Consider the following 54918-nt stretch of genomic DNA (forward strand, 5'->3'; position numbering starts at 1 on the left):
ACGTCGAGACCAAGCAGGCCATGCGCCCGCGCGACGCCATGGCGTCCGCCGGTAAGACCCTGGTCGAGCTGTTCGGTCTGGCCCGCGAGCTCAACGTCGAGGCCGAGGGCATCGACATGGGCCCCTCGCCCACCGACGCCGCACTCGCCGCCGACCTGGTACTGCCGATCGAGGACCTGGACCTCACCGTTCGGTCGTACAACTGCCTCAAGCGCGAGGGCATCCACTCCGTGGGCGAGCTCGTGGCCCGTTCCGAGGCGGACCTGCTCGACATCCGCAACTTCGGCGCGAAGTCGATCGACGAGATCAAGGCGAAGCTGCACGGCATGGGCCTCGCGCTCAGGGACAGCCCGCCCGGGTTCGACCCCGTCGCCGCCGTGGACTCCCTCGGCGCCGCAGACGACGCGGACGCCGGGTTCGTCGAGACCCAGCAGTACTAAGACTGCCCCAGGTCGCGCGGCAACCGGGAGTCAATGCCGGGCCGCGCGACCAGGCGCACGACGGAGCGGGCAAAGCGATCAGTGTGCACCCGAGCGGCGTGCCCCGGCGCCCACATCCAGCCATGTTCAGGGCCCGATCCGGCAAGTTGCTGCCGACCGACACCTCGGACCGTAAGGTGAGGTGGATACGACAGCGTGCCTGGGGGTGAGACCGATGGCTTTCACCGAGATAGCTGTAGCCCTGATTACGACCGGGCCTGCCTACATCGCGGTCTGGTTGGCCGTACGCAAGGCCCAAGGCGAGCAGGCGCAACCGCAGACCTGCGCGCAGCACGTCGGCTGTGGGCAGTGTGCGGATCGAACCACGACGGGTGACATGCCGGGACAGTCCGTGGCTTGGGCTCTCGCTTCCTGACCACCTCCCCTTCACGGTACTTGGGCGGGCCCGCCACCTCCACGGTGGCGGGCCCGCCGCGTATGGCCGGTCGCGTTGGGTTCAGCCGGTTCGAACCGCGGCTCGTTCCTTGGTTGTTGTGGCAGCAGATGACTGAGGCTTCTCTGGCCTTGAGTCGCCAGGTGCGAGTGTCGTCTTGGCCGCGGCCGCGCTCGCGTCGGCGGCGGGCACCTGGTCAGCAGCCGCCCGATGTGGCGGCCTGGGCGCCCACGCCGATCTGCAGGGTGGACGGCGTCGCGCAACAGCCGCCGCCCGACTCTTCGGCGCCGGCCGGTTCGTCGAACAGGCCCGCGCCGCCGCAGACCCCGGTCTCGGGCAGGGTCAGCTCGACGCGCTCCGCGGCTTCCTGGTCTCCGGCGAGGGATGCGGCGATGGAGCGGACCTGCTCGTAGCCGGTCATGGCGAGGAAGGTGGGGGCGCGGCCGTAGCTCTTCATGCCGACCAGGTAGACGTCCCTCTCCGGGTGGGAGAGCTCTCCCACGCCGTGCGGGTAGACGGTGCCGCAGGAGTGCTGGTTGGGGTCGATCAGCGGGGCCAGTTCGACCGGGGCCTGGAGCCGCTCGTCCAGGCCCAGGCGCAGCTCCTCCAGGAAGGAGAGGTCGGGGCGGAAGCCGGTGAGGACGATGACCTCGTCGACCGGGTCGAGGCGGCGGCCGTCCTCGGCCAGGAGCACCAGCTGCTTGCCGCTCTCCTCGACGGCATCGGTGCGGAATCCGGTGACGGCGTCGGCGTGACCGTCGTCCACCGCCGCCTTGGCCGCCAGGCCGAGCGCCCCGCGGGCAGGCAGCTGGTCCGCCTCGCCGCCGCCGAAGGTCGAGCCGCTGATGCCGCGCCGCAGCACCCAGACCGCGTGGGTGTGCGGGGCGCCCTTGGCGAGGTCGGCCAGGTAGGCGAGAGCGGTGAACGCGGAGGCGCCGGAGCCGATCACGGCGGTGCGCTTGCCCGCGTAGCGCGCCCGTACGACCGGATCCATGAGGTCGGGTACGCGGTAGGAGACACGCGCACCGGCGGTGCGCTCGCCGAGGGCGGGCAGGCCGTCGCCGCCGATCGGGCTGGGCGTGGACCAGGTGCCGGAGGCGTCGATGACCGCGCGGGCGGTGAGCCGCTGCTCGCTGCCGTCGGCCCTCTGGATGTGCACGGTGAAGGGCTGCTGGTCGCGGTCGGCGTCCACGACGCGGTCCCGGCCCTGGCGGGAGACGCCGGTCACCGTGGAGCCGAAGCGGACCTTGTCGCCCAGGACGTCGGCCAGGGGCTGCAGGTACTTCAGCGCCCAGTCGCCGCCGGTCGGATAGGTCGCCGCGTCCGGCTTGACCCATCCCGTCGGGGCCAGGAGCTTCTCGGCCGCGGGGTCGACGACCTCGCCCCAGGTGGAGAACAGGCGCACGTGGCTCCACTCGCGTACGGCCGCTCCGGCCCTGTCCCCCGCTTCCAGGACGAGGGGTTCGATGCCGCGCTCGACGAGGTGGGCGGCCGCGGCCAGGCCGATGGGGCCGGCTCCGATGACGACGACGGGAAGCTGCTGGGTGCTCATGATGCTCGGTCTCCTCAGGGCGGGGCGAAGTGGGTGAGCGGGCGCGGGTGAGGCCGCCGACTGCGTGTGCCGGCGCGTCTTCGCCGCTCGGGCGACGCCGGACTTCCTATTTCGATGTCTGTCGATGCCTTCCGCTGGGTGGAGCTTGCCACTGGTATCGATGAGTGTCAACATAGACATATGTCGAAGTCGAAGGTTGTGGAACTGCCGGTGCTGGACGCCGACGCCGTGGTGCCGTGCTGCCCGCCCATCACCGCCGGAGAGCTGTCGCTCGAGGACGCCGAGCGGATGGCCGGCATGTTCAAGGCGCTGTCCGACCCGGTGCGGCTGCGCCTGTTCTCCAAGGTCGCCTCGCACCCGGGCGGCGAGGCGTGCGTCTGCGACATCTCCGACGTCGGCGTCTCCCAGCCGACCGTCTCCCACCACTTGAAGAAGCTGAAAGACGCGGGCCTGCTGACCTCCGAGCGCCGCGGGACCTGGGTGTACTACAAGGTGGCGCCCTCCGTGGTCGCTGCGATGTCGGCGATGCTCGACCTGCGCGGCTGACGGCGGGCGCCGGTCAGCGGCAGCACGCCGGGGAATCCTTCAGCGCGTCGAGGCACTTGGCCATACCCCGCCACCGGCGCGCCAGAAGACCTGCTTGCCCTCCCCCACGAAAGCGATTGACGCTGTGGTGTTGTTCGTGAAGCATCCGGCCCGTGACGACGAACACCGCTCATGACCAGCCTGCCCACCAAGAAGGCTCATCGGCCGAACGCCCGCTGGCCCTGATCACCGGGGTGGGCCGCACCGTCGGTATCGGCGCGGGTATCGCCCGCCGGCTGGCCGCATCAGGCTGGGACATCGCCTTCACCTACTGGACCCCTTACGACGACCGTATGAGCTGGGGCAGCGAGCCCGGCGCGACCGACGTGATCAGCCGGTCCCTGGCCGAACTCGGTGCGTCCACCACCGCGATCGAGGCGGATCTCGCCGACCCGGATACCCCGGCACGCGTCTTCGACGAGGTCGAACGGCAGATGGGCAGTGTCACCGCGCTGGTGATGAGTCACTGCGAGTCCGTCGACTCTGGGCTGCTTGACACCACCGTCGAGAGTTTCGACCGGCACTTCGCCGTCAATGCGCGCGCCACCTGGCTGCTCATTCGCGAGTTCGGACGCCGCTTCGCCGCAGAACGGGGAACGGGCCGGATCGTCAGCCTCACCAGTGATCACACCGTCGGCAACCTGCCCTACGGGGCCAGCAAGGGTGCCCTGGACCGCATCACCCTGGCAGCCGCACACGAACTCGCCCACCTCGGCGTGAGCGCCAACGCGATCAACCCCGGGCCGGTCGACACCGGCTGGATGCCCGAGGAAGTGCGGGAGCACTGCGTCCGCAGCACCCCGCTCGGCCGGCTCGGCACTCCGCAGGACACCGCGCACCTTGTGGACTTCCTGTGCTCCAGGGAGGGCGGGTGGATCAACGGTCAGCTGCTGATGAGCAACGGTGGCATCGCGTAGGCGCCCAAAGTGGGCGCTCGCCCGTGGCCTAGGGCCTGTTGCGAAAGTGGATCAAGGTCATAGATGTTCACGGTCCGTGGGACGTGGCGATCTGACGAACGGCCAGTGGGAGCGGCTGGAGCCGTTGCTGCCGGTGGGCAAGAAGCCGGGCCGCCCTCGGACCTGGGCCCATCGGCAGCTGATCGACGGCATACGGTGGCGGACCCGGACCGGTGCGCCGTGGCGTGACCTCCCCGAACGCTACGGGCCTTGGGGCCGGGCCTACGACCTGTTCCGTCGGTGGCAGCGTGACGGCACCTGGAAACAGATCTTCGAGCAGCTGCAGGCCAAGGCTGACGCAAAAGGCCTGATCACGTGGGATGTGAGCGTGGACTCCACGATCGCCCGCGCTCATCAGCACGCCGCTGGCGCGCGTAAAAAAGGGCTCTTCAGAAAGAGCCTCCGGGCGGCGTCTTCACCGAACCGGAGGATCACGGTCTCGGGCGTTCGCGCGGCGGGCTGACCACCAAGCTGCACTTGGCCGTGGAGCAGGGACAAAGGCCACTGTCGCTGCTTGTCACTGCTGGCCAGCGCCATGACAGCCCGCAGTTCCAGCCGGTCTTGGAGCGCATCCGGGTGCCCCGCACGGGTCCGGGCCGGCCGCGCACCAAGCCGGACAGGGTCCGTGCGGATAAGGCGTATGGCTCCCGCGCGAACCGGGCCTACCTGCGCAGACGCGGGATCGGCTGCACGATCCCGGAGAAGGCGGACCAGGTCCGCAACCGCAGGACGCTCGGCTCCCGTGGCGGGCGCCCGCCCAAGTTCGACAAGGACGACTACAAGGAGCGCCACGCGGTGGAGTGCGGGATCAATCGCCTCAAGCGCCACCGAGCCGTGGCTACGAGGTACGACAAGCTCGCCGTCCGCTATGAGGCGACTGTGCTGGTCGCGGCCATCAACGAGTGGCTGTGACCAGCGCAGTCGGAACACTCTCGGCGATCAGGACCTCAGGAGCGGTTCTTATGTCCGCTGGCTCCGGGTGCTCAACCGGTCGATCTCGGCGAGCACGTGGTCCACAAGCGGACGGACCTGTGCCGTCAACGTCTCGCTCCAGCTTTCATCGGAGTAGCGGCAGTTGAGATAGAGCTGCCTGGCGTGCTCGAGAGCGGGGCGGTGTTCGGGAGGGAGCTGGGCGAGGGCCCAGTCTGCGGCAGCATCCTTCGGCCTGATCTGGCCGGTGGTGAGCGTGGACCAGATGCGTGCGAAGGTCAGCAGGACGTTGCGGGTGTCGGCGTCCAGGTTGTCGAGCAGGTCGGGGATGCCCGCCACGCTTGCCCGGACCAGGTCGGAGTGCGGGACGGGGCCGAGGATCTGTGTCGGCCGTGGGCCGGCGAGGGGGTAGTCGCCGGTCAGTGCCATCGTGATCAGCACGGCCAGGTCGGGCATCGGCTCCGGCCGGGGGACCTTCCCGGCCTCGTACTCGGCGCGCAGCCACTCGCCGTACAGGAAGTCGCAGGTCGGAGGGTATCGCCATGGCTGGACCCCGGACTGGACTACCACGGTGAGCTCGACCGGGCGGGTCTTGTTCCCGGAGCCAGAGATCCCGAGCAGGCCACCGAGAAGCGCCCGTCGTTCCCGCTCGTTCATCGACCTCCGGGAAATGAGCAGTACGTCCAGGTCGCTGGCTGGTCTGAGGCCTCCGAGCACGGAAGATCCGTGAAGGTAGGCGCCGATGAGATCCCCGCCCAGCACACCACCGGCCAATCCCGCGATCTCCTGAAGCTGATTCACCGCGCCAGTGTCTCCCGTTGTCCGGCACGACTGCACGGCATTATGGGGCGGCTCACGGTCCGCCATCACGCGAGCGTGCTGGTTGCAACCGTCAACGAGTGGCTGTGACCAGCACTTTCGCAACAGGCCCTAGTTCCGACCACCCAGTTTCGGTCTGGTCACCTCGTCCTCAGGTGGAGTCGGTTCTTCGCGGCCTTGCCCTCGCTCCGGTCGATCAGTTTGATTCAGTGGCGACTCCGGTCAGGCGCAGCACTCGCACCCGGGGCGGCAACCGCATGCATCGTGCGCCTGCTCGGCTTCGGCGGGGAGCGGTACGGCGCAGCAGCCCTCGCCTCTCCAGGCTTCTCGGCCTTCCTTGACCGCGACGGCGGCGATGATCAGGGCCGCGATCGGGTCGGCCCAGGACCAGTCGAACAGCCAGTTCGCGAGCAGGCCCATGAGCAGGACGCCCGACAGGTAGGTGCACAGCAGAGTCTGCTTGGAGTCGGCGACGGCGGACGCGGAGCCCAGTTCGCGCCCGGCCTTGCGCTGAGCGGCGGACAAGAACGGCATGATCGCCAGGGACAGGGCAGCGAGCGCGATACCGACCACGGAGTGTTCGGCTTCGCCGGTGCCCGCCAGTGCGCGTACGGCGTCGACGGTGACGTAGGCGGCGAGGGCGAAGAAGGAGACGGCGATGATCCGCAGAGTGGTCTTCTCCCGAGCCTCACGCAGCGCGTGGTCGCGCGCGGAGAACTGCCAGGCGACCGCAGCGGCGGAGGAGACCTCGACGACGGAGTCCAGGCCGAAGCCGACCAGCGCGGTGGAGGAAGCGATCGTCCCGGCGGTGATCGCGACGACAGCCTCGATGACGTTGTACGCGATCGTGGCAGCGACCAGCAGGCGTATCCGTCGGGTGAGCGCGTCGCGGCGGGACGGGGTGGGGCCGAGGGATATCGCGGTCATCAGCAGCACTCCTTCTCGGCGGTGTCCGGGCAGGTCCCGTCCGACTCGACCGCCACCACCGCGGCGAGGAGATGCTCCAGGGCGTGGCCGAAGCGCTCATCAGCAAGCTCGTAGCGGATGCGGCGCCCGTCCGCGACGGTGACGACGAGACCGCAGTCGCGCAGGCAGGCCAGGTGATTGGACAACCTGGTTCGGGAGATTCCGAGCTCATCGGCAAGATCCGCGGGATAGGCCGGGGCCTTGCGTAGCGTAAGCAGGACCCGGCAACGGATCGGGTCGGCGAGCGCGCGGCCGAAACGAGCCAGCACGTCGATGTCGGAGGCAACGGGCATCAGCACGCCTCGACAGTACATGAGATCCTGAATTCAGGGAATCCTGGATCGCCAATATCGCGGCGGGTGTTCAGCGCGTCAGAAGCAGTGCGACGTCACGGGCCATCTCCCGGGCCGTGCGACCGACTCCGATCAGGGTGGCGGAGGCGGGGCCGATCCAGTCTCCGTATCCGAGCAGGTGTACGCGGGGCTCTCCCACTGCGCGAGTGCCCTCGGTGACGATGTGCCCGCGAGCGCCTCGCAGGCCCAGCGGTGCCAGGTGGGACAGGGCGGGCCTGAAGCCGGTGCACCAGATCACCGTGTCCGCGAGCGCGGTTGTCCCGTCGGCCCATTCGACTCCGCCGCTGGTGAGGCGCTGGAACATCGGCTGGGCTTTGAGGAGTCCGGCGTCGCGAGCGGCGCGCACCGGGGAGACGGCGACGATGTCACCGAGTGAGGCGACCCCGCCCGTATCGGCTGCGCCCGCGTCAAGGGCACGGCGACGGGCGGTCGCGGCGTCGAACAGGGCGCGCCCGTCGATGTCGTCGGCCAGGAAACGCGCCGGGCGCTGGGTGACCCAGGTCAACTCGGCGTCGGCCAGGGCGAGATCGGCGGCGATCTGCGCGCCGGAGTTCCCTCCGCCGACCACGATGACACGCTGACCGGCGAAGTCGGCCGGCCGCCGGTAGCCGGTGGTGTGCAGCTGACGCCCGGTGAACACCTCACGGCCCGCGACAGCCGGCCAGAACGGGCGCCACCAGGTGCCGGTCGCCGAGATGACCGCCCGCGCCGACCAGACGCCCGCGTCCGCCTCCACCCGCAGCCGCCCGCCCTCCGGACGTACGGCGTCAACGCGGACCGGGCGCAGCACGGGCAGGCCGTAGCGCTGCTCGTAGTCGGCCAGGTAGTCCACGACGTGTCCAGCGTCCGGGTACTCCTCACCGCTCTGGGCGGGCATGAGCCGTCCCGGCAGCGAGGAGAACGCCGCCGGGGAGAAGAGGTGCAGGGAATCCCAGGTGTGTCGCCAGGCCCCGCCCGGGTCGTTCTGGGCGTCGAGGATGACGAAGTCGAGCTTCTCGCGGCGCAGGTGGTATCCGGCGGCGAGCCCTGCCTGCCCGCCGCCGATCACCACCACGTCCGTTGTGTGTGTCACGGGGCCGTCGTCAGCGATTGGGCGCTGAATTTCCTGCGCCAGGCCAGGGCGACGTACACCAGGCCGATGAGCACCGGCACTTCGATGAGCGGGCCGACGACGCCGGACAGGGCCTGGCCGGAGGTGACGCCGAAGGTGGCGATGGCAACGGCGATGGCCAGCTCGAAGTTGTTGCCCGCGGCGGTGAAGGCGAGGGTCGCGGTGCGGTCGTAGGCGAGGCCAAGGCCCTTGCCCAGCAGGAACGTTCCGAAGAACATGACGGCGAAGTAGACCAGGAGCGGCAGCGCGATCCGTACGACGTCCAGCGGCTGCGAGGTGATCGTCTTTCCCTGGAGGGCGAAGAGGATGACGATCGTGAACAGCAGCCCGTACAGCGCCCATGGGCCGATCTTGGGAAGGAAGTCGGACTCGTACGTCTCGCGGGTCAGCTTCTTCTCTCCGATGCGGCGGGTGAGGAATCCGGCAAGGAGCGGGACTCCGAGGAAGATGACGACGTTCAGCGCGATCTTCCACATGGAGATGTCGAGGTGCTCGCCGTCGCCGAGGCCGAGCCAGCCCGGCAGCAGGTCGAGGTAGAGCCAGCCCAGCAGGCCGAAGGCGATGACCTGGAAGACGGAGTTGAGCGCGACCAGGACGGCGGCGGCTTCGCGGTCGCCGCAGGCCAGGTCGTTCCAGATGATGACCATCGCGATGCAGCGGGCCAGACCGACGATGATCAGGCCGGTGCGGTACTCGGGCAGGTCGGGAAGGAAGATCCAGGCCAGCGCGAACATGACGGCCGGACCGACGATCCAGTTGATGACCAGGGACGAGGCCATGAGCTTGCGGTCGCCGGTGACCGTGTCGAGCTTGTCGTAGCGCACCTTCGCAAGGACCGGGTACATCATCACCAGCAGGCCGAGCGCGATCGGCAGCGAGATCCCGCCTACCTCGATCTTCGCCAGCGCGTCGTTCATGCCCGGGATCAGCCGGCCGAGCCCCAGGCCGACGGCCATGGCCAGCAGGATCCACACGGCCAGGTAGCGGTCGAGTGTGGAGAGCTTGGCGACGATGCCCTCGCCGGACGCGGCGCCCTGATCCGTCTGCGGGGTGGTGTCGGTGCGGCTCATCAGCAGGCCCTCTTGTTGGCGGCGGCGCCGCGGGCGGAAGCGGCGAGCTCGGCGAACTGAGCGGAGACCGAGGCCAGAACCTCGGGGCGCAGCTTGTAGTAGGTGAAGCGGCCGCACGGCTCGGTCTCCACCAGGCCCGCCTCGCGCAGCACCTTCATGTGGTTGGAGAGGTTGGTCTGCTTGGCGCCGGTCTCCTCCACCAGGTGCGTCGTGCAGAGCGTCTCCTGGGCGAGCAGGGTCACGATTTTCAGACGGAGCGGGTCGCCGAGCACCCGGATCACATCAGCATCCACTGAAGTCAGCATGGGCTGATACTGTCACATCATTGGGAGCTGATACCAGTCCGGGCTGGACCACAGGACCCGGTGGGACCCGTGGGAGCGGTAGGACCCATGGGACCGACAGGACCCGTGAAACCCGTAGGACCGACCGGTAGGACCGTCCGCCGCCCATCACTTTGCTGACTCTGCTGACAACTCATCACCACGAAAGAAGAGAGCCCATGACCACCTCTCCCGTCGCCTCCGTGCTCTTCGTCTGCGTCCACAACGCGGGGCGTTCGCAGATGGCCGCCGGGTTCCTCAACCACCTCGCGGGCAACCGGATCGAGGTCCGCTCCGCCGGGTCGGTCCCCGGCGACCAGGTCAACCCGGCAGCGGTCGAGGCCATGCAGGAAGTCGGCGTCGACATCTCCGCCCAGAAGCCGAAGATCCTCACCACCGAGGCCGTCCAGGCGTCCGACTACGTCATCACCATGGGCTGCGGCGACGCCTGCCCCGTCTTCCCCGGCAAGAAGTACCTCGACTGGGCGCTGGAAGATCCCGCGGGCCAGGGCATAGAGGCCGTACGCCCGATCCGCGACGAGATCAAGACGCGCATCGAGGCCTTGATCGCCGAGATCGACGCCCAGCAGGAGGGGTGAGCGTCAAAGACGGTCGACGTCAGCGACGCCCCGGCCCGTGACACAGCAGCCCGAGCGGCACCCCGAACCGGGGGGCCGAACCGGGGCGCCCAGTCAGGTGCCGAAGCGATGGCGCGCGTCCTCGATGTGACCGAGGTACTGGTGAGTCCAGCCGCAGAGGGCGTCGACCGCGGCGCGCAGGGCCCTACCCGGCTCGGTAAGGGTGTACTCGACCCGCGGCGGCACGGTCGGGTACACCGTGCGGCTCACCAATCCGTTGCGTTCCAGCATGCGCAGGTTCTGGGTGAGCATCTTGTGGCTGACACCCTCGACCTCGTTGCGCAACTCGCTGAAGCGCAGGGTGCGTTCACCGAGCGCCTCGATGATCAGAAGCGCCCATTTGTTGGCGACGTCCGAGAAGATCTCCCGCGCCAGGGAGTCCGCACGCCTCAGGTCGGCATCCTCGGGCAGGCCTTTGAGCTGCTGCTTGGTCGCCATTGAGTTCCCCAGCCACCTTAAGAGTGCGTTCTTCCAGTTCGGCTCTCACTCTCTTATGGTTCATCGGTAACCACAAGAGAGCATCGTTGCGCGCAGCCGCTCATGACGGTCACACCCCGCACCCCCCGGGGCTTAGGAAACGCCGCCCAGAGGCCGGAGGAAGCGGCGTTCATACCGCTTGATGCAGTGCGTCCGGCGAGCCAGTTCGAACGCCTCCTGGCACTCCGGATCAGAGATGCTGTCCGTACGGTACTGCTCGTACGCAGCGAGACTGGGAAACGAGAAAAGGGCGTACGCGATGTCGCTGTCGCCCTCACTCGGCAGAAAGTAGCCGTGGTGCGTCCCGCCGAAACGATTGACGAGCCCAACCCAGCGGCGGCCGTACTCCTCGAAGTCCTCGATCTTGTCGGCGTCGATCTCGTACTTCAGATGAATGGTGATCATGTCTACATGATGCAATGACAGCGGCCGGATCTCGTGAAGGTTCGCATCCCAGCGTTCGCCGACCGGACCCTTCGGGGACCGCTTGCACGCATGCCTCGTATGGCGACGCATGGCCTCGTACGGCCGCTGTAGCCTGCACTCATGATCAAGGGGAGATCAGCCGGACGAATAGCTCGCATGGCGGGAGACAACCGGTCGGAACGAGTGCTGATCCTGGCCAGCTTCGTGAACCGAGTCGGCAACGGCCTTTTCAACACGGCCGCAGCGCTGTACTTCACCCTGGTCGTGCAACTCCCGGCGGCGCAGGTGGGCGTCGCCCTCACCGTCGCCGGTCTGATCGGCCTGCTCGCCGGGATTCCGGGAGGCCACCTCGCTGATCGGCGAGGTCCTCGCGCGGTCATGATGCTGGCTCTTGCCGTGCAAGCGGTGGCAATGTCTGCCCTCGTATTCGTCGAGAGCTGGACCGCTCTCGCGGCCATCGCCACGATCGACCAACTGGCCGCCTCCGCGGGAGGAGCGGCGTGGGGAGCCCTCGTTGTCCGGGTCGGACCCGACCAACCGGCGCTCTTCCGGGCCAAATTGCGTACGTATGTCAATTTGGGCGTCGTTCTCGGCACCGTCGGCGCCGGCCTCGCGGTGGCAGCGAATAGCCGCACCGCCTATGTAGTGCTGATCCTTGGCAATGCGGCCAGTTTCGCGCTCTGTGCCCTGCTCCTGTTCCTGCTTCCCAACTACCGAGCGCTGGCGCCTCCGCCGCAGCAGCGCCGCTGGATGGCGCTCACCGACCGTCCCTTCGTGGCGTTCACAGCCCTCTTCGGGGCCATGGGCCTGCAGTACCCAGTCGTGTCGCTGCTGCTGCCGATCTGGATCTCGGAACACACGGACGCACCACGCTGGACCGTGGCCGCGGTATCCGCGATGAACGCCGGCGTCTGTGTCCTCCTGCAGACCAGAATTGGTTCCCGTATCGAAACCCCTCGCGACGGCGGCCGGGCGTTTCGCACCGCGGGGCTCCTCTTCCTGATCAGCTGTCCGCTGATGGCTCTGACCGCGCACGCTCCCGTCTGGGTGGCCGCCGGCCTCGTGATCGCGGCGATCTGCATCCACAGCCTCGGAGAAATATGGGAATCCTCGGCTGGATTCGCCCTCGGATTCGGCCTCGCGCCAGAGCACGCCCAAGGTCAGTACCAAGGACTCCTCGGCCTTGGCTTCAGCGCGGGACAGGCGCTGGCTCCGGCCATCCTCACCACCCTTGTGCTGGGTCTCGGTACTACTGGCTGGCTGCTCCTCGCCGTGTTCTTCGCGGCAGTCGGAGCTGCCGGCCCCCCGCTTGAACGCTGGGGCACACGGACCCGGACCCAGCAGGGGACACCGATGGCGGATTCCCGCACAGAGCCCGACGAGGCACATGCGTGACCCGACCGCAGCCGCCACCCGATCAACGTGACCACGATCCTCACCGGTCCAGCTTGATCACAACGGTGATGCGGCGTCGAGGTGAAGCACTTCATCCACCCCGAGCTCGGCCCGTTGGAGCTGACCTGCCAGACACTGCTCGATCCGCATCAGTCGCATCTCCTGCTCGTCCACACCGCCGTTCCCGGCAGCGAGAGCTACGAAAAGCTGCAGCTGCTGTCCGTCATCGAAGCGCACGCGCTGGCACAGGCATAGGCCCAGGCGCACGCTGGACCCGGTCGGTGGCCGGTCTCCACCGTCACCCGGGATACTCGTCGCCATGGATGAGGTCAAGGTCGTCGTCGCCCACTCCGAACGCGTGACCCTGCGCGTCGGTGACGTGTTCCTGAAGGTGGACGCCGATCAGGCGCGCATCGACATCGAGGTCGAGGCGATGGCCCTGGCGCCGGTCCCCACCCCGGAGGTCCTGTGGCGCAAGCCGCCCGTGCTCGCGCTCGCCGCGGTCCCGGGGACAGTGCTCGGCCGCCTCGGCGAGCCGTCGACCGCATCGCCTGCGGCGTGGACCTCGGCCGGTGCCGCCATCCGGCAGTTGCACGACGCGCCGTTGCCGCCCCGACCCGGCCGGGCCGGCCGGCGCCTCACAGAGTTGGCGGCGGAACTCGACGGCGAGTGTGAGTTGCTCGTGGCGAACGGCGTCCTGCCCGCCGACCTGGTCACCCGCAACCGCCAGGTCGCCGAGGCCGCGCTCCGGCCGTGGACTCCGGCGTTCACGCACGGCGACCTGCAGATCGCCCACGTGTTCGCCGACGGTGACAAGATCACGGGCATCATCGACTGGTCCGAGGCGGGCCAAGGTGACGCCCTGTACGACCTCGCCACCTTCACGCTCGGACATGAGGAGCACCTCGGCGAAGTCATCGCCGGCTATGGCACCGACGTCGACCTCGACGTGATCCGCGGGTGGTGGTCGTTGCGAAGTCTGCTGGGGGTTCGCTGGCTGGTCGAGCACGGCTTCGACCCGTTCGCGCCGGGCTGCGAGGTCGACGTGCTGAGATCCCGGATGTGAGGAACACGCGCCCGGCTGCTGCGAGTGCGGCTGCCTGCTCTGCGAAACATCGGGACAGTCCAGAGGATCCGGCCGATCCATGCAGGCACGCAATGTGGCCTTTGTGGCCGTGGCGCACCGGGCCCCGGTCTGCGGCAGAGTGACACCTTTGACAGCCGTCCCAGGAGGTGTCGTATGCCCCGACTCATGGCGTCTCGAGAGCTGAAAGTGGTCGTGGACCACAGGCTGTTCGGTCTGGTCGACGAGGAGGGTCAGGAAGGGGAACGGCCGGCGACACCGCGGTCGATGGGCAGTTTCGTCAGCTCCAACGCCACCATGCTCTACATCGGGTCGGAGGAGGACATCCTGAACGCGCAGTTGCTGCTGGAGGCCTGGGACGGCCCGGCGACGGCCGAGCCGGACACATGGCCCTCGACGAAGGTCCTGTCGCTGGACCTCCCCTCGGGTCGGTTCCTGGTGGACGAGACCGCGGCCGGGGGCAAGTCGGACGTCTTCCGGCTTCCGCACGCCGGCAAGTGGCGGGCACGGGTGGGATGGCGAGAGAACGACCCTGCCCCGGACGGCGGTTTCGCAGAGCCCGGAGGCTGGGCCCTGGTCCAGTTCTGGCCGGACGTGGACTGAGACAGGCAGACAGGCAGACAGGCATCAGGGAGACAGGCATGACGTGTGGGGCCCACCCCGTCGGGTGGACCCCAGTCATCCGGCTTCGTCGTTCAACCCGTCAGCGGACGGGAATGTAGAACGCGTCCTGGTCGAGCAGCCGGTCGACGTCGTACCAGCGGCCAAGGCGCCGCCATAGGGGTCGTCGGGGAACAGGTGCCGTCCGGCGCCCTCGTAGGTCGAGGCCATGGGGTACTCGTCGCAGTCGTACGGGCCCTCTTCCTAGGGCTCACCCTCGGGCGGGCGCGACCAGGAGGCCGACGGTGCCGCGCCCGTCGGTGCGCCTTACGCGGCGGCGTACCCGTACATCGCCGACTCCCCCAGCTCCTCCTCGATGCGGATGAGTTGGTTGTACTTGGCGGTGCGGTCCGACCGGGACAACGAACCGGTCTTGATCTGCCCGCACCCCGTGGCCACGGCCAGATCCGCGATGGTCGTGTCCTCCGTCTCACCGGAACGGTGAGACATGACCGCCGCCCATCCGGCCCGCCGTGCGGCTCCCACCGTTCCGAGCGCCTCGGTCAGTGTCCCGATCTGGTTGACCTTGATCAGGACCGCGTTGCCCACCCCCGTACGAATGCCCTCGCGCACCAGCGCCTCGTTGGTGCAGAAGACGTCATCACCGGTCAACTGGCACCTGTCCCCGACCCGCGCCGTCAGTTCACGCCAGCCGTCGTGGTCGTCCTCGGCCATCGGGTCCTCCACCGAGACGATCGGGTACGCGTCGATCAACTTGGCGAAGTAGTCGACCTGTTCGGCGGGCGTACGCCGGACCCCCTCCCCCACGTACGCGTACACGCCGTCCCGGTAGAACTCCGACGACGCGGGGTCCATGACGAGGCCGATGTCCGCGCCGGGCCGGTACCCCGCCCGCTCGATCGCGGCCATGACGAAGTCGAGCGCCTCCTCGGCCGTACGCAGCGCGGGCGCGAAGCCGCCCTCGTCGCCGACGGCAGTGGAGTGGCCCGCGGCAAGCAGGTCGCGGCGGAGCGTGTGGAACACCTCGGAGCCCATCCGGACGGCCTCCGCGAAGGTCCCCGCACCCACCGGAGCGATCATGAACTCCTGGAAGTCCAGCGGATTGTCGGCGTGGGCGCCGCCGTTGACTATGTTCATCATCGGCACCGGAAGCACGCGGGCGTCGGCCCCGCCGAGGTAGCGGTACAGCGGCTGCCGGTGCGAGAGGGCGGCTGCCTTCGCGGTGGCGAGGGAGACACCGAGCAGGGCGTTGGCGCCGAGCCGTGCCTTCGTGGGCGTGCCGTCGAGCGCGACGAGCGCGGCATCGAGGCCGGCCTGGTCGTCGGCGTCGCGCCCGGTGACGGCCGCGGCGATCTCGCCGTTCACGTGGGCCACTGCCCGGTCGACACCCTTGCCGTGCCACCGCCGCGCGTCGCCGTCGCGCAGCTCCACCGCTTCGCGGGCGCCGGTGGAGGCGCCGGAGGGGACGGCGGCGCGACCCGGAGATCCGTCGGCGAGGACGACGTCGACCTCGACGGTGGGGTTACCGCGACTGTCGAGGACCGCGCGGGCGGTGACAGCGCGGACGGCGGTCGGCGTCGGCTCAACTGTATGTGCGGGCATGGAAGTTCCTCCCGTTGTCTCCTGTCGGGCCGTGGCTGCGACGACGCTGGCGCTCGGCCCGACACGACGGAACAATACAGCATTGCTGTTCAGTTTCGCTGTTCAGCTTTGCTGTTCAGTTCCGCTGCGCAACGGCGGTTCCGGGTTAAAGTGCCCTATGCCCACCCCGCAAGCCGCCACCGTCGCCGCCGAACTGCGTACCGCGATGGGCAAGCTCAGCCGACGCGTGAAGCACGAGGACCGGATCCCGCACGGGCAGGTGGCCGTGCTCGGCGTTCTGGACCGCGACGGCGCCATGACCACCAGCGATCTCGCGACCGATCAGCGCGTACGCCCGCAGTCGATGGCCCGCGCGGTCGGCCTCCTCCTCGAACAGGGCTTGCTCACCCGCAGGGCCCACCCCACGGACGGCCGCAAGTCCCTGCTCGACCTGTCGGACGCCGGCCGCGCCGCGCTGGAAGCGGAGCGCGGCCGCAGGGCCGGGTGGCTGACCCTGGCCATTGAGGCCGAACTCACCGGAGAGGAGCGGGAGTTGCTCGCGCGCAGCGCGACCCTGATGGAGCGGCTGGCCGCTCACCAGGATCTTTCCGGGCGCAGCTGAGGGCGACAGACCGTCCTCTACGCGGCGCTCAAGGCAGACCGCAAGCCCCCCTTCGGAACGCACCGCGTCACGCCTCACAAGCCGCCCGGCGCCGTCAACCTCCGTAGGGGCGTGTTGACTTCCGTACCTAGTGCAGATTCACTAGAAGGCAACTGATGCCCTCGCACTATGAGGTGATGAGGTTGTGATGCCGCAACTGGCAACAGGGGCCCCCTCAGCCGGAAGGGATCGCGGGGTCGCGCTCCGCCGGTACGCGCCGCACGTGAGCACGGAGGGGCGCGGAACGCTGTGACCTTCTACGCGTTCACGTCGCATGCCGTCGTTCATTCCGGCCGCGCCCGAGTAGCCCTCGCGGGTGAACTCGACTTCGACACCGCCCCCTGCGTCCTGGAGGCGGTCGCGGCCTGCCTGGCCAAGCAGCCGACGAGTCTCTGTCTCGATCTGACCGACATTTCCTTCTGTGACTGCGCCGGTCTGAACTCCTTGCTGACGGCGAGAATGTCCGCTCTTCAAGCAGGCGTCGATCTTCATGCCGAAGGGGTCGGAGCCCAGTTGGCGCGGCTCCTCTCCCTGATCGGGGCCGACGACGTCTTCACCGAGGGGAACACGCCTACGGACGGGGATTCGGCTCGCCTCGCTTCGGATACGGCCACAGGCCGCCGCGATACAGCGGTGGCCGCCGACGAGTCGCCGCTCCGGGACCTCCTGGCATGATCGTGCACTCCACCACCTGCAAGGACGCACCAATGCCTTCGTCTCCCCCGTACGGCCGTCCGATCAGAATCCTGTTGGTGGAGGACCACGACATGGTGGCCGAGGCTATTTGCCTCGCCCTGGAGCGTTCGCCCGATCTGCAGATCGTGGGCCACGTGACATCGGTGGCCTCGGCGTTGGCCGACGCGAGGCGATGTGAGCCGGATGTCGTCCTGATGGACCGCCGTCTGCCGGACGGTGACGGGGTCACCGCCATCGCGGATCTGCTGGCGCTCATGCCGGACCTGCGCGTACTGGTCCTGACAGGCGAAGGGAGCGCGTCGGTGGCCGCGCGCGTCGCCGAGACCGGCGGAGCAGGCCTGATCTTGAAGGCCCGTGGTCTGAGCGAACTGGAGGACGCCGTTCGCCGGGTGGCAGCGGGTGAGGTGGTGTTCAGCCAGGACCTGCTGGGCGACGTGCTGGGACGGCTGGCCGGCAGAACACCGAACCTCGGCGCGAACCTGACTCCGCGCGAGCGGGAGGCTCTTCAGCTGCTGGGGCAAGGGCGTACCACCACCGAGATCAGCGATCAGCTGGGGGTCGCTCTCAACACCGGGCGCAACCACGTCCAACGGGTGCTGCAGAAACTGGGAGCCCGTTCCCAGCTGGAAGCCGTGGCGATCGCGCGACGCGAAGGGCTCCTCACGTGACGCAGGAGCCGCAAGGAAAGGACCGCGCAAGAAAGCAGGCGGCTCCGATGACGGAAGCCGCGTTCACCCTGCTGGTTCAGGGCGTGCTGGACTACGGCATCTTCATGCTCGACCCGCAGGGCCACATCATCAGCTGGAACGCGGGAGCGGAGCGGATCAAGGGCTACCGGGCCGAAGACATCGTCGGGCAGCACTTCTCCGTCTTCTACCCGCCTGAGGACCAGACCGCCGGCAAACCCCAGTGGGAGCTGGAGACCGCCGTGGCCGACGGCAGACTGGAGGACGAGGGCTGGCGCGTCCGCAAGGACGGCTCCCGCTTCTGGGCGAACGTGGTCATCACCGCCCTGTGGGACGAGAAAGGCGTACTAAGGGGATTCGGCAAGGTCACTCGCGACATGTCGGAGCGGCGGGCAGCACAGCACGCCCTCAGCGAGCGACGCCGCTTGTTCGACCACCTGGTCCAGGCGCAGGAAACGGAACGACGACGCATCGCGTGGGATGTCCACGACGACTCCATCCAGGCCATGGTCGCGGTAGGGATGCGGCTGGAACTGCTGGCCGAACGGGTGCCGGAGACCTACGCCGCGGAACTGCAACGCCTGGACGCATCGGTGCGCGAGGCGATCGGCCGTCTGCGCACTCTTACCTTCCGGCTGCATCCGCCAGGGATCGACAAGCATGGCCTGGTCGAAGCACTCTCCAGCCACTTGGACGACGTCGTGGGCTCCTCGTGGGGCATGCCCTACTCCTTCGAACACCACCTGGACCGTGAACCCACACCCGAGACAGCCGTCACCATCTTCCGAATCGTCCAGGAAGCACTGCTCAACGTGCACAAGCATGCGCGCGGGAGCAGAGTCGACGTCCGTGTCGCGTCGGCCGACGGGGGCATCGTGACGCGTGTCGCGGACGACGGCACGGGAGCGCCGATCTCTCAGGACGGCGCCCGGGATCATTTCGGAATCATGGAAATGCGGGAGAGAGCCGAAACAGCCGGCGGATGGTGGTCCGTGCACAGCCGCCCGGGCACGGGCACGACCGTCGAGTTCTGGCTGCCGAACCCACTTCCGATTCCGCCGTCGGCGCCGACGGACGACGCGGCGTGAGGGTGGCGACTGCCATGGACGACTGCCCTCGTTCACCGCTCAGCGTCCTCCTGTGTGATGACAACGCGCTGATACTGGAGACCCTGAGCGAGGTCGTGCGGGCACAGCCCGACCTGGAGGTGGTGGGCACCGCGAGCGACGGCGAGCAGGCACTACGACTCGCCGCTCATCATCGACCTGACCTCGTCGTGCTGGATGTCCGCTTTCCCGGTGGTGGCCACTTCGTCGCCAAGGGCATCGCAGAGTGTTCACCGGCCAGCCGGATCGTGGCATTCTCCGCGTATGACGACAAGGGTTCCATCGAGCAGATGAAGAACGTGGGCGTCGCCGAGTACGTACTCAAAGGTACGAGCAATCGGGAACTCCTCGCGGCTCTGCGTCGGGCGGCAGAAGCCCGATGAGCCGACGCCCCGCCCGCTGATGGGCGCAGAGCGCCCATTCGTGGAAGACCGCCCCGACACCGCTGGACGCCGGGCAGGATTAAGCGGAGCTGTGGGGGTAGTCGGCCCGCGTGAGGCCGGGCTGACCGGGAGGCAAGGCGGGCTGCATGGACCAGACAGCGGACGATGACCGACAGCCGTCGGCAACCCCTGGGTCGTCCGTGTCGGTTTCCCAGCTCTTCGAGGGCAGCGAGGGGATCGCGCAGGCGCGGCATCTGGCCCGGGACTTCTTGGCAGACCTGCGATCCGTGTACGGACTCCCCGTGTCCGTGCAGGCCATGGGCACCGTGGAACTGGTGGTCAGCGAGCTGGTGACCAACGCCCGTAAGTACGCGCCAGGTCCGTGTCTGCTGGCCCTCGCGGTGCAGGGCACCAACATCGAAGTCACCGTACGGGACAGCAACTCCGTCCTCCCCGCGGTGCCGGCGCCGGACCCGAGCCGCCTCGGACAGCACGGCCTGGAGGTCGTCAAAGCCGTGTGCCAGAACGTCCAGGTCCACCGGGAACCGTCAGGCAAGCGCATTACCGCGACCCTCGGGCTGGCCGACGATTCGGACGGGCGTCAGGGCGTCCACCACTCGTGACATCGGCACCGGGATCATCATCGAGCTGTTGGGCTGGCGATGGATCTTCCTGCTGTTCACCTACTACCTGCAGGACCGGTTGGACGCCGCCCCGCTCCGAGCCGGGCTGACGATGCTGCCGTTGGCGGTGTTCCTGATCGCGGCCTCGATGCTGGTTCCACGGCCGCTCGAACGGTGGGGGCGCCCGGGCCTGCGTCCTGGCGGGGATCGGCTTCACCGTGCTGGCGATGGCAGCCATCGCTCTGGTCTCGTACCTCGACGCCGGGGGTCTGGCGATGATTCCAGCGATGCTGTTCATCGCTGCGGGGACGGGCTTCGGCATCGTCGGGTTGCAGTACATCGCGGTGACCTTAGGGGTGCTTCGTCGGCGTCCCTCTCCCCCGCCCCGGGTCACCGTGGCGCGCCGGATCCGACCGTCGGCAGGTAGCGCGGTGCTCGCCAGGCCTGAAGACGGTGCTCCACCGCGGCCCCCAGGGACAGGAGCTGGGCGTCCTGGTGGTCGCCGGCCATCAGGAGCAGGCCGATCGGCAGCTCGTCCACGGACCCGGCGGGCACCGAGAGGGACGGGTATCCGGCTACGGCTGCTGGGGTGGAGGAGGGGATGACGTCGTTGTCGCCGCGCGCGCAGTCGGTTGTCCAGGCGGGCGGATTCGTGGGCGCGGCGATGGCGTCCAGGCGGTGGGCGGACATGGTCTCGTCGATGGAGCGCCGGGAGAGGTCCTGCAACTCGGCGCGCATCGCCCGGTACTCGGGGTCGGTGGTGGGCGGTGCGGCGAGGGCCTGTTCGAACAACTCCTGGCCGGCGAAGCAGGTCTGTTCCTCGGGGTGGGTACGGTTGAACTCGATCAGCTCGGCGAGATTGCGGGGCCCGTTACGGGTACCGAGGTAGGCGTCGATGTCCCGGTGGAACTCGCTGAGCAGCGCCGGGAATTCGAGTTCGGCGAGCCGTGCCTGGTACGGGGGTGTCACCTCGACGACGACGGCTCCTGCCTTGCGCAGCTTCTTCGCCGTACGCGTCATCACCGCGTCCACGTCGGATCCGAGCGAGGGCAGGCGCCACAGGCCGATCCGCTTGCCGCGCAGGCCAGTGGCGCCCTGGTCCACCGAGGCGTCGTTGGTCGCGAGGCCCGAGAGGCCGGGGCGACCGTGAAGGCCGGGGAAGCTCGGGAGTCCCTGGAGGGCGCCGGAGCGGGCCCGGCCACCACGCGGGTCTTCGCCACCGCTCAGCACGGAAAGCGTGAGCGCGGTGTCGATCACGTTGCGCGCCATGGGCCCGGCCGTGTCCTGCTCGGCGGAGATCGGCACCACGCCTGACTGGCTGACCAGGCCGAGGCTGGGCTTGTGGCCGACGACGCCGTTCATCCCGGCCGGGCACACGATGGAGCCGTCCGTCTCGGTGCCGATCGCCACTTGCGACAACGACGCGGCGAGCGCGGCCGCGGAGCCGGACGAGGATCCGCACGGATTCCGGTCGAGGACATAGGGATTGTTGGTCTGCCCGCCCACCGCCGACCATCCCGATGTCGGCTTCGCGCTACGGAAGTTGGCCCATTCGGACAGGTTGGTCTTGCCGAGAATCACCGCCCCGGCCTTCCTCAGCCGGGTCACCAGTGCTGCATCGGTGTCCGGTGGGCTCCCGGCAAGCGCGAGCGATCCGGCTGTCGTCGGCATGTCACGGGTGTTCACATTGTCCTTGAGCAGAACGGGGATGCCGTCCAGCGACCCAAGGGTCTTGCCACGTCGGTGCCGTACGTCGCTGGCGGCCGCCTGGCGCAGGGCCGTCGGGCTGGTGCGCAGTACCGAGTGAATCCTGGGATCGATCTTGTCGATGCGTCGCAGGTAGGCCCGGGTCAGCGCCGAGGAAGTCAGCGACCCGTCCCCCATGCGCTCCTGCAACTCCGGAATCGTCACGGTGTCCAGGTCGACGCCGGGTACGTGAGACGACCCGGTCGGCGGCGGCGAACTGGCGATGGAACGCTCAGCGGCCTGCGTACCGATCTGCCCGCCGGTCTGCGCACCGGCCTGCGGTACGCCCGTCAGAAGGGACCCCGCGACAAGGGCGGCGGTCGTTGCGGCAATGCTCCTCTTCCCCATGCGGGTCAGCGGACTACACGAGCCTCGTCCGACGCAAGAGGGGCGGGGGTTCAGGTACTTCACGCACGCTGCATTCGCGCCGAGTGCCGGGCGCCGGTCCTCGCCTGGGCGGCAGGAAGAGGCGAGTCCCCGAGTACGGGCCCGGTGCCCCGCCGCTGGATGGGTCAAGCGACCGATTTGATCCTCTTACGCGCGGGTAACAGGGCGACATGGTCACCGACAGCTCCGCATCCACAAGCGGCTACGTGCAACCCACCATCGATGTCCGGGCCCTCGCCGAGCTGCTCGACGGCGAGTACGCCGAGGTCCGCAACCTGGTCCGCACCAACCTGACGACGTACGCGGACGTACTGGACGAAGCGGAGCAGCTCGGCTTCGACGAGTTCCGCGAGCGGGTGCGTGAGATCGTCGTCGAGATGGCGGCGTCAGGCCAGACCGGCATGGGCTTCCCGAAGGAGTACGGCGGGGGTGGCGACATCGGCGCGTCGATCGCCGCGTTCGAGACGCTCGCCTTCGGCGATCTGTCGGTCCTTGTGAAGGTCGGCGTGCAGTTCGGGCTCTTCGGTGGGGCGATCTTGCACCTGGGCACGGAGCGTCACCACGACGCCTATCTGCCGCGCCTGATCACCGGGGAGCTGATGGGTTGCTTCGCGATGACCGAGACCGGACATGGCTCCAATGTCCAGGCGCTCGGCACCGTGGCCCGGTATGACGCCGCGGGCCAGGAGTTCGTCATCACCACCGGCGGAGACGAGGCGCGCAAGGACTACATCGGCAACGCGGCCCGGCACGCCGAGCTGGCGGTCGTCTTCGCCCAGTTGGAGGTGGACGGGAAACGCGAGGGCGTGCACGCGTTCGTCGTACCGATCCGCGTCGACGGTGAGGTAGCCCCCGGCGTCCGGATCGAGGACGACGGCCGCAAGATGGGCCTCAACGGCGTGGACAACGGCCGCATCTGGTTCGACGGCGTACGCGTGCCGCGGGAGGCACTGCTCAACCAGTTCGCCGACGTCACTCCTGAAGGCGTCTACGAGAGCCCGATCGACAATCCCGACCGCCGCTTCTTCACCATGCTCGGCACGCTGGTGCAGGGCCGGGTCAGCGTCGGCGGCGGCGCCATCAACGCCGGAAAGGTCGCCCTGGCGATCGCCATCAAGTACGCCGTGCGCCGACGGCAGTTCCAGGCGGCCTCGGACACCGAGGAACAGGTGCTCCTCGACTACGGCATGCACCAGCGGCGCCTGCTCCCACTGGTAGCACGCACGTACGCACTGCATTTCGCCCAGGACGTCGTACGCACGCAGCTGCACGACGTCTTCTCGGGGGGTGATGACGACGACCTCGCACGACGTGAGCTGGAGGCACGGGCAGCGGGTACCAAGGCGCTGGGCACGTGGCATGCCACCCGCACGATCCAGGAGTGCCGCGAGGCGTGCGGGGGCGCCGGGTATCTTGCCGTCAACCGGTTCGCCGCCCTGAAGGCCGACAGCGACGTCTTCGCCACGTTCGAGGGCGACAACCACGTGCTGCTCCAGCTGGTGGCGAAGGGCTTGCTCACTCACTACGCCAGCGAGTTCGAGAACCTCGACCAGCTCGGCATGGTCCGCTACGTCACCAACCTCGCCGTCGAAACGGTCATCGAGAAGACGTCGGCCCACAAACTGCTGGAACGGGTACGCGACCTGCTGCCCGGCGGCGACGAGTGGGATCAGGAAGCAGGTCTGTTCGACTCCGAGTATCAGCTGGCCATGCTGCGCTTCCGCGAGGAGCACATGCTCGCCGGTGTGGCGCGTCGGCTCAAGCGTGGGATGGACCAGAAGACCCACCCCGGCGTCGTCTTCTCGCAGGTGCAGGACCACGTCATCGCGGTGGCCCACGCCCATGTCGAGCGCCTGGTGCTCGAAGCATTCGTCGACAAGCTGCGCCGGCTGCCCGAAAGCGACAACAAGGTCGCTCTGGCGCTGCTGTGCGACCTCTTCGCCCTCTCCACCATCGAGGCGGACCGCGCCTGGTTCATGGAGCACGGCCGCCTGACGTCACAGCGGTCCAAGGCGATCCGCCGCGAGGTGAACGACCTGTGCCGCAAGATCCGGCCACTCGCGACCGACCTCGTCGATGCCTGGGGCATCCCGCCGCGGATGCTGCGCTCGCCTGATCTGGTGGGGTGAGCGGAGAAACACGGAGCAGGGCAACTCCCCGACAGAGGCTTTCAACGACCGCTGATCGCTGCTCACTTCGGTGGGTTGAGCTTGCGGAAGTACGTCCAGCTTGTCTCGTTCGGCTCACTCCACTCACCCGGGGCCCGGGCGAACCGCGGGTGGTGATCGGCGATGTAGGCGCGCGTGCGTTCGGGGACCTCCGCGTACGAGCCGAGTTTGCGGCCCCGGCAGTGATATGTGAGGCCGCCGGGACGCTGGCCGCGGGCCATCCACGGGAGCCACTGCGACATCCGGGTCCACGACATGGTGGCCGGGACGCTGTGTGCCGGACCTGCCAGGTCGGCGCGGTCGGCGAAGAACTGGAAGAGCTCCAGGGCCCTGTACGTGTCGTCGGCCGAGTTGAGGGGGTACTGGGCCACCGGCAGCGGGGAGGGGTAGGCGAGCGGGATCTCCAGGCTGAAGCAGACCTGCTCGCCGAGGTCGGTCGAAGGTATCGGGAAGGGGCGCCATTTCTGGTTCGCCGGGTCGTTCCATACGTGCGTCACCGGCAGGTCCTGCCAGGTCTCCAAGATCTCGCGGGAGATCGGGTCCAGGTAGAAGGCGGCCTCGCGGGTGAGCAGTTGGTAGGCGTCCGGGCCGGCTTCGTCGTCCGGGACGAGGCGGGCGACGTTGAGGCCCTCGAAGCCGAAGAGACGCTGGTAGGGCTCGTCAGGGCCCCAGGAGTACACGTCCCCGGACCACCAGTAGGTGACCTCCTCACCGTCGAGTGAGGCCCGCGTACGGGCGAAGGAGCGGAGCAGCTCTGCGGGTGTCGTCATACGGAGTACTTTGCTCGACGGCCGGACGGGCCGATCGGGCGCCTCCGATTTAACCGTTCAGGCCCGGACGAGTGCGTAACCGGTAGTGAAGCCTGGCTCCGGGACGTGCCTGCGGCGAGGGCGGCCTCGGCATCCTCCTCCGCCTCCGGCCGGATCTCCGCGTCACCGGCTCCCACCTCAGATCAGCGCGGTCCGCGAGCGAGCAGGTGTGGGGCTGCCCTGGCGGTCTGGGGACGACGTCAGTCCTTCGCGACCGCGGTCAGGATGTCGGCCAGCTCCGTGGGGCGGCTGAGGGCGACACAGTGGCTCCCGGCGATTTCGTCGGGCAGGACGCCGAGGCGTTCCAGGGCGAGCCTGCGCTGGAATTCCGGCGGGAGGAAACGGTCCTCGGTGCACAGCACGAACCTGGTCGGCACGGCCGGCCAGGCATCGAGCGGCCACGGCTGGGCTGACGCGGCCGATGACGGGTGTGCCCGTTCCTTGCTCATCGCTTCCTCAGCGAGGGCGCGCGGCACGTCGTGGAAGAACGCGACGTGCGGGTCATTGCTGCCGGTCAGGCCGCCGTCCCGGGCGGCCTGGCGCCGCGCGGCCTCGGAGTAACCGGTGTTGCTCCACCACTCGTCCGGTGTTTCGCCCGGCGCGGGGACCATCCCGGCGACCAGGATCAACGCCTCGGCCTGACGGCGGGCGGCGACCAGTGGCGCGGTGAACGCGCCGTACGAGTGGCCCACGACCACGAGGTCGCGGCGGTCGCCGACTGCCTCGACCACGGCGTCCGCGTAGTCGTCGAGCGTCAGCGCGTCATCATCGCCCGGAAGATCCGGAGCCACCACGTCATGCCCGCGCGCCCGAAGCTCCGCCTCGACCAGATGCCAGGACCAGCCGACGTCACCGGCGCCGTGTATCAACACGAAGGTACTCACAGCAAGGCTCTCCTGCCTTAGGGTGGACGACCGACAACGGTGCTGATGCCCACCCTTCCGCAGTCAGACTCACACCGCCAGCCCATTACCGACGGCCCGTCACCGAACATCCGGGCACGTGTCCGCGCGGAGCGTGAAAGCCCGCAGTACGAGCACCGTTTCCATCGCGCACAGAGCGACGCCGAGGGTGACGTGTGCGGCGAGCGAGCCTTCCAGGCCCAGCGCGGTCTGGGTGAAGGTGGCCAGCAGGATGCCGATGGTCGCCTTCAGCGGCCATGTCAGCCCGCGGTTGCGGCGCCACAACAGGGCAGCCGCCACGACCTGAAGGAACACCAGGAGTTCGAAGACGTAGGCGTTGAAACCGTGCGGGTCGATCGAATCCACGTCGCCGTTCAGCAACATCCCGGCCAGCAGGCCCTGCACCAGGGTGTCAAGGCAGGCAAGGACCGCCACGACACGCAGCAGTGTGACCGCGCCACGTCCCGACACCACCCGGGCCGTCATGACCCACGCACCCGCCCCTGCACGGGAGTGCGTACCCTCGGAAGAGGTGTCGTGCATCGAAATCCCCAATTCTCTCGGCTACTTGTCCTTGCCTTTCCTGCACACCTGTCTGACGACATGGCGCCGCGTTTTGTGAGGTCTCCCTGCCGGTGTCCGGCCGTACTCGACGCGTCTCACGCCCGGCGTATGTGACAACGCCTGCTGGAGCCCGACTTCTTCACCGTGTGGGCCATCCGAACGCCGGCCTCGGGGCAGCCCGGATACCACCCGCTCTCCTACCAGGACCACCGACTGCCAGAGGTCATGGCGGGCTACGACCGCAGGCACGCGATGAGGTGGAAGTGACGGGCGATGCCCCGATAAGGGTCGATCCGGCCGACTTCCCACTCCGCCTGCACCACCTGGTCGAAATCATCACCGGCGCACTCGTCCTCGAGGTGGTCGGTGAAGACCCGTACCCCGTACCACTGCAGAAGATCGAGGTGGTGTTCGGCGAAGATCCGCAGAACCATCGCCCGGTCCACGCCGCGACTGACCGTGCCGATGCTGTTGTCTTCGACTGGACTGTGCAGCGCTTGCAGCGCGCCGCCCCAGTCACGCGTCAGCCCTCGCCGTATGGCCAACGCGTCGGCCTGATAGGCCAGGACGGAGATGATGCCGCCGGGCCGCAGGCACTGCGCCAGTACGCGCAACAGCGGAGCCGGGTCTTCGAGGTACATCAGGACGCCGTGGCACAGCACCACGTCCCATCCGGTGCCGACCAGCTGTGGGGCTTGCTCGCCGAAGCCGCGGCAGAAGGTGACGCTGCCCGGTGCGTCGTGGGCGTGCGCCGGCCAGGACGTGCGGGCTCTGGCCAGCATGGCTTCGTCGGGATCGAGCACGGTGACGTGGTGGCCGCGCCCGGCCAGCATCCTGGCCTGGACGCCGGTGCCGCCGCCGACGTCGAGTACCTGCTGCGGCCGCGCGGTCGGCAGATGCTCGGCCAAGGCGCGGTCGACGAGCCGGTGGCGGACAGCCCCACGGAGCGTACTGCTTCGGTGGGCATAGCGGTCGGCGAGAGGTTCACCGGGGCGGTCGGGCGTGGTCCAGGAATTCATCATGGGGATCTCTGCATCTGAGGTGGGCGGGGGTGCGTCTCCCGCCAGGACGGCGGGACAGGCGTAACCCCTTGGGAAGGGACGGGGGTTCACGTGGGGTCGAACCCCGGCACCGCAGCCGGGTACACGTGCCGTTCCTGCGGCTCCACCGCTCGGGCAGCTCTGCTCCAGGGCGGCCGAACGACCCGCAGGACGCACTGGTTGTTGCTCGGCGGCACACCAGGCCAACGAAACGATGTTCCGCAGGAAACGGCCCAACTCCCGGCGGTAGACGCATTGTTGCGGATCTCTGACCGCCTGCGGCCGGGGTGGGTGGCGGATCTCCTGGATGGCCGCGGCATCGAGCGGTCGGCGTTGATCGGCGCAGCACAGTTCGACGAGCCACGTGCCCGCTCGTTCAGTCCCGTCATCGGTCCGTGCCGTCAGGATCGACCGGGGGTTCGTCTGCGATGGATCTCCGGGCCGGATCGGGGCTCAGAGCAGCCTCGATCGCGCGGGCACCGCAGGCTCGCCGACGACACTGTCAGCCCTGCCGACTCCGACGCTCCCCCGTCGAGCCAGGCCGCCCGTCATGGGCACAGTCACTTCGTCGGGGGTACCCACGCATTCGTCGCCGGCGGCTCCGTGGCCGGAGTTGCCTCGTCCATCTCGGCTACATCCATGTCGACCGCGCAGCCTTCCGGGATCTTCTCGCTGGAAGTCGCGCAGGCAGAGGGATCGGCATCGGGGGCGACCCTGTTCGCCTGGCGCTGGCTCTTCCCCTGTTCGTCCGAGGTCGAGGTACCCGAAGACGGGTTGCCGTCCGGGGGCGTCGAGCAGGCCGCCGAGCCCATCACAGTGCACAGGATCAGAACGGCCGAAGCTGCAGCAGTACGAGTACGCATCAAAGTCCCCCCGACGCGGACGCGGAGTATCCGGCCCATCAGTCGATCAACCATGCCACGTTGCGTCGTGCAGCTGGCGTGGGAAGTGTGCAGAGATTGCATGCCGGCCAGAGATGCCTCGCCCTTGGCGGCGCACGTCTGACCGGAGTCAGCCCCTAGGTCCCCCGAGCCCAGAGGTTGATGTCGACGCAGCTGCTGACATCAGCCGTTGACATCAATGGATCCGACACCTACCGACGGGCTCCGACACAAGGAGATGCCGAATCGGCAGGTCTCTGAATCATTACCAGGTCAGCAAGGTCGTAGCGAAACCGTGCGGTACCCACGCCCAGCGACAGACATCGCCGCCCCTCGCCGGCCGTCCTTGGACAGCGGCAGAGGGGCGGCGGGGGTGAGTCGTCGACTCAAGTGCCGCAGTTGCCCGATGTCGGCTCGTCGGCGAAGCGCCGGCCGAGCCATTCAAGTGCCGGGCCGTTGCCCTGAATTGCCGTTCCCACATGGGACTCCCCGGCAAAGGGCTTCCACTCCACGGCGTTCCCCTTCGCGCACCAGTCGGCCCGCAGCTTCTGTCCGACCGCGTAGGGAATCGTCTCGTCCGCGTCCCCGTGGTACAGGAACGTCGGCGCGGACGGGCGCTTGGTACCGATCAGTTGCCTGGCGATGGCCTTCTGCCACTCCGGCCGGTCCAGCGGGTTGGACGTGGTGACGTCTTCGATCGTCTTGCCGCGTCCTGCCTCCAGGACCGTACCGACGCACTCGTTGCGCACCACCTTGGCGAGCTTGCGGCCCTCTTTGGTGAGGTACTTGTCGAGTCCCAGGGAAGGCTGAGCGGCGTTCTGCCCGACGGCGGACATCAGCATATAGCCGGCGCTGTCCCCGCCTTCCAGCGAGTCTGCGACCTTGGCGAGGTCGGCGGGGACGCCGCCGCTCGCCGTTCCCTTGACCTTCAGCTCGGGAGCGTACGTCGCGGCCATCTCGGCGGCCTTCGCGCTGGCGCCGCCGCCCTGCGAGTAGCCCATGATCCCCACCGGAGCGTCCGCGGAGACGCCGTACTTCGCCGCCTCCGGGTGCCGCTGGGCCGCGCGCGCCGCGTCGAGGACGGCGCTGCCCTGCGCCTTGGCGACCATGTAGGTGTGGTCCCCGGGGGTGCCGAGGCCTTCGTAGTCGGTGACGACGACGGCATAGCCCCGTACCAGCGCGGCGTTGACGAGCGGCGCCTCGGCCGTCGTGCCGTTGGGGAATCCGGCGGACGGCGCGCACTTGTCGCCGAGGCCGACCGTGCCGACGGCGTAGGTGATCAGCGGGCGTGGGCCGGCCTTGCCGTCGTCGGGAACGATCACGGTGCCGGAGACCGTGTTGGGCCGCCCGTCGGCGGTGGTCGACCGGTAGGTGATCTTCCAGGCCTTGGTGGGGGTGGGAGCGCCCGGCGTGTACTGGAACGAGGACGGTTTCGAGCTCAGAATCTTGCCGGGGGTCTTCTTTTTGCCGGGGTGTTTCCTGCCCTTGCCGTGGTGCTTGTCCTGACCGTGCTTCACGGCACTGGGCGCCTTCCCGGCGGCCTGCGCCGCGGAGTGGGCCGAGGGGGTGGCGTCCGGGGCGCCTACCGGCGCGTTGCTGCTCTCCGCCGCGGCGGACCCGGGCAGCCCGAGCACCGCCACCGCCAGAACGGCGCTCGCGGCCACCGGTCGTCTGCGTAGGGCTGACATCATGCGGCTCTCCCAACTCTCCTGCGGGCAAAGGGGGGTTGGCCAGCACCGTACTGACCCGTCAGTAATACGGCCATAGGTGCGCAGGGCACCGCGCCGCCGACCACAGTAACCGCGACAACCCCGAAGTGGCTCCGGCGAAGGGCATATCGCCTGCTGAGGCCGGTGATCGGGACCCTCAGAACGGCCTGCGTCATGGCGCAGTCGATCACTCCGGAGCACAAAAGATCTAGGGAATCGGCTTCTGAAGGCCTTCAAGGCCCTGCCCAGAAGGCCAGCGACGATCCAGTTGCTCGGAGCACCGACGGGCGAGATGAACAGTGAGGTCGGCGGCGACCTCGACCGTCTCGGGCAGGACCCGGGCGATCTGCCTCAGGACCTGCTCCCGCTCCAAGGGCGGCAGCACCAGATAGGCCGAGATGGTGGAGAGCTGGCCGACGTAGTCGCGACCGCTCATGGTCAAGCGCCTGCGGATCATGGACTGTCGGACATCGGTGAACAACCCGGAGCGTCGGAGCTCCGTACCCGGCCACTGCATGTCGTGCTCGGGAGGCGTCCCGTCCGGGGACGGAATCTCGTCGCTCTCAAGGAACGGCGCTCGCGCCACCCGAACGGCTTCCTTCACGGCTGGGTCGGCCAGCTGGATCGGCCCGCCGAAGGAGGCGAACACGCCACCCGGCTCAAGCAGCGCGGCCATGCGTGACCAGCGACCCTCCGCTTCCGTCCAGTGCAGGGCTGCCGCCGCATACACCAACCCGTACTTCTCGCCCGGCCGCAAGCCCTCGAACGCGGCTTGCACCGTCCGGACACTCGCCGGGACGTGCTTGCGCAGCTCGGCGAGCATCACCCCGTCAGGTTCGCTCGCGGTGACCGAGACGCCCGGCCGTGCGAACAAGCGCGTTGCCTTGCCTGTCCCGGCACCGATCTCAAGGGCGGTCCGAACCGGCTGACCGGCGTACTGCATCACCATGTCGACGAGCTCCACGGGATACCCCGGCCGAAACCGTTCGTACGCGTCCGCCACCGATCCGAAGCTCAGTGCGCGACCTGACATACGCGGCATCCTGACACGGACCGCGACATCAGCGCCGTATGTAACGAGGTACAGAACACGACCCCGGTCAGCGCCCGTGCTGCTCCGTGTAGTGCGCGCGGAGCAGGTCGGCGCCCCAGTCGTGGCGGATGTGCCGCCAGACGGAGTGGGCGTGGTTGCCGTTGTCCTGGGTGTTGTCGTACTCGATGAGGAAGTCCGGGGCCCGCACGCAGTAGTAGTGCCGTTCCCCGGGCTCGCGGCCACCGGCCCAGGCGAACGAGAGAGCGTCCAGTCCATGTGCCACGGTGTCGGACCAGCACTCCCGCGCATACGCGGCGGGGGCCCGGTCCAGGTAGCGGCGTACCAGGCACTGGAGCGTCTCCTGTTGACCGGGCGTCATGTCGCCGTAGGTCAGGCCGGTCGGCAGCCGGTCGGGGTCGGCGAAGGGATCGTCGCGGGTCAAGATGTCGTCCGGTGGAGCGGCGGCGAAGACCGCCTTGCCCCGCCGACCGTCGTCCAGGTCCGTGACCAGCTGCCGGGCCAGGTCCTCCTCCGGTCCCAGCAACCGGCGGCCGGCGTGGGGGCCGTCCGCGATGCGCGCGGGTTCCGAGCCGATGAAGTGCGGCGTCACCCGCAGGCCGGCCGCCGTGATCAGAACGTGTACGGCGAGATGGTGGCCGTTCATCCGCCAGGCCCAGGGACCACCGCCCTCCGGGTCGCCCAACAAGCGCACCCAGTAGCGGTCGGCGCCCGCGCCGCCGACCATGGCGCGGCGGTGCCGCTCCACTTCGACCGCCCCGCGAGCCAGCTGAGCCCCCGCCGCGCTGTGCGCCGCGGCCAGCACGGCGTCGACGGCCTCGCGCTGGTGACTGTCCAGGCCCTCGGTGGACAGTCCGGGGCGCGCACCCGGCAGATACGTCCACTCCCGCAGCTCGGGCGCGTCGAGGCGAGCAGGCCCGGCGCGCAGCACACGCACCTGTTCCGGTTCCAGTACGCGCAGCAGCTCACGGACGGCCTCCCGTACCCCGGCGGCCGTCGCCTCCCACCGATACACGTCCACCGTTCCTCCTCCCCCACCGCGCCGACAACGGCGCGCCCACAGGGCGACGTCGTCCCCCTGGCACCATGATGCGCCGCCCGGCCACGACGCGACATCGGATCCCTCTCACGCGTCGGCGTGATGTCGGCCGCCGTCTTCCGAAGATGTGGCGCGGTCGGCTTCGTTCCGCGCGAGCAGGGACAGGAGCGAGGCCACGGCCAGGCCGGACTCGGCCGGGTGGCGCAGTGCCTCGCTGGGCGCGATCCGGTAGGTGTTGCTGCGCCCCTGCCTGACGTGTGAGAGGTATCCCTCCTGCTCAAGGTCGCAGATGATCTTGTGAACGGCACGCTCGGTGAGTCGGCAGCGTGCGGCGATGTCACGGATGCGGGCGTTGTGATTGTCGGCGATCGCCGCAAGGACCCGCGCGTGGTTGGTGAGAAACGTCCATCCGGTGTGGGGCTCGGGCACTTCATCCATGCGCCAACTTTAGCGACCAGGCGTACACGTTTTCAAAAACACGTACTCGTTTTCAGGTATTAGTTGACGTGCTTGGGTGGTGACGTGCAGCCTTAGGGGCGGCGCTGGGCAACACGAGAGGAAGAGGCCATGCCGGAGCCTGGACACTCAGAGCAGCCCCCGAGCAGGGAGGACACCGAGCTCACAGGGGACTCCCGGCCCCTGCTGCGCCGACTTCCGCCAACGGCCACGGTCGACACCGTGCCGGACGGTCCTCGGGTGACCGTGATCGTGCGCGGAGAACTCGACCTCGATTCCGGCGAACGGCTCCTGCCCGACCTGCTCCGCGCGTTGAGCGGGTCGGCCGACGGCATCGACCTGCAGCTGAGCGAAGTGGCGTTCTGCGACTGCTCGGGGATCAACCTCATGCTCGAGCTGCGCCGACTGGCGCTGCGATACGGCAAGACCGTGACGGTGGCCGCAAGCAGCCCCGCGGTCGACCGGCTGTTCGACCTGACTGCCGTTCGTTATCTGTTCGAGCCGTCTGAATCCTCTGGCCTTGAGACAGGCCACGAGCCAGACGACGAGGTTGGTCACGACGGCGAGCGCGGGGCTCCCGCTGCATTAGAGCCTGAGGCAACTGCCGCCACGGCAAAGCCTCCCGTGCTTCCGCCGGGCGCCACATGATCCGGCCGCCCCGGTCACGCGCTCGGTGCATGAGCGAGGACGCGGCCCGCGTCGCTGCCACCCCTTGCTCTCAGCGGCGACTCCGGCGCGTGGGTCCGAGGGCCTTGAGTCCGTTCAGGAGGGTGAGCAGGACCGCGAGGCGGTGGGCGCGGAGCCGCTCCGCCGCCTCTGGCTCGTCGCGGGGGGTGTCCGACTGACTGAGGGCCTTGCGGGTGGCGTGTGCGGCGAGCAGCCCTAGGAGTATCCGGAGCAGGGCACGGCTCGCGGCGGTGCAGGCCAGGAGCCAAAAGGCGAGGCAGGTACTGGAGTTGAGCATCTTCGACCGCCCGTCTACGAGGAAGAGGAGCTGCCTGGTCTACCGCCACCGGCCCTCGGTTCGATGCCCCGCAGGAGCGTGGAGTTCAGGGGCCGGGGCGCTGGGCGCGGCCCCTGCTCCGGTCATCTCCACGTGCCTGAGGGGTTGTTGGCCCCAGCCGCCGTGGAGATCATGCGCGCATGGAGAACTGGGACTGGGACGACGGCGATGACCTGCACGACAAGCGCGAGCCGCGCGCGCACCGCAGGAAGCGGGACCTGCCCTTCCCCTACGACCAGGACCTGTCAGAGATCCTGCCGCGCCTCAACCGGCGTACCGCCTGGGGTCGGGCCCGGCTCGCCAACCACCGTGTGACGGCCTCGCTTCTGGCTGCCGGAATGCGGCTGCTCGACCAGCACTTCGGGCCTTGCGCCGAGCGGCCGGTCACAAGCAAGAGCCTGCTTCTGGGCCCCTTGTCGCAGAGGTGCGTGGGCGAGGCGTTCGGGCGCAACCCGGAGCCCTTCGACCGCCACGGTGACGGGGCGGGGCTGCTGCGCGACCGTTGGACGCCGTACTCGAATTTCATCGTCGATCTGATCAACTTCGCTGTGTGGAAGAAGAATTACCGGCCGGAGTTCCGCAGCCGGCGCGCCGCGAACACACGGCGGCTGGTGCACGGGCGCGACGGCCGCGACTTCGTGCGCGCCGTCCACGACATCGCCCACCGGCACACCACGGAGGGCATGGACATGCCCTCCGTACGGCTCGGCCTCGCCCTCATGACAGTGGCCGACGCCGACGAGGAGATCGCACGGATCACCTCCGGCATCTACGCCGACTACCTGGGCTCATGGAAGGAGCTGTACGCCGCCGTCCTGCGGGAGCGAGGTCTGCGCCTGCGCGCCGGCCTGACGCTGGACGACCTGGCCGACGCGCTCTCCGCGGCCAACGACGGCGTGACCCTGCGAGCCCTCGGCGACCCCGCGTCCGGTGTCGTCGACGACGCCCACCGCCGCTCCCTGACCGGCACCCTCACCCTCGCCGTGATCCACGCCTTCCTCGAACCGCGGGACGAGGCAAGCGGCCTGTCCCTGGAGCAGGCGGTCGCGGCTCGCTTCGGCGGACACGGCCGAAAACGCAACCAAGGTCCGTGAGACGGGTTCTGCCCATGCCACGCAGTCGGCACCAGGCATGGCCCTGCGGACGGGGCGGCGCGCCCGCTCACCTCATCCCTTCCAGGAACGGGACGATCGCGTCCAGGAAGTGCTCGTTCTGGTCACCGGCCACCATGTGTCCCGCGCCTGGCACCTCCACGCGCCGGGCACGGGGGACGTGGGCGCAGAACTGCTCGGCGATGTCTTCACGTACTACGTCGCTGACCTGACCCCGGACGAGCAGGAGCGGCACACCGGCGCGACGTCCGGCCGACAGGAGACGTTCCGCCATGCCCGGCGGATCCATCCGGCCCTCGAAGCTGTCCAGCATCTTCGGATCCCAGTGCCAGACCCACCGCTCGCCCCGGCGTCGCAAGTTGTTCTCCAGGCCGGCGCTGACCTCCGGAGGCGGCCGATGCGGCAGATAAGCGCGGGTCGCCGCGGCCGCCTCCTCCACGCTGGAGAATCCCTCCGGCGCGCGGCGCATGAACTCCACGATCCGGCGAAAACCGCGGGGATCGGGCCGGTGGGCGACGTCGACGAGCACCAAGGCTCGCACCGCCGCCCTGGGTGCTTCCCCTGCGGCCAGCAGCGCGCTCAGGCCGCCCAGCGAAGCACCGACGACCACCGGCGGGCTGCCTAGTTCGGCGACCAGAGCCCGTACGTCCCGCGCGAACAGGCCGAGATCGTAGTCACCGTCGGCCGACCATCCGCTGTCCCCGTGCCCACGCAGATCCGGGGCGACGACCCGCCACCCCAGCGCGGCCAGTCGAGGACCGGTCCGGCCCCAGGCGTGCCGGGTCTGACCACCACCGTGCAGCAGGACCAGAGGCGGCCTGGATGCCTCACCCCACACGTCCGCCGCCAGCACGACTCCGCCGTCGCCCACGAAGCTGCGTGGTCCCGACCCCGGCCCCGTCGTCACGCCATCCCCCGGCGTCGCAGCGGCGCCAGCAGTTCCTCGCGGCAGGGGTCCGCGGCCGCCGCGGCCAGCGCGACGTCCAGAGCGAACAGTGCACGCGCGAGAAACCGGTCGTCATCGATGAGGGCGGCCACCCACTGATGCAGCGCGCCCACACACGCGGCGCCGACGACCGCGGTCAGCGCGTCGATGTCGACGTCCGCACGCAACAGGCCCCGGGCCCGTGCCTCCTCCATCGCCGCACGGAGCCGGGCGAGCGGACTGCGGTCGAGCACGAGACCGCTCTGCTCCCACGCGCGCACCATGCGACGCGACACCACCGGATCGGCCACGAAGAGCCGCACTGTCGTACGGACGACCACATGCGGATCACCGGCCTCCAGCCCCGCCAGGCGGCGCTCCAGCTCCTCCATGAACCCGGCCGCGAGCGCCTCCCAGATCCTCTCGCGCGGCCCGATCAGGTTGTACACGGTCGCCGGAGCCACCTCCGCACGTTCGGCGATCCGCTCGACGCTGACCCCCGACTCCGGTCCCTCCCGCAGGAGTTCACGTACCGCCTCCACGATCCGTGAGCGTCGGTGCGCCTTCCGCCGCTCACGCAGTCCCCCGTCGTTCCCCGGCATCGTGTTCCCCGGCATCATGCCCACCCCACCGCTCAATTTTTAGAGAGTCCTCTAAAAATAGAGACACGTCTCGACAGGGGCAAGCAAAACGTCCCTCTTCAGCGTCAGCTGCCGAAGGGAATGTCCTCGGGGGTGGCCATACGGCGGGCGTCCGGATGGGCCTTCACGTAGTCCGTGATGTACGAGAGCGACTCCCGCACCGCGCTGTCATCGGTGCCGCAGCCCTTTGGGCCGTTGACGCCGTCGGGGTAGCAGGACATGCGGTTGCCGTAGATCAGGCTGTCCACGGCGGCACTTCCGTCGGCGGAGTCGAGCAGCGTGGCGGCGCGCTCACCGTCTCCCTTCCCCACCGTCCATCCGACGGTCTGTGCGAGGTCTCCAGCGTCCCGGGCAACCCTGGCGGCCTCGAGCTCCTTCTTGATGCCACCGAACTTCAGCGCCATGTTGAACAGTCCGTTGTCCATCACGCGCTGATCGCCGGGGACATTCGGCCCGTGCTCGGCGAACCCGTCCCGGACCTGCGCGTAGCCACCACTGAAGCTGACTGCTTCCTTGGGCTTCAGGTCACCGAGGAGGCTCTTCCAACCGCTGCCGCCCTCTGTGCCGTAGAAGCCGTAGAGGACCCGGATTCCCTTGCTCTCCAGCTTCTCGCGCGCCATGTCCCGCAGCGCGGCCACGGAGCAGTGGCGCCACTCGGGGTCGCCGCCGTCGCACCAGTCGGGGTTCTTCATGTCGAGCCAGACGAAGGAGACGTGACGCCCGCCCTCGTGTTCCTCGGCCACCTGGTCGAACATGTCCGACATGGTGTCGCCGGAGCTGGTGGGGGTGCCATCGTGGTCCGCCCACCAGCCCTTGCGCCAGGCCGTGGCGTCGATCTCCAGCGCGTTGGCCCCGTTGGAGAGCGCCCTGGTGACCCCGCCCGTGGTCAGCACTCGGTGGGCGATGGCCCAGGTGGGGCGTTGCTCGGCGGCGTTCGACGCGGTCCGTGAGGCCTCGCCCCCCGGTGCGGCCATGGCGGCTCCGGTGCTCAAGGCGGCCGCGGAGACGACCAGGGCCAGCGGGAGCACTGCGGCGCGAAGCCGACGTGATGCGGCCATGTGGGCGGGTCCTTTCTGTTCCCGGGCTGCGTGGTGCGACAGCCCGACTGCCGTGCGGTAGCTGCCTTTCGTACAGTCGGCGGGCCGACTGCGGCAGGCCTGCAGCACCCTACGTCAAGTTACCCGTGGGTAATAGTTGGGTGCGCTCTGTACGCGACTGCCCGGCTCGCGAGCAGGAAGAGAAGGCCGTGTCCTACGAGGGGACGAAAAGCGCCACGCCCAGGGCCACGACGGCACACAGCGCTCCCGCCGTCGCCAGGAGAATCGCCTGAGCCTGCACGGCGTCCGCGTCCTCCCCTTCCCGAGGGGCACGGCTCAAGTCCCACGCCGCTTGGATCTGCACGGACAAACCGATGACCACTCCGAGCAGGACGATGGCGTCGGTCATTTCCTTCTCTTTCCTCCGCGCGGCGACGATCGCGCTCGGCGCGTCCGCAGCTCTCTTCCCGTTCCCTCTCGTGGCGCTCTTCCAGCAGCGCCTCCCGGCCGCCGGAGTGCTCGATCATGCGCCGTACCTTCCGATGATCTACCGGCGCCGCGTCCCCTCGACGGTCAACGCGCCGCAACGATTCGATCTCTTACCTCACCACCCGAACGACCCGCCCCGAAGTGGCCTTCACCGGCCCTCAGATGGACAACTACTGTGTCTCCTGCCCGGCCCAGACCACCGATCGGCTGATCCTTCAGGCCGCCACTCGTTGAGCAACTCCGCGACCCGGCAGCTGAGATGGCGCCGCCCGATCCCCCTGCCGACCGCCACACACCTTCTGTATCCCCCACCCCTGAGGAGTTCCCGCATGGACCAGCCCCAGATCCTCGTCCTGGACGCCACCGGCAGCGACCGGCACGCGGAAGATGCCGAGTTGCGCTCGCGTGGACCGGCCACCCGCGTCGACGTCCTGGGGGTCGAGGCGTGGGCCGTGACCGACCCGGCCCTGCTCAAGCAGCTCCTCACCGACCCGCGGGTCTCCAAAGACCCCCGGCGGCACTGGCCGCTGTTCCCCGACGAGGTCGTCGGCACCTGGCCTCTCGCGCTGTGGGTGGCCGTCGACAACATGTTCACCGCCTTCGGAGGCGACCACCGACGCCTGCGGCGTCTGGTCAGCCCGGCCTTCACCGCACGCCGCATCGCCGCCATGCAGCCCCGCATCGAGGAGATATCCCAGGCGCTGCTCGACGAGTTCGACACGGTCCCCGCCGGAGAGCCCACCGACCTGCGTGACCGCTTCGCCTATCCGCTGCCGATCCGCGTCATCAGCGAGCTCATGGGGCTTCCCGACCACTCCCAGGCAGACTTCCGCCGCACCGTCGACGGCGTCTTCGACACCACGCTCAGCCCGGATCAAGCCGCCGACAACACCAAGGAGCTGTACGCGATCCTGGCCGACCTGGTCGCGGCCAAACGCGCCGAGCCCGGCGAGGACATGACCTCCGTACTCATCGCCACCCGGGACGACGCGGAGGACGGCGACGGCTCCGCGCTGACCGAGCAGGAACTCCTCGACACTCTCCTCCTCGTGATCAGCGCGGGCTACGAGACCACCGTCAACCTGCTGGACCAGGCCATCGCCGCGCTGCTCACCCACCCCGAACAGCTCGCCCTGGTCCGCGAGGGCAAGCACACGTGGACAGACGTCGTCGAAGAGACGCTGCGCTACGAGGCACCCGTCGCGCACCTTCCCATGCGGTTCGCCGTCGAGGACATCTCACTGGCGCAGGGGCTCACGATCCGTCAGGGCGAGGCGATCCTCGCCTCCTACGCGGCAGCGGGCCGCCACCCCGACCTGCACGGCCCGAGCGCCGGCACCTTCGACGTGACCCGAGTCAGCAAGAACCATCTCGCCTTCGGCCACGGCGTCCACGTCTGCCTCGGCGCCGCCCTGGCGCGGATGGAGGCCGAGACCGCACTGCGGGCGCTGTTCACCCGCTACCCGGACCTCGCCCTCGCCGGCCCCGCGTCCACTCTGCGCCCCGGAGAGTCATTCATCTCCAACGGGCACCGGGAACTGCCCGTCGTCCTCCGCCCGGCCACCGAGAACTGACTCGGCCGGTCCTCAGCCGGGGTCGCTATCCGGGGAAGCCTGCCGGCTCCACCCGGTCTGAGCGAGCGTGCCACAGGCCTTCCATTTCGGTGGCACGCTCGCTTGTGTACTTGCTGCCGTCTGGCCCGCGGAACGGACCAGCTCAGTCGGCGCCAATCGAGGTGACCTCGTAGACCGCGGCGGAACTCATGGACAGTCCGCGGCACGTGAGCTGACACGGTGGGGTGCGGTGGGAGTGCACTACCACTTCGATGGCCGTGGGGTGAGGTGGGCGGCCGGTGAAGCGGATTCGCCAGCGGTTGTCTTCGCGGGAGGTGTCGACCACCTCGTAGTCATGCCGGCCCGCCGGGCCGAAGCGTTCGAGCACGGCGGAGAGAGCAGCCTGCTGCGGAGGGAAGAGATCCGTGTATCCGCGCAGATGCTTCGCGTTGATGCGGTCGGCCAGGTGCGCTTCGAGCACTGCCACCGACGAGGTGGCGTCGAGATTGCCGTAGTAGACGCCGTCGGGGGCGACGACGACGTTGGCGGCGAACCTGTCGCCGCCGACGTGGGAGCATTCCCACACCAGGTTCGGCCATCGCTCGCTGAGAGCACGTCCCACGGGGCGCCCGCGCACGGCGCAGCAGGTGTCGTGCTGGCCGTGGGCGCAGACGAGGAAGACGGGCGGGCAGCCGAGCTCGCCGGGGGCACCGAGGGCATCGACAATCTCCGTCAGGTCCTGATCGTGGCTCCATGTGCCCCATTGCTGACGGTAGGCCCCGGGGGTCTCATGGCGCAGCACCGCCCAGCGTCTTGGGCCTGCGGGGCCGCGGCGTCCGGGCCGCCTGATGAGCAGTACGCGCGCCCGCACCGACTGGGCGGCGGAGAACACGAGCCCTTTGGTGGAAGGGTCGAGGTCGAGGCCGTCGAAACCGTTGGGGGGCCAGCCGCCCCGGTGTTCGATGAGTACCCATACAGAGCCGTAGGGGGCTGTGCCCGCGAGTGAGTCGGCGCGTGTTCGGGCGGCGTCAGCGCAGAAGAAGCGTTCTGCCGCTGTCACCGGGGCCACTTCACGGTTCTGCGGGCACCAGTACGCCCGCGCGCAGCAGTCTCTCGACGAGTCCGACGCCGAGATCGCCGGCGGTGCGGACCTCACCGTCGAGCATGCGGGTCACCGACTGCAGATCGGTCTCCGCGAAGTCCAGCCAGCCCACGCGCGTGGCCAGACGCCGCCCCTCAAGCCGCGCTTCCAGCTCCCCGCGAAGCCGCACCCGGGAGCGGGGGCCAAGACCGTCGACGGCCTTGAGCTGGGCCAGCGGTCCCAGTGCCGCGGGTCGTCCGTGGCCTCGACGGGCCCGGTGGAACAGCGGCGCGGAATCAGCCTTGTTGATGGCGGCTACCAGGCGTTCGCGGACGATGTCGATCGCGCCGTCCGGCCCGTGCACGCCCAGGGGCAAGGTGCCGCGCATCTGGGGATCGTCGCGCAGCAGCGCGAGTGCGGACTGGGCGAGCTGTTCGGCCAGGGCGTAGCGCGTCCAACTGTGAACCCCCAGCGTCAGGTGGATCGAGACCTCGCCCTGCGCCTGAGCCGCGTGCAGCCAGCCTCGCGGCAGATAGAGGACGTCACCGGGTTCGAGCACGGTGTCGATGCAAGGCTCGCCCTTCGCCGCCTCGGCGACGGCGCGGCGATGTTCGGTCCACGGCTGATCACGCAGCGGGTCGGGATGGACGGGCTCGTGGACCAGCCAGCGCTTTGCGCCCTCGATCTGCAGGACGAAGACGTCGTGTACGTCGTAGTGGTCGTCGAACCCGCGACTCTGCGGCGGAGTGACGTAGGCGTTGGCCTGCACCGGATGGCCCAGCTCCGTGCTGAGCCGGGCGCCGAAGTCCGCGACCGGCACCCACGTGCGCTGCAGAGCTTGCAGCACCAGGGTGGCGCCGTCGGCGAACATGCGCCACAGAGCGGTGTCGTCCAGTTGGTCGCCGACGGTGGCGCCCACACCGGCGGCCGAGGTGAACGACGACTCAGGGAGCGTGGAGCCGTCCTTGGCGACGCGCAGGAAAGGCGTACGGAGCCCGCGACGCGAGATCAGTTCGTCTACGGCGTCGGCGGAGAACAGATCGGAGAAGTCGCTCGCGCGTCGCGTGAGCAGCGCTGTGCGCGCCCAGACGTCGCGGGCGAACTCGTCCCGGCTGAGGCCGGTCAGCCGTGTCTCCAGGACGCCGACACCTGCGGTGGCCTCAGCGTCCTGGAGCTCGGTCGTGGGGATGCTCAAGAGCTGCCGGCTCCGCCGTCGGCACCTCCGTCATGAACGCCCGGCGTACCCGCCGCGCCACCGTCCGCAGGCCCTTCGGCCCCACCGTCGGCGCCTCCGTCATGAACGCCCGGCGTGCCCGCCGCACCGCCGTCCGCGGGGCCCTCGGCTCCGCCGTCGGCGCCTCCGTCGTGGACGCCCGGCGTGCCCGCGGCGCCACCGTCCGCGGGGCCCTCGGCTCCGCCGTCGGCGCCTCCGTCGTGGACGCCCGGCGTGCCCGCCGCACCGCCGTCGGCGGGACCCTCGTTCTGGTTAGGATCCTGCTCGGGGTTGGTCATCGTTCCTCCTGAGAATCGAACGGCTGGGATCGGGCACACCCTCGAGAGCCCTCTCCGCTCTCTCCAAGCAGAGCCCTCTCTGCTTTCACCAAGCTCGCTCACGCGATTGCGGTCGGCAACCTGAAGGGACGACCGGGCGCCCGGTCGGCGGGCCTGTCGTCTGACTGGCTGTCTCACCCTGTCTCGCTGCCCCGCTGCGTCATGGGTGTCGTCTTCGTGGGCGTCGTCGTCATCTGCCCCGCCCCTGGGCGTGTCAACGGCGGCTTTCCAGCTTCTGGTCGCCGCGAATCAGCGTGCGGGCCACCGCACCGGCGAGCATCTCGTGCGGGAAACCGAGTTCGATCGCGCTGACCTCGTCGAGGCGGGCCAGCTGCGCGGCGGTGAAGTCGACCTCCAGGGCGCCCAGGTTGTCCTCCAGTTGCGCGGGCGTACGGGCACCGATGACCGGTGCCGTCACGGCCGGGTTCTGCAGTGTCCAGGCAAGGCCGACTTGGGCGGGGGTGCGGCCCAGCTCGGTGGCGACCTCCTTCACGACGTCCACGATGGCGTGGTTACGTTCGGTGAGCGTGCCACCTGCGATGGTGCGGCTCTTGCGGGTGCCGTCGCCGGTTGCGTCGGACGCGGCGTTCGTCGCGGTGAGATCGCCGCGGCTGTACTTGCCGGTGAGCACCCCGCCCGCCAGCGGCGACCACGGGATCACCCCCAACCCCAGCTCGCGTGCCATGGGGATCAGGTCGCGTTCCACGGTGCGCTCGGTCAGGTTGTACTCGATCTGCAGCGCGACCAGCGGTGACCACGCGCGCAGGTCGGCGATCGCCTGCATGCGCGACACCTGCCAGGCCGGGGTGTTGGAGATGGCCACGTACAAGACCTTTCCCTGCCGGACCAGATCGTCCATGCCGCGCAGGATCTCCTCGATCGGTGTCGTGACGTCCCACAAGTGAAGGTAGAGCACGTCGATGTAATCGGTATTCAGTCGTCGCAGACTGGACTCCACCGACGCGAACAGGTTCTTGCGGTGGCTGCCCCCGGAATTGGGATCGCCGGGACGGCGCGACGTCGAGTATTTCGTTGCCAGAACCAGGCTTTCGCGGTTGTCGCGGGTGAATTCCCCCAGCAGGCGTTCGGAGCTGCCGTTGGTGTAGGTGCTGGCGGTGTCGATGAAGTTGCCGCCGCGCTCGACGTAGAGGTCGAACAGTTTGCGCGCCTCATCCGGCTCGGCGCCCCAGCCCCACTCGGTGCCGAAGGTTGCCGCGCCGAGCGCCAGCGGTGAGACCCGCAATCCGGAGCGTCCAAGGAGCCGGTAGGTGTCGAGGGTGAGCGACATCGTGTCCTCCTGTGCTTGTGATCCGCCGTCTGTGCTTGTGATCCGCGGCCTGTGGTTGTGATCCGCAGTCGGAAACAAGCCTGTGTGCGCCGGGAGCCAGGCGTAAGGGAAGGAAGTTCCTGGGAACACCGGTCCTACCTTGGCTGTTGGGCCGAACATGACGACGCGCACAGTGGACGCGACACAGGAGCTGGCCGCATTCCTGCGGACCCGCCGCGAACGCCTGGACCCGGACGCTTTCGGTCTGCCCTCGCGTCGGCAGGCCCGCCGGACGCCGGGTCTGCGCCGCGAGGAGGTCGCCGAACTGGCCGGGGTCAGCGTCGACTACGTGGTGCGGCTGGAACAGGGCCGCGGCCTGCGGCCCTCAGCGGACGTGGTGGAGGCGCTTTCCCGGGCGCTGCGTCTGGCTCCCGACGAACGCGGCTACCTCTTCGACCTGGCCCAGCAGCGCCGCCGTGACACCGACAAGCCCGCCGCCGCCGCGGCGCCGCCGCTGGCCCGGCTGGTGGCTGATCTGTCACCGCTGCCGGCCATGCTGATGAATCACCGTTACGACATCCTGGCCTGGAACGGCGAAATGGCCAGGCTGCTGCTGGATTTCGACGCCCTGCCGCCGTCGCGGCGCAATGCGATGTGGCTGTGCCTCATGCGTCCGCAGATGCGTGAGTTCTACGTCGACCGCGAACGCATCGTGCGAGAGGGCATCGCCCACCTGCGCACTGCGTGGGCCGCGCATCCGGAGGACCAGGCGTTGTCCGACCTCATCGCCGAATGCACCGCACGCGATGAGGAATTCGCGCGTTTGTGGGCTGAGCGAGAGGTCAAAGTGAACGGCCGCGGACGCAAGGTGATGCGGCACCCTGACGTCGGTGAGATCGCTGTACATTTCGAGACGCTGCTGCCGCTTCAGGACGCGGACCAGCAGTTGGTGATCTATCGCGCCGCGGACGAGGAAAGCCAATCGGCACTGGACCGGGTGCACGCCATCCATCGCTGAGCGGCAACCACGAGATCCACGGCCTCCGGGGCTTCTGGTTTCCGGGTTTCCGGGTTCCAGGCCTCTTGTTTTCCGGTTACCTGGTTTCTCTTGGGGAGGACGAACCTGTCGCCGGAGACCCCCGTCAGAGGCTCACAGCCCCCTTGCCTCACCCAGAGGGCTCGTCCGGCACCGGTTTCTCCGCGTGGTCTTCCCGGGCCTGGGAGTCATCGCGCCTTGCGGTGCCTCCCTCATTCGTGTCGGGGACCTCGGCCGCCTTGTCGCCGTGGCCGTCGCCGCGTTCGGCATCGGCGTCTTCGGCAGCCTTGCTCACGTCCAGGTCCCAGGCGTCCGGCTCATCCGTCGCCTGCTGGTCGGGGAGGTCCCGGGGAACCGGGGTGGTGCCGTCCTCGCCGGGGGAAGCCGGAATCCGATCGCTCACTGTGTCTCCTCCTTGACCCTTCAACTCCTGGCCAGAGCAAGTACCCGCAGACGGCGCGACGACACGGCCCCGGGCGGAGCGCTCACGGCCGGGTAACCGAGAGCCAATTTTACGCTTCCGCAGTGACACACGCGGGGAGGACCGCCTGGGCGTCACGCAGGGCTCTACTGCTTCCTTCGCTGCTTGCTCGCTGCTTCGCTCCGTGGCCTTGTGCTCAGAGCCGGGACCGTGTCCGGATCTTCGTGGCTTCTGCCAGTACGGAGGTCCACCGGGCCCCGTAGAGACTGCCAGTCAAGAGCCGCGGCATGCCCCGGCAACGGGGGCCCGCGTCCGAGGGCCTACCTACGGAGGACAGCACCATGAGCGCACAGCAGCAGTACGACGAGATCGGTGAGGCGTACGAGGGCTTCAAGGCCCTGCCGCTTGAGCAGTACGCCGTAGTGCCCAGCTTCCTGGCGATGGTCGGGGACGTGCGGGGCAGGTCGGTGCTCGACCTGGCTTCCGGCACCGGCTTCTACAGCAGGGAATTCAAGCGGCGCGGCGCGACCGACGTCCTTGGCATCGACATTTCAGGAGAAATGGTCTCCGTGGCCCGGCAGTTGGAGGAGGGCGATCCGCTGGGGGTGCGTTACGAGGTCGGTGACGTGGCCGAGCTACGGCCGGCCGGGCGCCGCTTCGACATCGCACTGGCCGTCCAGTTGCTCAACTACGCCTCGGACATCGCCACGACGGAACGCATGTGCCGCAACATCCACCGGAGCATGAAGCCGGGCGGCGAGCTGTTTCTGCTCAATCAGTCGCCTGACTTCCGCTTCGACGGGCCGGGCCCGGACAAGTACGGCTTCCGCAGCGAACTCACCGGGGAGGAAGTGGAGACGGGGCGACAGGTGAGGACCACGGCGCTGCTCGACCCGGAGCCGGTCTCGTTCGTCGCCAACTTGCCGCGCCGAGAGGTCTACGAGAAGTGCCTTCCGGCGGCGGGGTTCAGTGATCTGACCTGGGTGCCGCTGACGGTGTCGGAAGCCGGCGTGCGCGAGTTCGGCACGGACTACTGGGCGGATTTCCACGAGAACCCTCCGCTGGAGATGCTGCGCTGCCGCGCCTGACGATCGACCGGACTCCTGAAGGCGACAGCAAAGAGGGTGGGCCCGACCGTCCAGGTCGGGCCCACCCTCTGGCGAGGCACGTATGCCACTGCCTGTGGCGTCGCGCCGCCATGTCGCCGCAATCAGGCGCGCGTCACCATCGGTACCAGCGGCCCTTGCGACCACCGCGTGCGGCGGGCTTGACCACGAAGCCGAGCAGCCACACCACCAGCACGATGACCGCGATCCACCACAGGGCCTTCAATGCGAAGCCCGCACCGAAGAGAAGCAGAGCCAGAAGCAGCACCAGAATCAGGGGAACCATCTTTATCAACCTCCAGCCCATCAGGTGCTCTCAGATGTGCTCCACAAACACATGAAAGTCGCGTTTTCCACACGCGCCGAAGGGCACGCGCCCGCGGTGCGGAGTACCCACGGCGACACTCGACCTCCTGCTCGGGGTCTTTCGGACGGCCGCTCTCAGGAACGTGGGGTTTTCTGTTCCCATGACTCCGGCTGCCAGAGGCCCGCGCGTCGCAGCGACTGCGAGCAGTGCAGGTATATCTCGTCTATCTCGACGACGATCGCCAGTCGGGGCCGCTGGCCTTTGACGGTCATGGAGTCGAAGAACGGGGCGTCTGTCAGGATCCGGGCGCGGCCGTTGACGCGCAGGATGTCGGCGCTGCCCGGCACCAGGTGCAGCAGGCCCACATGCGGGTTTTCGAGGATGTTGCGGAAGCTGTCACCGCGACGGTTGCCTGGGCGGTCGGGGAGCACGACGGTGCTCGCGTCGAGGACGTGGACAAAACCGGGTGCGCCGCCTCGCGGGGACGTGTCGCAGTTTCCTTCCGCGTCCGAAGTGGAGACGAGGCAGAACGGGGAGCGGGTCAAGATGCCCAGGTCGTCCGCGGTCAGTTCGTCGTGCACTTTGTCGATGACGATCGGATGCGGCTCACCGAGCAGCTCGGTCAGCTCGTCTTCCGAGCGAAGCTCCTGCCAGGTGTACGGCGCCGTGGCGCTACCGCTCAGGGGCGGAACGGTTGCGGGTGTCGCGACGTCGGGCACGGGGTTCCTCGAATGTCGACGGGCGGGCGAACGGACGGGCGGGCGGGCGGGCGGATGATCCAGCTAGTAAGGCTGACCTTACTGGAGGGGAATTCCGCTGTTGAAGGTGCCCCCGACGTGTGCCCTGCTGAACGGCGCGGAGGTGACCTGCCGTGGACGACGCGCTCATCACGCCCGCCCTCAGCCGACACCTGGTCGCGTCGAAGCAGGCATGAATGTGCTCGGGCCTGCCTACTTTTGACATATGGAGAATGTGTCGCGTGATGTCATAGCGCCGGACGGCGCGAATCCGCTCGGTCGGCTGTCACTGGAGCAACTGCGGCGGCGTACGAGCATGAAGTGGCGGACCTACCCTGCCGACGTGCTGCCGCTGTGGGTGGCCGAGATGGACGTCCCGTTGGCGGAGCCGGTCGCCGAGGCGATCACCGATGCCGTGCGGCACGGTGACACCGGCTATCCCGCCGGGACGGCCTACGCCGAGGCGCTCGCCGAGTTCGCCCTCAAGCGATGGGCCTGGGACGGCCTTGCGGTCGAACGCACGGCAATCGTGCCCGATGTGATGCTCGGCGTCGTCGAGATGCTCAAACTGGTCTCCGCGCCCGGCGATCCAGTCATCGTCAACTCCCCCGTCTACCCGCCCTTCTACCAGTTCGTCGGCAACCTCGACCGACCCGTGGTCGAGGCGCCGCTCGGGCCGGACCTGCGGATCGACTTCGCCGTACTGGAGGACGTGTTCCGGCGTACGGCCCAAGGTGCTGCCCGGCCGGTGTATCTGCTGTGCAGCCCGCACAATCCGACCGGGACCGTGCACACCGCGGCCGAGTTGACGCGGATCGCGCACCTGGCGCGGGAGCACGGCGTACGCGTCGTGGTGGATGAGATCCATGCCCCGATCGTGGCGGCGGGCGCATCGTTCGTGCCCTTCCTGAGCGTGCCCGGAGCAGAGAACGGGCTGTCTTTGATGTCGGCGTCGAAGGCCTGGAACCTGGCCGGGCTCAAGGCCGCCCTCGCCATCGCGGGACCGGAGGCCGCCGCCGACCTCGCCCGCATCCCCGAAGAGGTCAGCCACGGACCCAGCCACCTGGGTGTCATCGCCCACACGGCGGCCCTGCGCGATGGAGGTGACTGGCTCGACGCCCTGCTCTCCGGCCTCGACGACAACCGCCGACTGCTGGCCGCTCTGCTGGCAGAGCACCTGCCCTCCATTGGCTACACCCCCGCGCAGGGCACCTTCCTGGCCTGGCTCGACTGTCGGAAACTGGGCCTCGGCGACGACCCGGCCAAGGCGTTCCTGCAGCGCGGACGCGTCGCCCTGAGCTCCGGCACCACTTTTGGAACCGGCGGCGAGGGCTTCGTCCGTCTCAACCTGGCCGCCTCGCAAGAGGTGCTCACCGAGGCAGTCCGACGGATGGGCTCGGTGGTCACCTGAGGCGAGCCTCAGAGCAAGCTATGGGGCGCCCACTCCGGTATGTCAGACACTCCCGTATGACAGACACTCCCGTATGACACACAGGTACATGGGCGAAAAGTCAAAGACGCATAGGGGCATAGGTGCATACCTTCCGAGTCGCCTCCTCCCTCAATTTCGAACGCAAGCTCGACTTGATGTGCTGGCGAGGGTCAGTTTTCCTTTCAGGTATTCGCCTACAGACGTCAGGACGTAGCCTTCACTGCCCAACACATGAGTTACTGCTGTTGCAAGTTGGGCAGCCAACACCCAGGGGTCCATCGCTTGCGCCCCTCTCAGGAGTGCTCAGTCGTGAGCACGATCCGCCATCCGCACGACCGCGTGCGCTCACGAAAAGGTCACTGTCATGTCAGACGTTCAGTCAGAATCCGCTGGAGTACAGGCCCAATACGCCACGCGTGTGGCCGCGGATCTGGAGACCAACCGCAAGGAACAGGAACGCGTCGGGGCTGAGCTGGCCGCACTGCAGGAGCAGTTGCAGGCGCTGGAGGACGACCACGCGGTGTTGCTGAGCATGCAGCAGGCGCTCGGTTCCACCGGAACGCCGACGGCCACCGCCAAGGCGACAGCGGGCCGCGCGTCAACCGGCAAGAAGTCAGTACCCGCCCCGCGGCCAAGTGCGAACAATTCCGGTGCGGCCCGAACGAAGAAGTCCGCGACAACCAAGGCCAAGAGCACGGACAAGGCCAACAAGGCCAAGGAGACGGACAAGGCAGCCAAGAGTGCGCCCAAGGCCTCCGCGAAGAAGTCTGCCGAGCCGACGGCCGGGCCGACGCTGGTCGAGTTGATCGGCAACCACCTCAGCCGGCAGACGGAGCCGCGCTCCGCCGCCGAGATCACCAGCGCACTCGCCCAGGAACTCCCGGACCGCACCATCAAGACCACGGTCGTACGCACCACGGTGGAGGGTCTGGTCGCCAAGGGCCGGGCCCTGCGCACCAAGCAGGGTTCCTCCGTCTTCTACACCGCGGCCACCCCGGCGGACTCGACAACCGCACCGGAGCCGGAGGGCGTCACCGGCTGAACCGGCCGGCAACACGGAGACATGTGAACAGTGCCGTTCATGGAGGACTGATCACGGCGGCGGTCGCGCCCATTCCCTGGGCGCACCCGCACGCCGCTCACGCTCACCGGCGGACCCGGCGCCCACTGGAGTCGGCAGGGCCCGGCGGTGATCCACGCGCGGCACAGCGCACGTGATTCAGTGCTGGATCAGGCCGCCGACCGGGACAGGAGCGACGTGGCCGGTCGCCGGACGGGTCTGCGCCAAGGCGAGACCGATGTCGACCAGGGATGACCGGCGCAGGCGGGCGACGTCGGGGATCGAGGTCCAGACCGACTCGGCGATCTCGCCGTTCGGCTCGGGTCGCAGTTGCCCCCCGGTGATGCTCGCCTGGTAGAAGATGCCTACGTTCTGGTGTTCCGGCCCGCCGGGGGCCGTGCGTTCGGCTGCCGGGATGATCCTTGAATCCACACCCAGCAGTCGCTCCACCACCGCGTCGCAGCCGGTCTCCTCAGCGATCTCCCGGATGACCGCGTCGAACGGGTCCTCGCCGTGCTCGACTCGGCCGCCCGGAAGCGTCCAAGTGGACTCACCACAGGGCGATACGTGACGGCCGAGCAGCACCCGTCCGTCATCAACACACACTGCGTACGCCGCCAGCCTGAAACTCACTCCAGCCCCCCGGTAACCGTCCGTCCATCTGGATCGCGCTGTAGTGCGTGAAGACCTGTTCCGGTCATGGCGCCGCCCCTGTCGATGAGTTCCCACCGCGCCATGAGTCTCCCTTGCCAGACACTGGAGTCGAATGAAGGAACAGCCGTGAACGATGATGTCTGGTCGCTGGTCCACGCGGAGCGTGCGGCGCTGATCGAGGATCTCACGCACCTCGACGACAAGCAGTGGGAGCACCCCTCCCTGTGCGAGGGGTGGACCGTGCAGGACGTGGTCGCCCATCTGGTCGACACGGCTCGCACCACGCGCCTCGGCTTCGTGGGCGCCATGGTCCGGGCCCGCTTCGACTTCGACCGTCAAAACGCTCGCGGGGTGCGGCGCGAGCGTGGTGCGTCGCCGCAGGAGACATGGGAGCGCCTGCGTCAGGTGGCTTCGCGCAGGTCGGCCCCTCCGGCGCCCCTCGACACCCGGCTCGTCGAGGAGGTCGTTCACGGCGAGGACATTCGTCGTCCCCTGGGACTCTCCCACGCCTACCTGCCGGAGGCGGTCATCAGGTCGCTCCGCTTGCAGGCCCGGACGTCGGCGTCCTTCGGTGGGGCCAAGGAGAAGGTGGACGGGCTTCAACTGACGGCGACCGACGCCGATTTGTCGATCGGAGAGGGCCCGCACGTGCGTGGTAGCGCGCTCGCGCTGCTGCTGGCCGTCTCCGGGCGGAGGGAAGCGCTGGACGAGCTGGACGGGCCGGGAGCCGCCATGCTGAGGGCAGCCGCCTAGCCGCCTGAGGACTCAGCACGCAGACCTCAGGGCGGCCTCTCACCGGCACCTCGGGCGGACTCTCACGGGCCAACCTCTGGCCGGCTCCCACGGGCCGGCCTCCGGCGGCTCTCACGGGCCACCTCTACAAGACCGGCGGCCCTTGCTCCACGCGGCGCAGCACCGCGTCGAGCTGGTCGAGCCCTTCGCTGGTCTGGATCTGCCGTTCGTCCCACCAGGTGACCCCCGCGTCAGCCAACGGGCCGATCAGGTCACGGGCCTTGGCCGGGTCTTCGCCCGGTGACGCACCGCCGAGGACGATGTCGAAGGGGGTGTCGGACCGGTCCTCGCGCTGCTTGGTGACGTAGGCCACCAGGTCGTGGACCTGGCCGATCGGCGGCACGTGCCCGTGTTTGGCGTCCGTGAACAGCGGGACCGCTCCGTCCCAGCGGGCGGCCCGGCGCATGGGCGGGCGGTTCGGCCAGAAGCCCGCGATCCAGATCGGCGGCCGAGGTCGTTGCGCCGTGGCCGGCAGCAACGTCACGTCGTGTGCCTGGTAGTGCCGTCCGTCGTGGTTCACCCGCTCGCCCGACCAGTAGCGCCGCAGCAGGTCGAGGCCCTCGTCGAGCCGCTCGGCCAGCACCTTCGGGTCGGCGGTGTCGCCGAAGCTCGCGTACTCGTCCTCGACGGGTCCGCCAAGACCCGCGCCGAAGGTGACCCGGCCGCCGCTCAGAACGTCCAGGGTCGCCACCTGACGGGCCAACTGCTGCGGGCGCCGCCGGGCGACCGGGGTGACCAGTGTGCCCAGCCTGATCCTGGATGTCGCGAGCGCCGCGGCGGTCAGCAGCATCCAGGGGTCCCCGAAGGGCCTGCCCGCATGTTTGCGATGCAGCACGTGATCCCAGACGAACAGCCCGTCCCACCCTGCTTGTTCACTCGCCGCAGCCAGCTTTGCCACGGTTCTGGGATCCGCGAAGTAACCGAAGTTCGGAATGTTCACCGAGAAACGCATCCCCGCATCCTGCTGCACGGCACCGTGACCGGCAATCGAAAACTCGACTCAGCGCAGCGGCGGTACGGCCGGGACCTCGATGGCGTTCTCGATGTCCGCGACCGTCATCTTGAATTGCTCGGGGTAGGCCGCGCGTCGCGTGCGGCGGTCGGGCTCGGTGGTGCGCCAGGTGTAGAGGCACTGGCGGCACTGCAGGACGTCCCAGACGCCGGGCACCGGCGAGGTGGCGAGCTGGTCGATGGTCTCGTGGGCGCAACGCGGGCAGATGGTGGGGTGGTCGGTCATGGCCGGTCGGTTTCCTTCCGTGCGGGTTCGTCGATCCGTCAAGGGCCGCGGGGTTCAGCGGCGCGCCGCGATGAGCTGCTGCAGCTTCGTCGCCCACTCCCGCGTCTCGGGCAGATCCTTGGCCGGGGTGGAGAAGTTGCCGCGTACGTCGGGAGCCACCGGAGTCGTCGCGTCAATGATCATCTTGCTGGTGATGCCCGCGGGCTGGGCGGCTGGGGCGAGCTCCAGGACGGACAGGTTGGGGATGACGACGACGTCGTCCGCGGGGTTGACCTTCGCGGACATGGCCCACATGACCTGCGGCAGGTTGAAGGGGTCGACGTCCTCGTCGACCAGGATCACCTGCGCGACATAACCCAGGCCGTGCGGCGTGGTCATCGCGCGCATGCCGACGGCCTTGGCGAAGCCGCCGTAGCGCTTGGCCGTCGAGATGATGACCATCAGGCCGTGCGTGTACATGGCGTTGACGGCCTGCACCTCGGGGTATTCGGCGCGCAGTTGCTTGAGCAGCGGGACGCAGGTGTTGGGGCCCACGAGGTAGTCGACCTCGGTCCACGGCATGCCCAGGTAGAGGGACTCGAAGACGGGGTTCGTGCGGTAGGAGACGCGGTCGACACGGATGACGGGCATGCGGCGGCCGCCGGAGTAGTGGCCGGTGAACTCGCCGAAGGGGCCCTCGATCTGGCGCTTGCGGGACTCGATGACACCTTCGATGACGACCTCGCTGCCCCAGGGCACGTCGAACCCGGTCAGCGGCGCGGTGGCGATGGGGGCGGGCGCCCCACGCAGGGCGCCGGCCATCTCGTACTCGCTCTGGTCGTACGCCATCGGCATGCCGGCCACGATGGTCATCACCGGGTCGTTGCCGAGGGTGATGGCGACGGGCAGGTCCTGGCCAGTCTCCTCGGCCTTGCGCAGGTGTTGTGCGATGTCGTGCATGGGCACGGGCTGGAAGGCGAGACGGTCGGTGCCGATGACCTCGATGCGGTACGTGCCGACGTTCTGCTTGCCGAAGTTCTCCGGGTCCTCGGGATCTCGGGAGACGACGGCGGCCTTGTCGAGGTAGAACCCGCCGTCGCCGTCGTTGAGGCGGAACAGGGGCAGGACGGAGAAGAGATCGACGTCCGCTCCCTCCTGGGTGTTCTGGCGCCAGGGCGCGTCCTCGCGGCGTTCGGGGGCGACGGGGAAGGCGTCCCAGCGGGCGGCGAAGGCCTCCACCTGCTCCTTGACCGGAGTGTTTCTGGGCAGGCCGAGGGCGAGCGCGTGGTTGGCCCAGGAGCCGTGCACGTTCATGGCGATGCGGGCGTCGGTGAAGCCCTTGACGTTGTCGAAGTACAGGGCGGGGGCGTTCTCCCCGATGCGGCCCGTGGCATTGGCGGCGGCGGCCAGGTCGGGCTCGGGCAGGACCTCTTCGGTCAGGTGCAGCAGTTGCCCTTCCTCCTCCAGGGTGGCGAGGAAACTGCGCAGGTCGTCGTGGGCCATGGGTAACTCCATCAGAGGGAAGGGGGCTTCGAAGGGCCCGGCCGGAAACTCCGGGAGGCGGGCGTCGGAAACGTCAGGAGGCGGGCCGCAGTGCTGCGGCGCGCGCGGCGCGCATGCCTTCCCAACGCCTGGCGGCGGGCGCGGGCAGGTCGAACTGGTCGAGGACGCGGGCAGTGATGTGGTCGACGATGTCGTCGACGGTCTTCGGGTGGTTGTAGAAGGCGGGCATCGGCGGCACCATCCGCACCCCCTGCCGGGTCAGGGCGAGCATGTTCTCCAGGTGGATCTCGCTCAACGGCGTCTCGCGGGGTACGAGGACGAGTCGGCGCCGCTCCTTGAGGACGACATCGGCGGCGCGGGCCACCAGGCCTTCCGCGTACCCGGCGCGGATTCCGGCCAGTGTCTTCATCGAGCAGGGCACGATCACCATCCCGTCGGTGCGGAACGAACCGGAGGAGATGGTGGCGCCCTGGTCCTCGGGGTGGTGCGTGACATCGGCGAGTGCGCTCACCTCGGCGACCGGGAGACCGGTCTCCAGCTCGATGGTGGCGCGGGCCCAGCGCGACAGGACGAGATGGGTCTCGACGTCCGGCAGCTGGGCCAGATTCTCCAGAAGCCGCACACCGATGGCCGCTCCCGTAGCCCCGGTCATGCCCACGATCAATCGCACTCGTCTGCTCCTCGCACCCAGATGACCTGCGCTTTCACTCCCGCGCCTCGTTGGTTCCACGCTAGGAGGCAGATGCGGCGGGCGAGCGGTACGCTCGGGACTCGCGATGGGGAAAAGCGGACACCCTGATGTCAGGGACTTGGACTACACGGCGGGCGTGGGAGCACCCACCGGTGTCGAGGTGGTCGAGCTCGGCGGTCTCTACGAGCGCTCGCGGCGGCACGGCAACGATCCGTACGCGGCCTTGCGCCCCGCCTTTCATCAGCTGATCGTGGTCCGCGGGCGACCGCTGCGGATGGCGGTGGATTTCGTCGAGCACGATCTGCCGTCCGGCTCCTGGCTGTGGATCAGGCCGGGCCAGGTGCAGCGGTTCGGCCGGGATCTGGTCACCGCGGACGGGGTGATCGTCCTGTTCCAGCCGGGCTTTCTGCCGCCCGCGACCGTGGCGGCGGCGCACATGAACCCTCCCTACGAGCAGCGTCCGCTGCTGCCCGAGGGCGAGCAGGCGCAGGCGCTGCGGCAAGCCCTGGCCCATCTCACGTACGAGTACGGGGCGATGGCCTCGCTTCCGCTGGACTCGCACGTGGAGGTGATGCGGCACTTGGTCTCGGTCCTCGTGCTGCGCCTGGCGGCCGTACGGGGCGGGGCACCGCTGCAG

Annotated in this window: 60 protein-coding genes and 2 pseudogenes (1 of these 62 only partly in view); 27 read left to right on the forward strand and 35 right to left on the reverse strand. The window is 68.8% G+C overall.

Translation table 11 applies throughout. The features are described from left to right. Nucleotides 1-440 (forward strand): DNA-directed RNA polymerase subunit alpha C-terminal domain-containing protein (locus AB0I94_RS36375; protein ID WP_363314056.1); only part of this gene is annotated, 440 nt, incomplete at its 5' end. Nucleotides 441-1069: 629 nt separating this feature from the next. On the opposite strand, the gene AB0I94_RS36380 is transcribed toward AB0I94_RS36375, so the two are convergent. Further along, the gene (locus tag AB0I94_RS36380) at nt 1070-2425 is read right to left on the reverse strand and encodes an NAD(P)-binding domain-containing protein (protein ID WP_363314057.1); all 1356 of its coding nucleotides are present in this window, start codon (nt 2423-2425) and stop codon (nt 1070-1072) included. A gap of 180 nt (nt 2426-2605) precedes the next feature. Between AB0I94_RS36380 and AB0I94_RS36385 the strand changes: the two genes are divergently transcribed. The 3 genes from AB0I94_RS36385 to AB0I94_RS36395 all read left to right on the forward strand — a co-directional run bounded on the left by AB0I94_RS36385 (nt 2606) and on the right by AB0I94_RS36395 (nt 4878). Then, complete coding sequence (locus AB0I94_RS36385) at nt 2606-2971, forward strand: metalloregulator ArsR/SmtB family transcription factor (protein WP_363314058.1); 366 nt, start codon at nt 2606-2608, stop codon at nt 2969-2971. 152 nt (nt 2972-3123) lie between these two features. Next, nucleotides 3124-3927, forward strand: a complete 804-nt coding sequence (locus AB0I94_RS36390; RefSeq protein ID WP_363314060.1) for an SDR family oxidoreductase — start codon at nt 3124-3126, stop codon at nt 3925-3927. Between the two features lie 76 nt (nt 3928-4003). Next, a protein-coding gene (locus tag AB0I94_RS36395; protein ID WP_363314061.1) for an IS5 family transposase occupies nt 4004-4878 on the forward strand; the annotation gives its coding sequence in 2 pieces (ribosomal slippage) (nt 4004-4394 and nt 4394-4878; 876 coding nt in all). Between the two features lie 48 nt (nt 4879-4926). Here AB0I94_RS36395 and AB0I94_RS36400 read toward each other — a convergent pair. From AB0I94_RS36400 to AB0I94_RS36425, 6 genes are all read right to left on the reverse strand, one after another. Continuing rightward, nucleotides 4927-5697, reverse strand: coding sequence for an aminoglycoside adenylyltransferase family protein (locus AB0I94_RS36400; protein ID WP_363314062.1), 771 nt, complete (start codon nt 5695-5697; stop codon nt 4927-4929). 240 nt (nt 5698-5937) lie between these two features. Next, the gene (locus tag AB0I94_RS36405) at nt 5938-6642 is read right to left on the reverse strand and encodes a cation transporter (RefSeq protein WP_363314064.1); all 705 of its coding nucleotides are present in this window, start codon (nt 6640-6642) and stop codon (nt 5938-5940) included. Next, entirely contained in the window at nt 6642-6977 is a 336-nt protein-coding gene (locus AB0I94_RS36410) for a metalloregulator ArsR/SmtB family transcription factor (RefSeq protein WP_363314175.1), read from the reverse strand. The genes AB0I94_RS36405 and AB0I94_RS36410 overlap by 1 nt, the downstream gene beginning before the upstream one ends. A 67-nt stretch (nt 6978-7044) precedes the next feature. Further along, the gene (locus tag AB0I94_RS36415; protein WP_363314065.1) at nt 7045-8106 is read right to left on the reverse strand and encodes an ArsO family NAD(P)H-dependent flavin-containing monooxygenase; all 1062 of its coding nucleotides are present in this window, start codon (nt 8104-8106) and stop codon (nt 7045-7047) included. Then, nucleotides 8103-9215 carry an ACR3 family arsenite efflux transporter gene (gene arsB, locus AB0I94_RS36420; RefSeq protein WP_363314066.1) on the reverse strand — a complete coding sequence of 371 codons (1113 nt, stop codon included), beginning with the start codon at nt 9213-9215 and terminating at the stop codon, nt 8103-8105. The genes AB0I94_RS36415 and arsB overlap by 4 nt, the downstream gene beginning before the upstream one ends. Further along, complete coding sequence (locus tag AB0I94_RS36425) at nt 9215-9520, reverse strand: metalloregulator ArsR/SmtB family transcription factor (RefSeq protein ID WP_363314067.1); 306 nt, start codon at nt 9518-9520, stop codon at nt 9215-9217. Before AB0I94_RS36425 ends, arsB begins: the two co-directional genes overlap by 1 nt. Nucleotides 9521-9717: 197 nt before the next feature. Here AB0I94_RS36425 and AB0I94_RS36430 point away from each other — a divergent pair, with 197 nt between their 5' ends. Beyond that, nucleotides 9718-10137 carry an arsenate reductase ArsC gene (locus AB0I94_RS36430; RefSeq protein ID WP_363314068.1) on the forward strand — a complete coding sequence of 140 codons (420 nt, stop codon included), beginning with the start codon at nt 9718-9720 and terminating at the stop codon, nt 10135-10137. Nucleotides 10138-10230: 93 nt separating this feature from the next. On the opposite strand, the gene AB0I94_RS36435 is transcribed toward AB0I94_RS36430, so the two are convergent. Continuing rightward, nucleotides 10231-10614: a helix-turn-helix domain-containing protein gene (locus AB0I94_RS36435; protein ID WP_363314069.1), complete on the reverse strand. Its 384-nt coding sequence runs from the start codon at nt 10612-10614 to the stop codon at nt 10231-10233. A 132-nt stretch (nt 10615-10746) separates the two neighbouring features. Then, a complete protein-coding gene (locus tag AB0I94_RS36440) occupies nt 10747-11058 on the reverse strand; it encodes an NIPSNAP family protein (protein WP_363314070.1) in 312 nt (103 codons plus the stop codon). A gap of 204 nt (nt 11059-11262) precedes the next feature. Between AB0I94_RS36440 and AB0I94_RS36445 the strand changes: the two genes are divergently transcribed. The 4 genes and pseudogenes from AB0I94_RS36445 to AB0I94_RS36460 all read left to right on the forward strand — a co-directional run bounded on the left by AB0I94_RS36445 (nt 11263) and on the right by AB0I94_RS36460 (nt 14161). Then, nucleotides 11263-12474 carry an MFS transporter gene (locus AB0I94_RS36445; protein ID WP_363314071.1) on the forward strand — a complete coding sequence of 404 codons (1212 nt, stop codon included), beginning with the start codon at nt 11263-11265 and terminating at the stop codon, nt 12472-12474. A gap of 78 nt (nt 12475-12552) precedes the next feature. Further along, nucleotides 12553-12729: pseudogene (locus AB0I94_RS36450) on the forward strand (transcriptional regulator); the annotation flags it as partial. 64 nt (nt 12730-12793) lie between these two features. Then, nucleotides 12794-13540, forward strand: coding sequence for an aminoglycoside phosphotransferase family protein (locus tag AB0I94_RS36455; RefSeq protein WP_363314072.1), 747 nt, complete (start codon nt 12794-12796; stop codon nt 13538-13540). 186 nt (nt 13541-13726) lie between these two features. Next, nucleotides 13727-14161 carry a hypothetical protein gene (locus AB0I94_RS36460; RefSeq protein ID WP_363314073.1) on the forward strand — a complete coding sequence of 145 codons (435 nt, stop codon included), beginning with the start codon at nt 13727-13729 and terminating at the stop codon, nt 14159-14161. A 324-nt stretch (nt 14162-14485) separates the two neighbouring features. Here AB0I94_RS36460 and eno read toward each other — a convergent pair whose 3' ends face one another. Continuing rightward, a complete protein-coding gene (gene eno, locus AB0I94_RS36465) occupies nt 14486-15781 on the reverse strand; it encodes a phosphopyruvate hydratase (RefSeq protein ID WP_363314074.1) in 1296 nt (431 codons plus the stop codon). Between the two features lie 157 nt (nt 15782-15938). Here eno and AB0I94_RS36470 point away from each other — a divergent pair, with 157 nt between their 5' ends. The 7 genes and pseudogenes from AB0I94_RS36470 to AB0I94_RS36500 all read left to right on the forward strand — a co-directional run. Beyond that, on the forward strand, nt 15939-16382 hold the full coding sequence (locus AB0I94_RS36470) for a MarR family transcriptional regulator (RefSeq protein WP_363314075.1): 444 nt from the start codon (nt 15939-15941) through the stop codon (nt 16380-16382). Between the two features lie 288 nt (nt 16383-16670). Then, nucleotides 16671-17096: an STAS domain-containing protein gene (locus tag AB0I94_RS36475; protein WP_363314076.1), complete on the forward strand. Its 426-nt coding sequence runs from the start codon at nt 16671-16673 to the stop codon at nt 17094-17096. 32 nt (nt 17097-17128) lie between these two features. Beyond that, nucleotides 17129-17785, forward strand: a complete 657-nt coding sequence (locus AB0I94_RS36480) for a response regulator transcription factor (RefSeq protein WP_363314077.1) — start codon at nt 17129-17131, stop codon at nt 17783-17785. Nucleotides 17786-17832: 47 nt separating this feature from the next. Continuing rightward, nucleotides 17833-18891 (forward strand): PAS domain S-box protein, encoded by a 1059-nt coding sequence (locus AB0I94_RS36485; RefSeq protein ID WP_363314078.1) that lies wholly within the window; start codon nt 17833-17835, stop codon nt 18889-18891. Between the two features lie 14 nt (nt 18892-18905). Then, nucleotides 18906-19292, forward strand: a complete 387-nt coding sequence (locus tag AB0I94_RS36490) for a response regulator transcription factor (protein WP_363314079.1) — start codon at nt 18906-18908, stop codon at nt 19290-19292. Between the two features lie 146 nt (nt 19293-19438). Then, on the forward strand, nt 19439-19915 hold the full coding sequence (locus AB0I94_RS36495) for an ATP-binding protein (RefSeq protein WP_363314080.1): 477 nt from the start codon (nt 19439-19441) through the stop codon (nt 19913-19915). Nucleotides 19916-19961: 46 nt separating this feature from the next. Then, nucleotides 19962-20265 (forward strand): annotated as a pseudogene (locus AB0I94_RS36500) (MFS transporter); the annotation flags it as partial. 40 nt (nt 20266-20305) lie between these two features. On the opposite strand, the gene AB0I94_RS36505 reads toward AB0I94_RS36500, so the two are convergent. After that, entirely contained in the window at nt 20306-22009 is a 1704-nt protein-coding gene (locus tag AB0I94_RS36505; protein WP_363314081.1) for an amidase family protein, read from the reverse strand. A gap of 209 nt (nt 22010-22218) precedes the next feature. Between AB0I94_RS36505 and AB0I94_RS36510 the strand changes: the two genes are divergently transcribed. Next, nucleotides 22219-24177: an acyl-CoA dehydrogenase gene (locus tag AB0I94_RS36510; protein ID WP_363314082.1), complete on the forward strand. Its 1959-nt coding sequence runs from the start codon at nt 22219-22221 to the stop codon at nt 24175-24177. A 62-nt stretch (nt 24178-24239) separates the two neighbouring features. Here AB0I94_RS36510 and AB0I94_RS36515 read toward each other — a convergent pair whose 3' ends face one another. The 8 genes from AB0I94_RS36515 to AB0I94_RS36550 all read right to left on the reverse strand — a co-directional run bounded on the left by AB0I94_RS36515 (nt 24240) and on the right by AB0I94_RS36550 (nt 32649). Continuing rightward, entirely contained in the window at nt 24240-24986 is a 747-nt protein-coding gene (locus tag AB0I94_RS36515; protein WP_363314083.1) for a DUF1838 family protein, read from the reverse strand. Nucleotides 24987-25225: 239 nt separating this feature from the next. Continuing rightward, nucleotides 25226-25909, reverse strand: a complete 684-nt coding sequence (locus tag AB0I94_RS36520) for an alpha/beta hydrolase (protein ID WP_363314084.1) — start codon at nt 25907-25909, stop codon at nt 25226-25228. A 99-nt stretch (nt 25910-26008) separates the two neighbouring features. Further along, complete coding sequence (locus tag AB0I94_RS36525) at nt 26009-26413, reverse strand: hypothetical protein (RefSeq protein ID WP_363314085.1); 405 nt, start codon at nt 26411-26413, stop codon at nt 26009-26011. 311 nt (nt 26414-26724) lie between these two features. Beyond that, complete coding sequence (locus AB0I94_RS36530; RefSeq protein ID WP_363314086.1) at nt 26725-27513, reverse strand: methyltransferase; 789 nt, start codon at nt 27511-27513, stop codon at nt 26725-26727. Nucleotides 27514-28798: 1285 nt separating this feature from the next. Beyond that, nucleotides 28799-30103: a lipase family protein gene (locus AB0I94_RS36535; protein ID WP_363314087.1), complete on the reverse strand. Its 1305-nt coding sequence runs from the start codon at nt 30101-30103 to the stop codon at nt 28799-28801. Nucleotides 30104-30329: 226 nt separating this feature from the next. Further along, the gene (locus tag AB0I94_RS36540; protein WP_363314088.1) at nt 30330-31154 is read right to left on the reverse strand and encodes a class I SAM-dependent methyltransferase; all 825 of its coding nucleotides are present in this window, start codon (nt 31152-31154) and stop codon (nt 30330-30332) included. 67 nt (nt 31155-31221) lie between these two features. Beyond that, nucleotides 31222-32193, reverse strand: a complete 972-nt coding sequence (locus AB0I94_RS36545; RefSeq protein WP_363314089.1) for a DUF3500 domain-containing protein — start codon at nt 32191-32193, stop codon at nt 31222-31224. Nucleotides 32194-32298: 105 nt separating this feature from the next. Continuing rightward, nucleotides 32299-32649, reverse strand: coding sequence for a helix-turn-helix domain-containing protein (locus tag AB0I94_RS36550; protein ID WP_363314090.1), 351 nt, complete (start codon nt 32647-32649; stop codon nt 32299-32301). A gap of 258 nt (nt 32650-32907) precedes the next feature. Between AB0I94_RS36550 and AB0I94_RS36555 the strand changes: the two genes are divergently transcribed. Further along, on the forward strand, nt 32908-33315 hold the full coding sequence (locus tag AB0I94_RS36555; RefSeq protein ID WP_363314091.1) for an STAS domain-containing protein: 408 nt from the start codon (nt 32908-32910) through the stop codon (nt 33313-33315). A gap of 70 nt (nt 33316-33385) precedes the next feature. Here the strand turns inward: AB0I94_RS36555 and AB0I94_RS36560 are convergent, their stop codons facing one another. Further along, a complete protein-coding gene (locus tag AB0I94_RS36560; RefSeq protein WP_363314092.1) occupies nt 33386-33631 on the reverse strand; it encodes a hypothetical protein in 246 nt (81 codons plus the stop codon). Between the two features lie 179 nt (nt 33632-33810). On the opposite strand from AB0I94_RS36560, the gene AB0I94_RS36565 reads away from it, so the two are divergent. Continuing rightward, complete coding sequence (locus AB0I94_RS36565; RefSeq protein WP_363314093.1) at nt 33811-34764, forward strand: hypothetical protein; 954 nt, start codon at nt 33811-33813, stop codon at nt 34762-34764. A 67-nt stretch (nt 34765-34831) separates the two neighbouring features. On the opposite strand, the gene AB0I94_RS36570 is transcribed toward AB0I94_RS36565, so the two are convergent. The 4 genes from AB0I94_RS36570 to AB0I94_RS36585 form a co-directional block, all read right to left on the reverse strand. Next, on the reverse strand, nt 34832-35689 hold the full coding sequence (locus AB0I94_RS36570) for an alpha/beta hydrolase (protein WP_363314094.1): 858 nt from the start codon (nt 35687-35689) through the stop codon (nt 34832-34834). Next, nucleotides 35686-36345 (reverse strand): TetR/AcrR family transcriptional regulator, encoded by a 660-nt coding sequence (locus AB0I94_RS36575; protein WP_363314095.1) that lies wholly within the window; start codon nt 36343-36345, stop codon nt 35686-35688. The genes AB0I94_RS36570 and AB0I94_RS36575 overlap by 4 nt, the downstream gene beginning before the upstream one ends. 68 nt (nt 36346-36413) lie before the next feature. Beyond that, nucleotides 36414-37406 carry a phospholipase gene (locus AB0I94_RS36580; RefSeq protein WP_363314096.1) on the reverse strand — a complete coding sequence of 331 codons (993 nt, stop codon included), beginning with the start codon at nt 37404-37406 and terminating at the stop codon, nt 36414-36416. 193 nt (nt 37407-37599) lie between these two features. After that, on the reverse strand, nt 37600-37794 hold the full coding sequence (locus tag AB0I94_RS36585; protein ID WP_363314098.1) for a hypothetical protein: 195 nt from the start codon (nt 37792-37794) through the stop codon (nt 37600-37602). A gap of 409 nt (nt 37795-38203) precedes the next feature. On the opposite strand from AB0I94_RS36585, the gene AB0I94_RS36590 reads away from it, so the two are divergent. Beyond that, the gene (locus AB0I94_RS36590; protein ID WP_363314099.1) at nt 38204-39448 is read left to right on the forward strand and encodes a cytochrome P450; all 1245 of its coding nucleotides are present in this window, start codon (nt 38204-38206) and stop codon (nt 39446-39448) included. Nucleotides 39449-39590: 142 nt separating this feature from the next. Here the strand turns inward: AB0I94_RS36590 and AB0I94_RS36595 are convergent, their stop codons facing one another. Together AB0I94_RS36595 and AB0I94_RS36600 are read right to left on the reverse strand one after the other, a co-directional pair. Next, a complete protein-coding gene (locus AB0I94_RS36595) occupies nt 39591-40487 on the reverse strand; it encodes a sucrase ferredoxin (RefSeq protein WP_363314100.1) in 897 nt (298 codons plus the stop codon). Between the two features lie 10 nt (nt 40488-40497). After that, a complete protein-coding gene (locus AB0I94_RS36600; RefSeq protein ID WP_363314101.1) occupies nt 40498-41703 on the reverse strand; it encodes a cupin domain-containing protein in 1206 nt (401 codons plus the stop codon). A gap of 32 nt (nt 41704-41735) precedes the next feature. Between AB0I94_RS36600 and AB0I94_RS36605 the strand changes: the two genes are divergently transcribed. Then, complete coding sequence (locus tag AB0I94_RS36605) at nt 41736-42032, forward strand: hypothetical protein (RefSeq protein WP_363314102.1); 297 nt, start codon at nt 41736-41738, stop codon at nt 42030-42032. Nucleotides 42033-42273: 241 nt separating this feature from the next. On the opposite strand, the gene AB0I94_RS36610 is transcribed toward AB0I94_RS36605, so the two are convergent. After that, entirely contained in the window at nt 42274-43347 is a 1074-nt protein-coding gene (locus tag AB0I94_RS36610; RefSeq protein ID WP_363314103.1) for an aldo/keto reductase, read from the reverse strand. A 157-nt stretch (nt 43348-43504) separates the two neighbouring features. On the opposite strand from AB0I94_RS36610, the gene AB0I94_RS36615 reads away from it, so the two are divergent. After that, nucleotides 43505-44344, forward strand: coding sequence for a helix-turn-helix transcriptional regulator (locus AB0I94_RS36615; RefSeq protein WP_363314104.1), 840 nt, complete (start codon nt 43505-43507; stop codon nt 44342-44344). A 148-nt stretch (nt 44345-44492) separates the two neighbouring features. Here AB0I94_RS36615 and AB0I94_RS36620 read toward each other — a convergent pair whose 3' ends face one another. After that, nucleotides 44493-44765, reverse strand: a complete 273-nt coding sequence (locus tag AB0I94_RS36620) for a hypothetical protein (RefSeq protein WP_363314105.1) — start codon at nt 44763-44765, stop codon at nt 44493-44495. A gap of 359 nt (nt 44766-45124) precedes the next feature. Here AB0I94_RS36620 and AB0I94_RS36625 point away from each other — a divergent pair, with 359 nt between their 5' ends. Then, nucleotides 45125-45871 (forward strand): class I SAM-dependent methyltransferase, encoded by a 747-nt coding sequence (locus tag AB0I94_RS36625; RefSeq protein ID WP_363314106.1) that lies wholly within the window; start codon nt 45125-45127, stop codon nt 45869-45871. Between the two features lie 133 nt (nt 45872-46004). Here AB0I94_RS36625 and AB0I94_RS36630 read toward each other — a convergent pair whose 3' ends face one another. Both AB0I94_RS36630 and AB0I94_RS36635 read right to left on the reverse strand, forming a co-directional pair. Next, on the reverse strand, nt 46005-46175 hold the full coding sequence (locus tag AB0I94_RS36630) for a hydrophobic protein (protein WP_363314107.1): 171 nt from the start codon (nt 46173-46175) through the stop codon (nt 46005-46007). A 155-nt stretch (nt 46176-46330) separates the two neighbouring features. Next, nucleotides 46331-46879, reverse strand: coding sequence for an MSMEG_1061 family FMN-dependent PPOX-type flavoprotein (locus AB0I94_RS36635; protein ID WP_363314176.1), 549 nt, complete (start codon nt 46877-46879; stop codon nt 46331-46333). Between the two features lie 280 nt (nt 46880-47159). Here AB0I94_RS36635 and AB0I94_RS36640 point away from each other — a divergent pair, with 280 nt between their 5' ends. Both AB0I94_RS36640 and AB0I94_RS36645 read left to right on the forward strand, forming a co-directional pair. Then, the gene (locus tag AB0I94_RS36640) at nt 47160-48344 is read left to right on the forward strand and encodes an aminotransferase class I/II-fold pyridoxal phosphate-dependent enzyme (protein WP_363314109.1); all 1185 of its coding nucleotides are present in this window, start codon (nt 47160-47162) and stop codon (nt 48342-48344) included. Between the two features lie 439 nt (nt 48345-48783). Continuing rightward, nucleotides 48784-49407 (forward strand): hypothetical protein, encoded by a 624-nt coding sequence (locus AB0I94_RS36645; protein ID WP_363314110.1) that lies wholly within the window; start codon nt 48784-48786, stop codon nt 49405-49407. Nucleotides 49408-49584: 177 nt separating this feature from the next. Here AB0I94_RS36645 and AB0I94_RS36650 read toward each other — a convergent pair whose 3' ends face one another. Then, entirely contained in the window at nt 49585-50058 is a 474-nt protein-coding gene (locus AB0I94_RS36650; RefSeq protein ID WP_363314111.1) for an NUDIX domain-containing protein, read from the reverse strand. Between the two features lie 147 nt (nt 50059-50205). On the opposite strand from AB0I94_RS36650, the gene AB0I94_RS36655 reads away from it, so the two are divergent. Continuing rightward, on the forward strand, nt 50206-50832 hold the full coding sequence (locus tag AB0I94_RS36655; protein WP_363314112.1) for a maleylpyruvate isomerase family mycothiol-dependent enzyme: 627 nt from the start codon (nt 50206-50208) through the stop codon (nt 50830-50832). Nucleotides 50833-50956: 124 nt separating this feature from the next. On the opposite strand, the gene AB0I94_RS36660 is transcribed toward AB0I94_RS36655, so the two are convergent. The 4 genes from AB0I94_RS36660 to AB0I94_RS36675 all read right to left on the reverse strand — a co-directional run bounded on the left by AB0I94_RS36660 (nt 50957) and on the right by AB0I94_RS36675 (nt 54260). Then, nucleotides 50957-51823 (reverse strand): LLM class flavin-dependent oxidoreductase, encoded by an 867-nt coding sequence (locus tag AB0I94_RS36660; RefSeq protein ID WP_363314113.1) that lies wholly within the window; start codon nt 51821-51823, stop codon nt 50957-50959. Nucleotides 51824-51871: 48 nt separating this feature from the next. Continuing rightward, complete coding sequence (locus tag AB0I94_RS36665) at nt 51872-52108, reverse strand: non-oxidative hydroxyarylic acid decarboxylases subunit D (RefSeq protein ID WP_363314114.1); 237 nt, start codon at nt 52106-52108, stop codon at nt 51872-51874. Nucleotides 52109-52162: 54 nt separating this feature from the next. Next, a complete protein-coding gene (locus tag AB0I94_RS36670) occupies nt 52163-53590 on the reverse strand; it encodes a non-oxidative hydroxyarylic acid decarboxylases subunit C (RefSeq protein ID WP_363314115.1) in 1428 nt (475 codons plus the stop codon). Between the two features lie 73 nt (nt 53591-53663). Beyond that, nucleotides 53664-54260, reverse strand: a complete 597-nt coding sequence (locus AB0I94_RS36675; RefSeq protein WP_363314116.1) for a non-oxidative hydroxyarylic acid decarboxylases subunit B — start codon at nt 54258-54260, stop codon at nt 53664-53666. Nucleotides 54261-54417: 157 nt separating this feature from the next. On the opposite strand from AB0I94_RS36675, the gene AB0I94_RS36680 reads away from it, so the two are divergent. Beyond that, nucleotides 54418-54918 carry the 5' portion of a helix-turn-helix domain-containing protein gene (locus tag AB0I94_RS36680; RefSeq protein ID WP_363314117.1) on the forward strand. It continues 351 nt past the right edge of the window, so 501 of the gene's 852 nt are visible here — the first part of the coding sequence; it begins with the start codon at nt 54418-54420; its stop codon lies beyond the right edge, outside the window.

This window comes from Streptomyces sp. NPDC050147 (assembly GCF_040660195.1).
GTDB lineage: Bacteria > Actinomycetota > Actinomycetes > Streptomycetales > Streptomycetaceae > Streptomyces.

Coding starts and splice junctions, on each gene's coding strand:
- AB0I94_RS36380 (WP_363314057.1), bottom strand. CDS start 2,425: ATGAGCACCCAGCAGCTTCCCGTCGTCGTCATCGGAGCCGGCCCCATC.
- AB0I94_RS36385 (WP_363314058.1), top strand. CDS start 2,606: ATGTCGAAGTCGAAGGTTGTGGAACTGCCGGTGCTGGACGCCGACGCC.
- AB0I94_RS36405 (WP_363314064.1), bottom strand. CDS start 6,642: ATGACCGCGATATCCCTCGGCCCCACCCCGTCCCGCCGCGACGCGCTC.
- arsB (WP_363314066.1), bottom strand. CDS start 9,215: ATGAGCCGCACCGACACCACCCCGCAGACGGATCAGGGCGCCGCGTCC.
- AB0I94_RS36425 (WP_363314067.1), bottom strand. CDS start 9,520: ATGCTGACTTCAGTGGATGCTGATGTGATCCGGGTGCTCGGCGACCCG.
- AB0I94_RS36430 (WP_363314068.1), top strand. CDS start 9,718: ATGACCACCTCTCCCGTCGCCTCCGTGCTCTTCGTCTGCGTCCACAAC.
- AB0I94_RS36435 (WP_363314069.1), bottom strand. CDS start 10,614: ATGGCGACCAAGCAGCAGCTCAAAGGCCTGCCCGAGGATGCCGACCTG.
- AB0I94_RS36440 (WP_363314070.1), bottom strand. CDS start 11,058: ATGATCACCATTCATCTGAAGTACGAGATCGACGCCGACAAGATCGAG.
- AB0I94_RS36455 (WP_363314072.1), top strand. CDS start 12,794: ATGGATGAGGTCAAGGTCGTCGTCGCCCACTCCGAACGCGTGACCCTG.
- AB0I94_RS36460 (WP_363314073.1), top strand. CDS start 13,727: ATGGCGTCTCGAGAGCTGAAAGTGGTCGTGGACCACAGGCTGTTCGGT.
- eno (WP_363314074.1), bottom strand. CDS start 15,781: ATGCCCGCACATACAGTTGAGCCGACGCCGACCGCCGTCCGCGCTGTC.
- AB0I94_RS36470 (WP_363314075.1), top strand. CDS start 15,939: ATGCCCACCCCGCAAGCCGCCACCGTCGCCGCCGAACTGCGTACCGCG.
- AB0I94_RS36480 (WP_363314077.1), top strand. CDS start 17,129: ATGCCTTCGTCTCCCCCGTACGGCCGTCCGATCAGAATCCTGTTGGTG.
- AB0I94_RS36485 (WP_363314078.1), top strand. CDS start 17,833: ATGACGGAAGCCGCGTTCACCCTGCTGGTTCAGGGCGTGCTGGACTAC.
- AB0I94_RS36490 (WP_363314079.1), top strand. CDS start 18,906: ATGGACGACTGCCCTCGTTCACCGCTCAGCGTCCTCCTGTGTGATGAC.
- AB0I94_RS36495 (WP_363314080.1), top strand. CDS start 19,439: ATGGACCAGACAGCGGACGATGACCGACAGCCGTCGGCAACCCCTGGG.
- AB0I94_RS36505 (WP_363314081.1), bottom strand. CDS start 22,009: ATGGGGAAGAGGAGCATTGCCGCAACGACCGCCGCCCTTGTCGCGGGG.
- AB0I94_RS36510 (WP_363314082.1), top strand. CDS start 22,219: ATGGTCACCGACAGCTCCGCATCCACAAGCGGCTACGTGCAACCCACC.
- AB0I94_RS36515 (WP_363314083.1), bottom strand. CDS start 24,986: ATGACGACACCCGCAGAGCTGCTCCGCTCCTTCGCCCGTACGCGGGCC.
- AB0I94_RS36525 (WP_363314085.1), bottom strand. CDS start 26,413: ATGACGGCCCGGGTGGTGTCGGGACGTGGCGCGGTCACACTGCTGCGT.
- AB0I94_RS36530 (WP_363314086.1), bottom strand. CDS start 27,513: ATGATGAATTCCTGGACCACGCCCGACCGCCCCGGTGAACCTCTCGCC.
- AB0I94_RS36535 (WP_363314087.1), bottom strand. CDS start 30,103: ATGATGTCAGCCCTACGCAGACGACCGGTGGCCGCGAGCGCCGTTCTG.
- AB0I94_RS36540 (WP_363314088.1), bottom strand. CDS start 31,154: ATGTCAGGTCGCGCACTGAGCTTCGGATCGGTGGCGGACGCGTACGAA.
- AB0I94_RS36550 (WP_363314090.1), bottom strand. CDS start 32,649: ATGGATGAAGTGCCCGAGCCCCACACCGGATGGACGTTTCTCACCAAC.
- AB0I94_RS36560 (WP_363314092.1), bottom strand. CDS start 33,631: ATGCTCAACTCCAGTACCTGCCTCGCCTTTTGGCTCCTGGCCTGCACC.
- AB0I94_RS36565 (WP_363314093.1), top strand. CDS start 33,811: ATGGAGAACTGGGACTGGGACGACGGCGATGACCTGCACGACAAGCGC.
- AB0I94_RS36580 (WP_363314096.1), bottom strand. CDS start 37,406: ATGGCCGCATCACGTCGGCTTCGCGCCGCAGTGCTCCCGCTGGCCCTG.
- AB0I94_RS36585 (WP_363314098.1), bottom strand. CDS start 37,794: ATGACCGACGCCATCGTCCTGCTCGGAGTGGTCATCGGTTTGTCCGTG.
- AB0I94_RS36590 (WP_363314099.1), top strand. CDS start 38,204: ATGGACCAGCCCCAGATCCTCGTCCTGGACGCCACCGGCAGCGACCGG.
- AB0I94_RS36605 (WP_363314102.1), top strand. CDS start 41,736: ATGAACGCCCGGCGTACCCGCCGCGCCACCGTCCGCAGGCCCTTCGGC.
- AB0I94_RS36610 (WP_363314103.1), bottom strand. CDS start 43,347: ATGTCGCTCACCCTCGACACCTACCGGCTCCTTGGACGCTCCGGATTG.
- AB0I94_RS36615 (WP_363314104.1), top strand. CDS start 43,505: ATGACGACGCGCACAGTGGACGCGACACAGGAGCTGGCCGCATTCCTG.
- AB0I94_RS36625 (WP_363314106.1), top strand. CDS start 45,125: ATGAGCGCACAGCAGCAGTACGACGAGATCGGTGAGGCGTACGAGGGC.
- AB0I94_RS36630 (WP_363314107.1), bottom strand. CDS start 46,175: ATGGTTCCCCTGATTCTGGTGCTGCTTCTGGCTCTGCTTCTCTTCGGT.
- AB0I94_RS36640 (WP_363314109.1), top strand. CDS start 47,160: ATGGAGAATGTGTCGCGTGATGTCATAGCGCCGGACGGCGCGAATCCG.
- AB0I94_RS36660 (WP_363314113.1), bottom strand. CDS start 51,823: ATGCGTTTCTCGGTGAACATTCCGAACTTCGGTTACTTCGCGGATCCC.
- AB0I94_RS36665 (WP_363314114.1), bottom strand. CDS start 52,108: ATGACCGACCACCCCACCATCTGCCCGCGTTGCGCCCACGAGACCATC.
- AB0I94_RS36670 (WP_363314115.1), bottom strand. CDS start 53,590: ATGGCCCACGACGACCTGCGCAGTTTCCTCGCCACCCTGGAGGAGGAA.